Origin of the sequence: Streptomyces sp. NPDC051105 (genome assembly GCF_040682795.1) — a bacterium.
Taxonomy (GTDB): domain Bacteria; phylum Actinomycetota; class Actinomycetes; order Streptomycetales; family Streptomycetaceae; genus Streptomyces.
The window spans coordinates 279,113-335,273 of sequence record NZ_JBFBBR010000009.1; the positions used below are offsets into that span (position 1 = coordinate 279,113).

Here is a 56,161-nt window from a genome sequence, read left to right on the forward strand (position 1 = left end):
CTCCGGTCTGGACCATCTCGGTGTCAATACGGCCGGGGGCGGCAGCGGCGGCCCGGGATGTCCGACCTCTGTCCTCCCGGCGTCCCCCGCTTGTCAGTGGGATCCGGCAGAATTGGTGACAGGGCCAGCGCACGCACGCGGCCGGGCTTCGGCAGAGGTAATCGAGGGGCACGTATGTCCGGACTGATCGACACCACGGAGATGTATCTCCGCACCATCCTCGAGCTTGAAGAGGAAGGCGTGGTCCCCATGCGCGCCCGCATCGCGGAGCGGCTCGACCAGAGCGGGCCGACGGTGAGCCAGACGGTGGCGCGGATGGAGCGGGACGGTCTGGTGTCCGTCGCCAGCGACCGCCATCTGGAGCTGACCGACGAGGGCCGCCGGCTGGCGACGCGCGTGATGCGCAAGCACCGGCTCGCCGAGTGCCTGCTGGTCGATGTGATCGGCCTGGAGTGGGAGCAGGTGCACGCCGAGGCGTGTCGCTGGGAGCACGTGATGAGCGAGGCCGTGGAGCGGCGGGTGCTGGAGCTGCTGCGCCACCCGACCGAGTCCCCGTACGGCAACCCGATCCCGGGCCTGGAGGAGCTGGGCGAGAAGGACGGCGCGGACCCGTTCCTCGACGAGGGCATGGTGTCGCTGGCCGACCTGGACCCGGGCGCGGACGGCAAGACCGTGGTCGTACGCCGGATCGGCGAGCCCATCCAGACCGATGCGCAGCTGATGTACACGTTGCGGCGGGCGGGTGTGCAGCCGGGTTCGGTGGTGAGCGTGACGGAGGCGGCCGGCGGAGTGCTGGTGGGCAGCGGCGGCGAGGCGGCCGAGCTGGTGGCGGACGTCGCCTCTCACGTGTTCGTCGCCAAGCGCTGAGACCGGAGGGTCGTTCAACTCCCGTTGCTCTTAGGGGAGTTGAAGCCTCTGGCCGTCGTCTCTCCCGAGTCGTTCGAACGTGTCGAATCCAAGATTCAATGCGCCGAATCGCAGCGCTGGAACGTTTCGCGTGCGAGGCTGTCGCGAGAGGCATATGACCTGAGGGGGGCGGGGAGGATGTGCCGAAGACATGGACCTGGACCTGGGGTTGGCCCCGGCACCTTTCGGTGCCGGGGCCTGTCCTCCCCAGTGCTGACCCGGAGCCCCGAGCTCTCAGGGTCATCCCCTCGGACCGTCTTCCCCGAGCGGTCCGCCCCCCGCAGAAGAAATCCCCCTGGTGGCGCCGATCATGCCTGGGGAGGGGTCACTCGAACGAGGGGTGTTGCCCGCAGGGACCCGATTTTCGAATAGACATTCGATAGTCTGCGGTGATAGCGAAGCATCATGAAGCGATACGAGGCGACACTAGGCACGCGGAGCTAGGGGGGTGCCAGGCTCATGGCACGACGCATCGACGTGACAGGAGCCGGCGGCGTACACCTTGCCGCCTGGGAGTTCGCGGACCCGCCCAAGCAGGGGGACCCGGCGCGGCCGCACGGCGATCGTGCCGACGCGGACCGCTCGTTCCCCGGCGTGCTCTTACTGCACGGCCTGATGGGCCGTGCCTCGCACTGGGCCTCCACCGCCCGCTGGCTCTCCGACCGGCACCGCGCCGTCGCACTCGACCAGCGCGGCCACGGCCAGAGCGACAAGCCCCCGCAGGCCGCGTACACCCGTGAGGCCTACGTCGAGGACGCCGCGGCCGCCATCGAGCAACTGGACCTCGCCCCGGCCGTGCTCATCGGCCACGCCATGGGTGCGCTGACCGCCTGGCAGCTCGCCGCGAACCGCCCCGAACTGGTCCGGGGCCTGATCATCTGCGACATGCGGGCCTCCGCGCTGGGCGCGGCCTCGCAGCGCGAATGGGCCGACTGGTTCAAGTCCTGGCCCGTCCCCTTCGCCACGCTCGCCGACGTACGCAAGTGGTTCGGCGAGGACGACCCGTGGGTGGAGCGGCCGAACCCGGCGCGCGGGGAGTTCTACGCCGAGGTGATGCACGAGTGCGCCGACGGCTGGCGGCCCGTCTTCGACCCCGACCAGATGCTGAAGTCCCGGGAGACCTGGGTGTACGACGCGCACTGGGAGGAACTGGCCCAGGTGCCGTGCCCCGCGCTGGTGGTGCGCGGGGTGGACGGGGAGCTGGGGCGGGCGGAGGCGCAGGAGATGGTCCGGGTCCTCTCCAAGGGGGAGTACGCCGAGGTGGCCGAGGCGGGGCACCTGCTGCCGTATGACCGGCCGGAGGCCTGGCGGGCGGCGGTCGAGCCGTTTCTTGATCGGGTGGGGGAGTGAAGGGTGCCTACGGGGGAGGGGGTGCAGGAGGTTCGGCGGGTGCGGGTGCGGGTGCGGGTGCGGGTGCGGGTGCGTTGTGGTTGCTCGCGCCCACGCGGTGGAGCCGCACATTCAACACAGCCCCGCGCCCCTGAAGGGGCGCATGTTCCGCCTGCCGGCTGAGAGGGCTCGCGCCCACGCGGCGGTAGCCGGAAGTCGATACGGCCCCGCGCCGCTGACGGGGCGCTGCGGTCAGCCCCTGCTGACAGCCGTGAGGATCTCCGGCAGGTTCGCCGCCGTGCGCGGCGCCGCCAGGCGCAGCCCCGGCCAGGTGATCGCCGCCCCGTAGGCCGCCCCCACCGGCAGCAGCACCCACGTCCACTCCCCGCCTCCCGCGCTCACGTTCAACGCGATCGTCAGGGCGAGGACGGGGGCGCACAGCAGGGCCGCCGAGACCATGCCGCCGAAGATCGCGATCCAGGCGAGGCCGGCCTGGCCGGGGGCGACGTTCTTGTGGCCCTCCTGGGGGATGGAGTACGGGAAGCGGGCCGAGGTCCAGGCGCCGGTCGCCAGCATCGCGCCGAGCAGGGCGAAGGACAGGCCGAGCACCTCGGGCAGCCGGGGCCAGTCGCCCAGCATGGCCGTGGTCAGGACGGTCACCAGCGTCGCGTACGGCAGGGTGATCACCAGCAGGGCCAGTGCCCGGCCGCGCAGCTCGACATAGGCGTCCCGCGGGGACGAGATGGTCATCGCGACCATCCAGAAGGCCGAGGTGTCCTGCCCGAACTGGTTGTACATCTGGATGCCGAGCATCCCGGCGGCGAAGCACGCGAAGTAGATCGACCCGGTGCCCTGGAGGGCGTTGAAGACGGGCACGATCAGGCCGATGGCCAGGGACGTCACCCACGCGGCCTTGGTCTTGGGGTCGCGCCAGACATAGCGCAGGCTGCGCGCCATGACCGTTCCGGTGCGGCCGGCCGGCAGCAGGCGCCCCAGGCCCGCGCCGTCGGAGGCACGGCTCCGGCCTGCCGAGTCGGGCGCCTGGACGGTCGAGCCGTCCGGCGAGGTCATCAGCCGGGTCAGGGTCCGCGCCCACGCGCCGATCAGCAACGCCGACGCGGCGACGGCCAGGCCCAGTTGTGCGGCGGCCACGCCGTAGGACCCCTCGCTCGCCGAGTGCACCGCGCCGATCGCCGACGCCGGCGGCAGCCAGCGCACCACGTCGGCCACCGGCGCGAGCTCCCCGAGCCCGGCCGCACCGAGGCTGCGGGCACCGAAGTTGACCAGCTGCGCCCCGATCGCGATGACCAGGCCGCTCAGTACCGCGAGGTCACGGCCCTTGCGGCTGCTGAGCAGCCGCACGTTCGCGGCGGCCACGGCCCGGGCGAGGGCCACACAGACCAGCAGCGCGAGGGGAACGGCGACGACCGCGAGGCCGTACCCGGCCGCCCCGTGCGCCACGGCCACCGCACAGCCCACCAGCAGCAGCAGCGAGAACAGCGGGCCGATGCCGACCAGGGACGCGGCCAGCAGGGCCCGTACCAGCGGTCGTGGGCGCAGCGGGAGCATCACCAGGCGCGTCGGGTCCAGGGTCTCGTCGCCGCTCGGGAAGAACAGCGGCATGACCGCCCACCCGAGGGCCAGCACGGCCGCCGCCGGCACGGCCACGGCATCCGCGTGCGCATGTCCGCGCAGCACGATCAGCCCCAGCAGCTGCACCGCCCCGAACAGCAGCGCGAGCACGGCCGACGCGACGAACGCGGCCCGCCGGCCACCGGACTGCCGCAGTCCGTTGCGCAACAGCGACAGCTTCAGCCGTACGACGGTGGCGGTCACGTCCGTCATCGGGCCGCCCCGCCGCCCAGCCAGTCCAGGTCCGACCCGGCGTTCCGTCCGCTCGCCCCGACCAGTTCGAGGAAGGCGGCCTGGAGGGTGCCGTGCGCCCCGCGCACGTCCTCCAACGTCCCCGTCGCCCGGATCCGCCCGGCGGCCAGCACCGCCACCCAGTCGCACAGCGACTCGACGAGTTCCATGACGTGGGAGGAGAAGACGACGGTCGCGCCGGAGGCCGTGTAGCGCTCCAGGACGCCCCGGATGGTCTGCGCGGACACCGGGTCGACGCCCTCGAACGGTTCGTCCAGGAAGAGGACTTCGGGGTTGTGGAGGAGAGCCGCCGCGAGCCCGATCTTCTTGCGCATGCCGGTCGAGTAGTCGACGACGAGCTTGTGCTGGGAGCCGGCGAGATCGAGGACGTCGAGGAGTTGCGTGGCCCGCTTGTCGACCTCGGCGCCGGGCAGTCCGCGCAGGCGGCCGCTGTAGCCGAGCAGTTCGCGTCCGGAGAGCCGCTCGAAGAGGCGGAGCCCTTCGGGGAGCACGCCGATACGGGCCTTCACCGCCACCGGGTCCTGCCAGACGTCGTGCCCGACCACCTCGACGCTCCCCTGGTCCGGCCGGAGCAGCCCGGTCACCATGGAGAGGGTGGTGGTCTTCCCGGCCCCGTTGGGCCCGACCAGCCCGACGAACTTCCCGGCGGGCAGCGACAGATCGATCCCGCCGACGGCCACCTGTTGCCCAAACCGCTTCCAGAGCCCACGAACACGCACGGCATCGGTCATGGGTGAACCCTACGGGGGAGGGGGGTCTGCGAGGGTGCGGGTGGGTGGAGGCTGAGGGCCGGGGGAGGCCTACCGGCGCCGGCAGGGTGCCGCTGCGCCCGCCCGTGCCGTCTGGGGCACCGCCCAGGCCCTTGAGGCACTGAGGGAGGCACGCCTGCCCGCGGCTGCGTAGCCGGCGTGAGTGGAGCGCCCCGTAAGGGGCGCGGGGAACTGCGCGATCGGCCACGACGCACCCGCAGCCGCCCACGGCACAGCACCCGGCAGCCCGACAGGCGCTACCGGTCCCGCCCACACGCGTAAGCCAGCGCCGAGATCAGCTCCTCCGCGTCCGGCAGCCACCGGTTCGCCGGTGTCGGCCGGCAGGCCCACTGCACCGCACCCCGGGAGCCCAGCCGCGTCGGCGGCGCCGGCACGTACGCGCCCTCACCCAGCGCCGTGAGGTCCAGCGACGCCGGCGCCCAGCCCAGCTTCCGTACCAGCTCCGGCACCTTCGCCGCCCCGCCAGGCAGCACGAAGAACTGCATCCGGCGATCGGGCGTGAGCGTCACCGGCCCAAGCGTCAGCTCCATCCGCTCCATCCGCGCCAGCGCCAGGAACCCGGCCGTCTCCGGGACGGACAGCGCGTCGAAGGTCCGACCCGTCGGCAGCAGGATCGACGCCGTCGGCTGCTTCTGCCACATCCGGCGCGCCACCGTCGCACTACCGGTCGCCTGCGTCGCCCAGTCCGGGCGCGCCGCGTGCGCGCCGGGCGCGCCGCACGCGACCTCCCCGCAGGAACAGCGCTGCACCCCCTCGTCCGCTTCCAGCCAGGTGCCGGGGAAGACGTCCCAGTGGCGCTCCTCGGCGTAGCGTACGGCGGTCTCCAGCAGCGATTCCCCGCGCTGCTTCGGAATCTGAGCGGCTTCGGTGCCGACGATCGTCTCTTCCACGCTCAACACAACTCCCGCACCCACCTGGAGTTACGGGCGTAGCGCGCGCGGGGGAGGAGCATCCTTTCCGCAACTGGGGCGCATGGATGCACGTGTGGGGGCGCGCAGGAGGAACCGGGGCGTGAGCGGGTAGTCACACGTGGGGGGTTGGCAGCGGTCGTAGCCGCAGTTCCGCTGCCTTTACCCGGCAATCCTCGCATGTCCCGCATTTTCGGTATGTCCGCTGGGCAGTGATCGTCAAGGCCGGATCTTTTCCCTACAGGGAGTTCGCAGGGGGTACGCCATGGCCGCAAGGCCGCTTGTCGCGCGGCAGCCGAACGAACGGTTGCAGGCGCTCATCCAGGAGGCGGGGTGCTCGAACGCCGGGCTCGCCCGCCGGGTCAACATGTGCGGCGCGGAGCACGGTCTCGATCTCCGGTACGACAAGACGTCCGTGGCCCGCTGGCTGCGCGGACAGCAGCCGCGGGGCCGCGCGCCCGCGATCATCGCCGAGGCGCTCGGGCGCAAGCTGGGCCGTACGGTCACGATCGACGAGATCGGCATGGCCAACGGCAAGAACCTCGCGTCGGGCGTCGGCCTCCAGTTCTCGCCGACGGTCCTGGGGGCCATCGAGCAGGTCTGCGAGCTGTGGCGCAGTGACGTGGGCCGCCGGGACTTCCTGTCCGGCTCCTCGGTCGCCGCGTCCGCGCTGGTGGAGCCCAGCCGGGACTGGCTGATCTCGGCGCCGGACGCGCAGGTGGCACGGCAGGCCGGGCCGCGGGTCGGGCCGTCGGACGTCGCGGCCGTGAAGGCCATGACACAGGCGCTCACCGACCTGGACCACCAGTACGGCAGCGGGCACGTGCGCCCGGTCGTCGTGCACTACCTCAACAGCGTGGTCTCCGGGCTGCTCGCCGGGTCCTACCGGGAGTCCGTCGGACGGGACTTGTTCGCCGCCGTCGCCCGGCTCACCGAACTCGCCGGGTACATGGCCGTCGACACCGGCCAACCCGGGCTCGCCCAGCGGTACTACATCCAGTCGCTGCGTCTCGCGCAGGCCGCCGGCGACCGCGGCTACGGCGGCTACGTGCTCGCCGCCTCCATGAGCCACCTCGCCGCACAGCTCGGCAACCCGCGGGAGATCGCCCAGTTGGCGCGGGCGGCGCAGGAGGGGGCGCGCGGGCGCGTGACTCCGCGCGCGGAGGCCATGTTCTACGCGGCCGAGGCCCGCGGGCACGCGCTGCTGGGGGACGCGCGGTCGGCGCAGCTGGCTTCGGGGCGCGCGGTGTCGGCGATGGAGGCGGCCGATCCGTCGGCCGGGGACGACCCGGCGTGGATCGCGCACTTCGACGAGGCCTATCTGGCCGACGAGTTGGCGCACTGCCACCGTGACCTGGGCCAGGCCGAGGCCGCCGCGAGGGCCGCGGAGCAGTCGCTGGCCGGGCACCCGCCGACGCGGGCGCGGCGCCGCGCGATCGGCTATGTGCTCCTCGCCACGGCGCAGGTGCAGCAGCGCGAGATCGAACAGGCCTGTGCCACGGGGCTCAGGGCGGTGGAACTCCTTGAGACGGTCCGTTCCAACCGGGGCGCCGAGTACCTGGAGGACTTCCAGCAGCGCCTGGAGCCGTTCCGGGACGAACCGGTCGTCAGGGAGTTCGGCGCCCGGCTGGATCTGCAGGCGGCCGCGTGAATTCATGCCCCGCGGATGCGTGAACGTGTGGGAAACCACACCTTGCCGGGCAAGGGGCGGCATATACAGCGCACCGCGGGGCGGTTTTGTTACTGCTGTCACAGGGAAGAAGATCGCGCCCTTTGCCGCGTGGCACCTTGCTGAGGGGACCCGGTAGCGTGAGCCGACGATTCACAAGGTCCCCCATTAGTAGGAGTCCCGGTGACGCAGAGTGGACAGGGCGAGCCCGCGCGCGAAGGCATCGTGCTGCCCTCCGACGGTAGCGAGCCGCTGCTGCCGGGCATGACGGGCGTTCCCGCCCCCCTGTCGCAGCCGCCCGCGCCGGCCCCGGCACCGACCACCGCGCCCTCCGAGGGCCAGGCCTGGGGGCAGCCGTGGGGACCCGGTCACCAGCAGGGCGCGCCGCAGCCCGAGCAGGGCTGGCCGCAGGCGGCCGGTCAGGAGTGGAACACCCCGGAGCCGGAGCTGCCGCCCGCCTGGAACGCCCAGGCGCAGGCCGGGCAGTCCCACGCCGGCCAGTACCAGCCCCCTGCCACCGGCGCCGGCCCGCTCCCGCCGGAGGGGGCGCCCGCCCCGTCGTACGGCGGCGGCTACGAGCAGTCGTACGGCTACGGCGCCCAGCCCCAGCAGCCGTACGGCGCCCCGCTGCCCCCGGCAGGCGGCCAGGACCCCTACGGCGCTCCGGGTACCGCGCTGCCGTCCGCCGGCCCGCACGGAAGCCACGGCGGGTACCCCGGTGCCCTGCCGTCCGCCGACGAGGGCGCGACCCAGTACATCCCGCCGGTGCCGGCCGCGCCGGTGGACGAGGGGGCCACGCAGTACATCCCGCCGGTGGCGGCGGCTCCCGAAGGGGCCACCCAGCTGATACCGCCGATCGGCCCGGGTGCGCTGCCGCCGGAGACGTCCCATGAGCAGACCACCTTCCTCGGCCGGCCGTCCGCCCCCGCCGCGCACTCCGACGCCGAGGCCACGCAGTACATCCCGCCGTACCAGGCCGGGGCCGAGCAGGGTGGGGACCGGCAGCCGCCCGCCGAGTTCGACAACCTCTTCCGCAGTGCGCCGGGCGGCGAGCCCCCGGCCGCGTCCACGGCCCAGCTGCCGCGCTACCAGCAGCAGCCGCAGAGCTTCCAGCAGCAGCCGCCGGCGTACACCCCGCCCCCGTCGTCGTACGGCCACGGTGACGACGGTGACGACGGTGGCCGGGGCGGTCGGGGCAGGTCGAAGGTGCCGCTGATCGCGGCCGTCGGGATCGGGATCGCCGTCCTCGGGATCGGGGCCGGTGCCCTGTTCAGCGGGGGCGGCGGGGACTCGGGCGACGCCAACAAGACGGTCGCCGCGTCCGTGCCCGCCACCGACGGGTCCGGGTCCGCCGCGGCCGATCCGGCGAAGGCGCAGGCCGCCGCCCTGGACAAGCTGCTCGCCGACAGCGGGAGCAGCCGGGCCACGGTGATCGGCGCGGTCGCCAACGTGAAGCAGTGCAAGAACCTGGACGGTTCCGCCTCCGACCTGCGCAATGCCGCCACGCAGCGCACCGCGCTGGTCGGCCGGCTGGCGAAGCTGTCCGTCGACAAGCTGCCGGACAACGCCGAGCTGACCACCGCCCTCACCAAGGCCTGGCAGGCCTCCGCGAACGCCGACAACCACTACGCGGCCTGGGCCGACCAGGCCAAGGGCAAGCACGGCTGCCACAAGGGCCAGGCCCGTACCACCGGCCAGACCGCGGCCGGCAACCAGGAGAGTGGCACCGCCAGCACCCAGAAGGTGAAGGCGGCCGCGCTGTGGAACACGATCGCGAGCAAGTACGGGCTGACCCAGCGGCAGCCGACCCAGCTGTGAGAGCGGGCCGGCTGTGAGAGCCGGTCGACCGGTGGGCCGGTCGACCGGCCCACCGGTCAGCTGAGGTCCGCGCTCTCCAGGACCTTGGTCATGTCGAGGGCGTTCTTGTTGGCCGACTGGAGCAGGCCGCCCTTGACGGTCTGGAGGTTCACGTCGGTGTTGACCAGCCGGGAGAAGCCGGCCGCGGACAGCTTGCCCTGGTAGGGCCAGGACAGCGACGGGGTGAGGTTGCCGGTGGAGACCTTCAGGCCGCTGTTGAGGGTGCGGCGCACACTGTCGGCGGTCACCTCGCCGCCGCCGATCTTCTCCAGGGCGGCGGCCAGGACCTTGTAGGCGATCCAGGTGGTCTGAACCCCGGCGTCGGCCGGGTCGATCCGGTTGTCGCCGAAGGCCTCCTTGCTGATGACCTTCTTCATCTCGTCCCAGCGCGCGTCCGAGGCCGCCGGGTACCAGCCGGTGATGTACGACCCCTCGTACGGCCCGGACGCACCGCCGGTGGAGTTGATCACCGTCTGGTCGACGCTGCCGACCTCGGCGGCCGTCTTCACCTTCGGGTAGTCCTGGCGGGCGCGCTGGAAGTTGTCCATGAAGGTGGCCGTGCGGTCACCGAGCTCGGGCACCACACAGCCCGTCTTCAGCGAGTCCGAGGTGGCGTTCTCCAGCGCCTTCTGCGACTGCTTGTCGTACGCGGTGAGGTCCTCGGCCGCGAGCTGGTCGATCGAGTGGGCGTGGCCGCCGGCCTGCAGGCCCGAGTCGAGCAGCTGGGGCAGCTGGTCGCCGGCGATGGTGTCCGGGCGGACCAGGGTGACCGGGCCGCACTGGTCGGCCAGCGCCTCCCCGAGTCCGGACAGCAGGGTGAGCTGGCCGCCGTTGACCGGGTAGGAGACGGGGCTGGTGAACTCGTCGTTCGACGCCCCGTAGCCGCCTATGTAGGGGATGGCGGCGCCTTCCAGCGCGGCGAAGTAGGAGTCGCCGAACTGACTGTAGGAGCCGACGACGGCGACGACGTTCTCGTCGGCCGCCTTCTGGGCGCAGTTCGCGGCGCCCACGCTGGTGTTGTGGTCGTTGCAGGTCACCAGCTTGAGCTTGTGGCCGCCGACGCCGCCCTGGGAGTTGAGCCAGCGGACGATCGCCGACGCCATGGCGGGCATGCCGGGCTTGTTGGTGGCGTTGGTCTTCTGCGGCGCCCAGGTCATCACCTTGATCTCGTCGCCCCCCGAGCCCGACAGTGCCGGGACGACCCCGCAGCCGGCGGCGAGAGACGCACAGGCCGTCATGGCCACTGCGGACAGCACGGTGGCTCTGACGCGCCGGTGGGTCGTGGGGAGGACGGTGGTGAGGGTGGGACGCCTGCCGGTCATGGACATGCACGATTCCCCCACATCACTAACCGAGGAGTGACCAATGGTCAACGAAGGGTGACGCGCAGGTGAATTGCGGGGGTCGGTGACGGGCGTGTGACGAGGAACGTACGATCGATGACCGTGCAAGGTTCGGAGAACTCTTCCCGTCGCGGCCGTCGCTCCTCCACCATGGGCGGCATGCCACTCAATGACATGCCGTGGTGGCGCTGGCGCAGCAATGTGCGCTCCGCGCTGCACATGCTCTCCGACCCGGAGTTCCAGCGGAACGTCTGGCTGGCCGGTCAGGACGGGTACGGCGACGTGACCGACGCGGTCTACCGGCTGGTCGAGGACACCTGGCTGGACAACTGGTCCGCGGAGAAATACGTCGGGACGATATTCCGCGACTCGCAGGAGGCGGCGCTCGTCGACACCGCCGTACTGCGGGTGCTGCGGATCATGCACCAGGTCGGGCCGGACTCGCCGGTCTCCGCGTACGTCGACCACGAGGCGTGGCCGGACGCGGTCCGGGCGGCGCGGGACGCTCACATACGCCTGGCGGTGAGCGACGGCGACGACCCGGACATCCCGCCGCGCACTCTCGAGGTGCTGCGGATCATGACGCGGGCGGCCTGAGTCCGCGAAGCGGACGCTGACCACCGGAGGGCGGCCGGGCATGAGACTCTGTGGTGCATGACCGATCAGCCCACCCGAGCCCAGGCCGCCCTGGCCGACCAGTACGTCCTCACCCTCTCCTGCCCGGACAAGCAGGGCATCGTGCACGCCGTGTCGAGCTATCTGTTCATGACCGGCTGCAACATCGAGGACAGCCAGCAGTTCGGGGACCACGACACGGGTCTGTTCTTCATGCGCGTGCACTTCTCGGCCGAGGAGCCGGTGACGGTCGACAAGCTGCGGGCCAGTTTCGCGGCGGTCGGTGACTCCTTCCACATGGACTGGCAGATCAACCGGGCCGACGAGCGGATGCGGGTCGTCCTCATGGTCAGCAAGTTCGGGCACTGCCTGAACGACCTGCTCTTCCGCGCGCGGATCGGCGCGCTGCCGGTGGACATCGCCGCGGTGGTCTCCAACCACACCGACTTCGCGGAGCTGGTGGAGTCGTACCACGTCCCCTTCCGCCACATTCCGGTGACGAAGGAGACGAAGGCGGACGCGGAGGCCCAGCTCCTTGAGCTGGTCCGCGAGGAGAACGTCGAGCTGGTGGTCCTGGCCCGGTACATGCAGGTCCTCTCGGACGACCTGTGCAAGCAGCTCAGCGGCCGGATCATCAACATCCACCACTCGTTCCTGCCGAGCTTCAAGGGCGCGAAGCCGTACCACCAGGCGCATGCGCGAGGCGTCAAGCTGATCGGGGCGACGGCGCACTACGTCACGGCGGACCTCGACGAGGGGCCGATCATCGAGCAGGAGGTCGAGCGGGTGGGCCACGGCGTCACCCCGGACCAGCTGGTCGCGATCGGGCGCGACGTGGAGTGCCAGGCGCTGGCGCGGGCGGTGAAGTGGCACGCGGAGCGCCGCATCCTGCTCAACGGCCGGCGAACGGTCGTCTTCGCCTGACCGTCGCCCGAGGGGCGGAGTGGTGCCGGTCGTACGGCGGCCGCGGGTTCGTGGGGGCCGTTCGCGCAGTTCCCCGCGCCCCTGGAAAAGACGGGGCTGCGCCTCGCTTTCAGCTTTTAGGGGCGCGGGGAACTGCGCGACCAGCCACGAACCACCCGCGGCCGCCGTACGACCGGCACCACCCCCTACATCCGGCTCAGGCTCGCCGCCGCGAACAACACGTCCCTGATCGCCGCCCGATCCCCCAGCTGGCCCGCCGCCGCGTCCTCCGGCGGTACATGGCCCGCGGCCAGCCGGCAGAACTCCACGTCGTCCAGCGCCACGTGCGCCACCTCGAACTCCTCCGAGCCCACCGCCCCCGGCGAGTCCAGCGGGATCAGCCACTCACCGCCCCCGTGGCCCTCGATCTCCAGCCGCAGGCTGCGGCCGGGCTGTCCCGCAGGGACCAGGTGCGGGGTCGGCCCGGGCGCCGCCAGCCCCGCCTGCCGGCGCGCCGCCAGCGCGGTGGGAAGCATCCGTGCCGCGAGGTCGATCATCCTGTGCAGATACCTCGGGGCCGGCGGCCCGTAGGGGTAGTCCACGGCCTCCGCGATGTCCTCCGCGTGCACCCAGCACTCGAAGGCGCGGTCCAGCATCGCGTCGTGCAACGGCAGCGCGAAGTCGCCGTACGACACCCCGAGGCGCCCGGCGCCGCCGCCGGTGAAGGAGACGGTCTGCACGAGCCGGTGGCTCTGCTCCCGCCAGGGACCCCGTACCGCACGGGTCGGCGGATAGTACGAGGCCTGCCAGAAGGCCTCGGTGCGGGCGGAGGGGCCCTGTGCGGGCACCTCCCCCAGGGGGTCGTCGAGGCCGAGCGCCCTCGCCACCAGGCCGTCGACGGACAGCAGATGCGCGATGACCCCGGCGACCGTCGTACGGCGGCTCGTCGGCGCCGCGCCGTCGAACCAGCGCAGCCGTACCGGTGCGTGCCACTCCGCGTCGCCGATGTCCTGGAGCAGGGCGTCCAGGCGGGCGGTCTCGGCGTCGTAGGGGGCCGCCCACTCGGGGATCGGGATGCGCGGCGGGCGACGGTCCAGACAGGCCTCCAGGACGCGGGTGCGCAGGCCGGGGTCGAGGTCGAGGCTCTCCGGCTGGTGCAGCAGGCCGACCGCCTCGCGCAGCCGCCGTGCCTCGTCCGCGCAGGCCCCGCAGTCGCCGAGGTGGACCTCGACGGCGAGGGCCTCCGCGGTCGAGCAGGCGGCCAACGCCCACGCGCCGAGGAGCGACTTCAGGACGTCGTGCGGCAACTCCAGCGGTACCGGCGGCGGGCCGTCGAGTTCGGGCAGCGGCTGCCCGCCGTCCTCGACGGAGGCCCGGGGCAGCGGGATGCGCGGCGGCCCGCCCGGCCGGCCGCTGCCGTCGCGCGGCACGTCACCGGCTCCGTCACCGGCTCCGCCGCCGGAGCCCGTGCCGTCGTGCGCGTCGAACGGGTCGGCGCCGGTCACACCGCACCTCCGTACCCGGGCGGTCTCCCGGCGTCGTGTGCGGTGGAGAGCAGTTGCAGGCCGAGGCGGAGCCGCCGGCGGGCCTCGTCCTCGGTGACGCCCAGGTCCACCGCGGTCTGGCGGTAGTCACGGCGCTGGAAGTAGGCGAGGTCCAGGGCGGCGCGCAGCGGGGTCGGCATGGAGTGCACGATGTAGTCCGCGCGGGCGGCGACGGAGGCGCGCCGCACCTTGCGCTCCAGCTCCTCCGTGGCCTCCGCGCCGGTGTCACCCGGGGTGAGCGCGGCGGTCTCGGTGGCCCTGAGGCGCTGTACGGCGAGCCGGTGGGTCAGCGCGGCGACCCAGGAGCGCAGCGGGCCCTGCCTGGGGTCGTAGGTGTCCGGATGTTCCCAGACATGGGCGAAGACCTCGCGGGTTATGGAGTCGGCGGCCCGCTCGTCCCCCAGGACGCGGTGGGCGAGGCCGTGCACGAGCGAGGCGAAGCGGTCGTAGAGCTCGCCGAGGGCGGCGGCCTCGCCGCGCGCGAGCCGCTGCTGCATCTTGCGGTCCCAGCGGGGCGGTACGTCCTTCTTCGCCATGCGGCCCCCTCCCCGTGCCCGTATCCAGCGTGTCTCCACCGTCTCCTCGAATGTAGTCGGCACGTCCGACAACGCACGCCCCTTTATGGCAATGCGCGCCCCCTGCGGGACCGCGAGTGGTAAAGACCCTTCGATGTTCCTCCGTCGTCTCTCCGTGCGCTGGTCAGTGCGCCCCTCGAGGCGCTTCTCCGGTGCCACGGTCGTCGCCGGGCGACCCTTCTGTATCTGATCGAACAGGATCGTTGGTGACCGAAACAAGACCCTTGCCGTTCGTCGCTCGTTTGTTGTCCGGGGTTTCGGGGAACGGCCGCTGGGCAGCCGCGCGAAAAGAAGCGAAGGAACTGGCTCCGTTTCCGGGCGGTTCCGGAGATCCGGCGAGCGAAGGGCTGAGCCGTGGCTTTCAAGGTGACCGACGTCGAACAGGGTGAGTGGGCCGTGCTCGGGGTCTCGGGTGAACTGGACCTGGTGACCTCGCCGGTGCTGCGCCAGCGGGTGCACGACGCGGTGGCCGACGGCCGTCACAGCCTGGTCCTCGACCTCTCCGACGTCTTCTTCTGCGACTCCAGCGGGGTCGGCGTCCTCATCGCGGCCCGCCGCCTGATCCGCTCCTGCCGGGGCCGGCTGCGGCTGATACTGCCCGCTCAGGGCGCGAGTGACGGTTCTCACGTCAACCGGGTCCTCGGCGCCCTCGGCGTACGACGGCTGTTCGAGGTGTACCCCGACATGGACAGCGCGGTCAGCGACGAGGAGGGGCCGCTCTCGGCGTAGCGGGCGCGCACCCGCCAAGGCCGGCGGCCGGCGACCGCGGCGCGCGCCCTATAGCCGACGATCACGACCGTGCCACATTGTTGTCGCAGAATTCCCCCGGTCTTGGCACAAGGGCCGTTTTCCCGCTCCCCGGCCGCCGCGCGCGTCGTACGCTCCCTGCGAGAGGAACCCCCACGTCACGTAAGGCGGCCTGAACACACATGGTCAGCACCGAGTACGAGCGACGGATCGCCGCCCGGTTCGCAACCTTCGACCAGGACGGCAACGGCTCGATCGACCGCGAGGACTTCAACACGGCGGCCAAGGCGCTGCTCGCCGAGTTCGGCACCCCCGCCCGCTCCGACAAGGGCCAGGCCCTGTACGCGGGCGCGGAGGCCTTCTGGCAGGGCATGGCCGGCATGGCGGACCGGGACGGCGACCAGCGCATCACCCGCGAGGAGTTCGTGAGCGGCGCGATCAAGCGGCTGCACGACAACCCCGACCGGTTCGGCGAGATCGCCCGCCCCTTCCTGCACGCGGCCCTCGCCCTCGCGGACACCGCGGGCGACGGCACCGCGACCGTCACCGACACCGTGCGCGTGCTGCGCGTCCTCGGGGTCCCGCCGGAGACCGCACAGGCGGTCGCGGCCGGCCTCGACGTCGACGGCGACGGGAAGGTCGCGGAGGCGGAGATCGTCCCGGCGTTCGCCCGCTACTTCACGATCCCGGAGTAACACTCCCCGGCACGGCCCCTCCCGGGCTCCCCGACGCGGGTGTCTCTCGGCCCGGAGGCGCGGGTGCCCCCGGGCTCCCCGGTGTGGCAGCCTTCGCGTCCCTCGGTGTGGACGTCGTCGAGAAGTGGTCGCGCAGCTTGTACTTGAGCACCTTGCGCAGGGTCTCGTTGCGTGGAAGGGCGTCCACCACCTCCAGCCGCTCCGGCAGCTTGTGCACCGACAGTCCTTCCGCGCGCAGGTACGCCACCACCTCCGGGAGCGTCAACGCGGCCGCACCCGGCGGCTGTTCGACCACCGCGCACACCAGCTCCCCACGCTCCGCGTCCGGCAGCCCCACCACCGCCGCGTCGCCCACCGCCGGATGCGCGGCGAGCAGGTCCTCGATCTCCTTCGCCGAGATGTTCTCGCCCTTGCGGATGATCACGTCCTTGAGGCGGCCGGTGAGGACGAGGTGACCGCTCTCGGTCATCCGCCCGAGGTCACCGGTGCGCAGGAACCCCTCCTCGTCGAAGGCCTCGGCGGTCTGCGCCGGATCCAGATACCCCTGGCACACCGCCTCCCCGCGCAACCGCACCTCGCCACCCTCGCCGATCCGTATCTCCATCCCCTGCGGCGGCTTCCCCTCGGTCGTCGCCAGGTTCTCCGCCGTGTCGTCCGGCGCCCCCATCGTGATCATCGGCACCTCGGTCATGCCGTACCCGTGCGTCAGCTGCACCCCCATTTCGCGCACCACCGCGTGGTACACCTCCGGCGGCTTGGGCGCCCCGCCGCCGGCCAGCAGCCGCAGCGAGGGAATCACCGGAACCCCCGGTTCCTTGCGCTGCTCCGCCAGGAACATCGAGTAGAACGCCGTCGACCCGCCGGCCACGGTCACTCCGTGCCTGCGGTACTCCGGGAGTGCGTCCGGCAGCGCGAACTGCTCGAACATGACCGCCGGGAAGCCGTACAACAGCAGCATCACCGTGTAGTCGGGGCCCGCGATGTGCGCGTACGGGAAGGCCATCGAGCCCACGTCGGCCGCTGTGAGCCGCAGCGCGTGCGCCAGGCACGAACCGCCCGCGATCAGTGAACGGTCCGTGTGGAGAACGCCCTTGGGGTCCGAGGTGGTTCCCGAGGTCCAGTAGATCCACCGGACGGAGGTGCCCTCGGCGGGCGGGGCGGGCAGCACCGCCGGATCGCCGTCGGGCAGTTCGCCGTACGCCTCGAAGACCCCCTTCGCGCCCAGCCGCCGCGCCATCTCCGTGTGGTCGAAGCCGCGCCACACGCCCGGTACGGCGAAGAACTCGGCCCGGGACTCGCGCAGGGCGAAGCCGACCTCGCGGTCCCGGTAGAAGGGGATGACGGGCGACTGGACGGCACCCAGCCTGGCCAGCGCGAAGGACAGGACGGCCGTCTCGATCCGGGTCGGCAGCTGCCAGGCGACGACCGTGCCGGGGCGCACGCCCATGCCGTACAGCCCGGCCGCCGCGCGTTCGGCACGCGCGCGCAGGGCGCCGAAGGACAGCGTGCGGTCGTCCTGGAGGAACACCGGTCGGCCGGGGGTGAGTTCGGCGCGGCGGACGACCAGGTCCCAGAGCGTGCGGGAGGCGCTCAGTTCGTGTGCGGTGGCGTTCATGGAGTCCCCCTGCCCAGCGTAACTGACGAGTCGTCAGATCGTATGGGTCGGCGCCTTGTCGGTCCAGGGATGCGGGGCTAGCCTGCGAGATCTGACGAGCCATCAGCTCTGTGGGGGTGTCTGCCGGTGGATCTGTCGTACACGCCCGAGGAGGAGGACTTCCGGGCGCGGCTGCGGGAGTGGCTCGCCAAGGTGCTCCCCGGCCTGCCGCCGAAGCCGCGACCCGAGGACTGGCCGGGCCGCCGCGCCTACGACCTCGGCTGGCAGCGGACGCTGTACGACGCCGGATACGCCGACGTCCACTGGGACGCGTCCCCCACCACGCGGCTGATCTTCCTCGAGGAGACCGAGCGGGCCGGCGCGCCCTATGTCGGCGCCAACTTCGTGGGCCTGCTGCACGCGGGCCCCACCATCGCCGCCGAGGGCACCGAGGAGCAGCGGGCGCGCTGGCTGGCGCCGATCCTGCGCGGCGAGGAGGTGTGGTGCCAGGGTTTCAGCGAACCGGGCGCCGGCTCCGACCTGGCGGCGCTGCGCACGCGCGCGTGGCGCGACGGGGACGACTACGTGGTGAGCGGTTCCAAGATCTGGACCTCGCACGCGGAGGTCGCCGACTGGTGCGAACTGCTGGTGCGCACGGACCCGGAGGCGCCCAGACACCGGGGCATCAGCTGGCTCGCCATGCCCATGGCCGCGCCGGGCATCACCGTACGGCCGCTGCGCACGCTCGCCGGGTCCGCCGAGTTCGCCGAGGTCTTCCTCGACGAGGTGCGGGTGCCCGTGGCCAACCGGGTGGGCGCCGAGAACGACGGCTGGCGCGTCACCATGGTGACCCTCTCCTTCGAACGCGGCACGGCTTTCGTCGGCGAGGTCGTCGCCTGCCGCCGGGTGCTCGGCGACCTCGCGCGCGTGGCGCGTGCGAACGGCACCTGGGACGACCCGGTGCTGCGCCGCCGCCTCGGCCGGCTGAACGCCGAGTTCCGGGCGCTGTGGCGGCTGACCCAGTGGAACGTCAGGGAGGCGGAGGGCAGGGGCGTGCCCGGCGTCGGCGGCTCGGTCTTCAAACTGCGCTACTCGCAGGCACGGCAGGAGCTGTACGACGCGGCCGCCGCCGTGCTCGGCCCGGACGCCCTCGACCTGGACCGGCCGTGGGTCCTCGACCGGCTCTCCTCCCTCTCGTACACCATCGCGGCCGGGACCTCGCAGATCCAGCGGAACATCGTGGCCGAGCGGATCCTCGGGCTGCCGAAGGGGCGGTGAGCGGGCGTGCGCTTTCAACTCGGCGACGACCAGAAGGCGTTGCGGGACGGGATGCGGGAGCTGCTCGCACGCCGGTTCGACGGCGCGGCGCTGCGGGCGGCGGTCGGCGCGCCCGGCCTGGACCGGGGCCTGTGGCGGGAGTTGGGGGCGGCCGGGTTCTTCGCGCTGCGGCTGCCGGAGGCGGACGGCGGGGTGGGACTCGGGCTCCCCGAGGCGGTGTTGGTCTTCGAGGAGGCGGGCCGCGCCCTGCTGACCGGCCCGCTGACGGCCACCCATCTGGCGGCGGCCGACGTCCCCGGCGCGGCCACCGGGGAGGCCGTGGTCGCCCGCGTGGACGGCGGCCTGGTGGAGTGGCTGACCGAGGCCGATGTCGTACGAGGGGACGCGTCGGGCGCCGTACCGCTGCGCTCCGTGGATCCGTTGACGCCCCTGCACCGGGTGCCGGGGGCGGCGGCCACGGCACCCGATCCGGTCGCCGTACTCCTGACCGCCGCCGAGCAGCTCGGCACCGCCACGCGCGCGTGCGAGCTCGCCGTGCAACACGCGCGGACCCGCGAACAGTTCGGGCAGCCCATCGGGGCGTTCCAGGCGGTCAAGCATCTGTGCGCCGACATGCTGGTGCGCGCCGAGACCGCGCGCGCGGCCGTCTACGCGGCCGCCGTGACCGCAGACCCGGTGGACATCGCGGCGGCCCGGCTGCTCGCCGACGAAGCCGCCCTGCGCGGCACCCGGGACTGTCTTCAGGTGCACGGCGGGATGGGCTTCACCTGGGAGGCGGAGGTGCATCTGCACATGAAAAGGGCCTGGCTGCGGGCTCAGCGTGGCGGCGGGAACACGGAGAGTGAGGAAATACTCGCGGCCGAGTTGCTCGGCTGAGCGTTCGAAACGGCTCTGGTCTGCGCGTTCGGGGGTCCGGCCGGCCGGGGTGTCGCGGATCGTGGCATACCGGAATCACGGAGCGTTGATACCGGGTTGTGTCCAACGCGTGACTCGTCACGGCCTGGAGTCGGCTGTCCCCTCGGGTACCTTCTGTGGGATGCGAGTGGTTCCGAGGACGAGCCATGCCGGCGGTGCCGTCGAAGCGGCCCCGCGGCTCATGGTGCGTACCGGCCCTCGCAGGGCGGTAAGGGCTTGCGCCCCCGCCTGTTCGACTCCCCGCAGCGAGCGTCGCACAGTATGCCGTACGCGTAATCCTTCGCGTTGGAATATGCCCGAAGCGCTTGTTGGGGTGACTGTACGTCAACCATGCTGTCTCGTAAGGGAATCACGTTCCGTGACCCTTGCTCTGGCCGTTGTTCTGGCCATGCAGAAAATGGCTACGATCGTGGCCCTTGTCGTCCTTGTCGTCGCGGTCCTTGTCGTGGCGCTCGTTCGGCGCGGGTTCATGTGTCCGCCGGTTCGGATGGTGTGAGCGGTGCAGGTGCTTCAAGTGCAGTTGGAGATCCGGCCCGACCCCGCGGAGGTGGGACGGGCCAGGAGGTGGGCGCGCTCGCGCCTCGCGGGGTCCGGTATAGCGGCGGACGAGCCGCTGGCCGAGACGCTGATCCTGCTCGTCTCCGAGCTGGTCACCAACGCCGTGGTGCACACCGGCTGCCCGGCCGTGCTGCGGCTCTCGCTGCCGGGCGCGGACCGCGGAGGCGCCGAGGAGTCGGCCACCGTACGGCTGGAGGTCGCCGACAGCAGCGACCGCGCGCCCGTACCGCGGTGCGTCGACAGCGACGCGACCGGCGGCCGCGGTCTCGCCCTGGTCGACGGGCTCGCCGACCGCTGGGGCTGGAGCCCCGAAGGCGCCGGCAAGCGCATCTGGTGCGAACTCGACCGGTGTTCGGAACCCCGGCAGGGCGCGGCGGTGGCGTACGGAGGCGGCCTGGCCTCGTTCGAGGGGCTGGCTTTCGAGGCGGTGTGATCCCGTTGTGCGGTGATGCGCCGGGGAATGCATCCGTGCGCGCCCATGATGAACCGGGGCATACGTCCTAAAACCCCGAACAGGTGTTGACGCCTTGTGACCGTGTGCTCACGCTTGAGGTCTGCGATTCGCCGCGAGGGGACGGCGAGGGGCCGGACGCCCTCGTCGAGCGTGGGTCGAGCCGGACGGAGGCGCGCGGGACCGGGCTCGGGGCGGGCCGGTGCGCGCAGCCGTCCGGGTTCAGGGGGGAATGGGGGAGGGGCGGTGTCACGCCGGTCTCGGCGTGACACCGACCTCAACCGGCGACAGTGCACGGACCTCCGGGAACGGCCGCGCGTGGAGGGTCGGAGGACGGCCGCGCGTGGAGGGTCGGAGGATGCCCGCGCTGGACTGCCGGAGAACGGCCGCGCCTGGACCTCAGAGCACGGCCACGGGGGCGACCGGGGAGCCCGTCGCCCCGACGAACGGCTCCGGCATCGCCGACAGCCAGAACGCGTACCGGCCGGTTTCTCCACAGGCTGTGGACAACTCTTCGAGATTCCAGTTCTGGCCCTGGAGCATCCCCATCTCCACCAGGTCCAGGGCGTGCACGGGCAGCCACAGGTCCTCGATCTCGGGTGGGAAGATCTCGAACGTGAGGGTGTCGTTGGCGACGGCGGCCACATCGCGCGCGTGGAACCACTCCGGGGTGCGCACCGACAGCCCTGGCGACGGATAGCCGTACCCGTGCTTGTCCCCGGCGAGGTACACCTGCACCTGCCCGGTCCGCACCAGCACGATGTCACCGGCGCGGACCGCGGTCCCGGCCAGCTCCTCCGCCGCGTCGAGATCTTCTGGCGTGACCGCGTGGCCGCCCGCCAGCCGCGCCACGCCACGCGCGCGTGCCACGTCCAGCAGGACCCCGCGCGAGACGATGTGCCGCGCCTTGTCGATCCCGCCGAACTCGGCACCGCCATGCGCGGTGACGGTCCCCGCCGGGCGGCCGTTGTAGAGCCTTCCCGAGTGCGAGACATGGGTGAGCGCGTCCCAGTGCGTGCCGGCCTGCAGCCCCATGGTCACGGCGTCGTCGCTGCACGCCACCGTCCCCGGGCCGAAGAGCTCCTGGTTGATCTGCACCATGGAGTGCAGGGGGTTGACCCGTCCCGGGATCATGCCGGTCTGCACGCCGTCCTGCCGGAGCGGAAGGGCGAGCGGGACGCGGCGGCCGGTCCGGACGGTCGCCGCCGCCTCCCGTACCACCTCGTCGGTGATCAGGTTCAGCGTGCCGATCTCGTCGTCGGCGCCCCAACGGCCCCAGTTGTTGACGCGCTTGGCGATGTCGTGGAACTCGGCGGGCAGTGACATCCGGATCCTCCCCGGGGCTTGTGTCCGTGCGTCCGGCGCGCCATAAAATCTAACGGGCCGTCAGAAACCGCGGGAAGGGGCCGGGCGTGGGGAACTTCTTGGCAGGCAGGGTCGTCGCCGTGACGGGCGCGGGGCGCGGGATCGGGCGGGCGGTCGCGCTGGGAGCGGCGGCCCAAGGGGCGAAGGTCGTCGTCAACGACTACGGCGTCTCGGTCGACGGCGGATCGCCCACCAGCGAGGTCGCCGAGGCCGTCGTCAAGGAGATCGAGGCGGCGGGCGGGGAGGCGGTCGCGGTGGCCGACGACATCTCCACGATGGCGGGCGGCCAGCGGGTCGTGGACACGGCGCTGTCGTCGTACGGGCGCCTCGACGGGGTCGTGTGCGTGGCCGGGATCCTGCGCGAGCGGATGCTGTTCAACATGTCCGAGGAGGAGTGGGACCCGGTGGTCGCCACCCACCTCAAGGGCACGTTCACGGTGTTCCGGGCGGCGTCGGCGGTGATGCGCGCCCAGCGCGCCGGCACGCTGATCGGCTTCACCAGCGGCAACCACCAGGGCTCGGTCGCGCAGGCCAATTACAGCGCGGCGAAGGGCGGGATCATCTCGCTGGTGCGCAGTGCCGCGCTGGGCCTGCACAAGTACGGGGTGACCGCGAACGCGGTGGCGCCGGTGGCCCGGACCCGGATGTCGGCGGGCGTGCCGATGGAATTGGCCGAGATCGGTGAGCCGGAGGACGTGGCCGCGTTCGTGGTCTACCTGCTCTCCGACGCGGCGCGGGACGCGGGGGTCACCGGGCAGGTGTACACGGTGGCCGGCCCGAAGATCGCGGTCTGGGCCCAGCCGAGGGAGCTGCGGGCCGCGTACGCCGAAGCGGGCTCCTGGACGCCGGAGCGGATCGCGGAGGCGCTGCCCGGGAGTGTGGGGACGGACCCGATGCCGATGCTGGAGCGGCTGACGGCGATGGAGACGGCGGCGCGGTCCGGAAGCCGGCCGAACGCCTAGGGGGCAGGGGGGTGCGGTGCGTGCGCGGGTGCGGCGTCGTCCGGGTTGTTCGCGCAGTTCCCCGCGCCCCTGGGTCGGCTGTTCACGCCGGCGTTCATGGTCCTCGCTCGCTGGGTCGGCTGTTTACACCGGCGTTCACGGTCCTCGCTCGCTGGGTCGTCCGTTTCCGCAGTCCATGCACCCTGCCGGCCCCTGACTTCTCTCCGCCGCGACGGCGATCGGCCAAGACGGCGGTGCCCGGCGGTTCTCGTAAGGCCGTAGCCCCGACGTTTTTCTGGAGGTCACCGTGGATTTCGGCGCAGCGCCGGAGGACGAGGTGTTTCGCAGCGAAGTCCGGACCTGGCTCGGTGCGCATGCCGCATCCGGTATGGACCGGCGTGGCTGGGAGCGCACCCTCGGGGCCGCCGGGTGGATCGGGCTCGGATGGCCGGAGGGCGGGTACGGGAACCGGACCGCCACGCTCAGCCAGCAGGTCGTGTGGGCCGAGGAGTACGCGCGGTCGGCGGCGCCCCCGCGTTCCGGGCACATCGGGGAGAACCTGCTCGCCCCGACGCTCATCGCCCACGGCAGCGACGCGCAGAAGGCGCGCTTCCTGCCGCCCGTCGCCGCCGGCGAGGAGCTGTGGTGCCAGGGGTACAGCGAGCCCGGCGCCGGTTCCGACCTCGCCGGAGTGCGGACCGCGGCCGTACGCGAGACCGACGGCTACCGCGTCACCGGGCAGAAGATCTGGACCTCGCTCGCGCACGAGGCCGACTGGTGTTTCGTGCTCGCGCGGACCGAACCCGGCTCGCGGCGCCACCACGGACTCAGCTTCCTGCTCGTGCCCATGGACCAGCCGGGCCGCATAGAGGTCCGCCCCATCCGCCAGCTGACCGGCACCAGCGACTTCAACGAGGTCTTCTTCGACGGGGCGCACGCGCGCCTGGAGCATGTCGTCGGCGGTGAGGGCGACGGCTGGCGCGTGGCCATGAGCCTGCTCGGCTTCGAGCGCGGGGTGTCGACCCTCGCCCAGCAGATCGGGTTCGCCGAGGAACTGGGACGGGTGGTGCGGGACGCCGTGGCGACCGGCGCCGCCGACGATCCCGTCGTACGGGCGCGGCTCGTGCGGCAGTGGGCCGAGCTGCGGGTCATGCGCTGGAACGCCCTGCGCACACTGGGCGGTTCGGCCGCCGAGCCCGGCGCGCCCAGCGTGGCCAAGCTGCTGTGGGCCAGCTGGCACCAGCGGCTCGGGGAGCTCGCCGTGCTGGTGCGGGGCGCCGGCGCGAGCGTCGGCCCGGTCGACTGGTCGGCCGCCGCGCCGTACGAACTCGACACCGCCCAGCACCTGTTCCTGTTCTCCCGGGCCGACACCGTCTACGGCGGCTCGGACCAGGTCCAGCGCACGATCATCGCCGAGCGCGTGCTCGGTCTGCCGAGGGAACCGAAGGGGGTCGAGTCGTGATGCGTGGTGTGGTGTTCGACGGGAAACAGGTGCAGGTCGTCGACGATCTGGAGGTGCGGGAGCCGGGGGCCGGGGAGGTACTGGTCTCCGTCGCGGCGGCCGGGCTGTGCCACAGCGATCTGTCCGTGGTGGACGGGACCATACCTTTCCCCGTCCCTGTGGTGCTCGGACATGAGGGTGCCGGGGTGGTGGAGGCGATCGGTGTGGGCGTCAGCCATGTCGAGCCCGGGGACCATGTGGCGCTGTCCACCCTCGCCAACTGCGGTGCCTGCGCCGACTGTGACCGTGGGCGGCCCACCATGTGCCGGAAGGCCATAGGGCGGCCGCAGAAGCCGTTCACGCGCGGCGGCCGGGCCGTCTACCAGTTCGCGTCCAACTCGGCCTTCGCGGAACGGACGGTCGTCAAGGCCGTGCAGGCGGTACGGATTCCCAAGGACATCCCGCTGACCTCGGCCGCCCTCATCGGCTGCGGCGTACTGACCGGGGTGGGCGCCGTGCTGAACCGCGCCCGCGTCGACCGCGGCGACACCGTGCTGGTCATCGGCACCGGTGGGATCGGGCTCAACGTCATCCAGGGCGCCCGGATCGCGGGAGCGCTGCGGATCGTGGCCGTGGACGCCAACCCGGCCAAGGAGGAGGTGGCCCGGCAGTTCGGCGCCACCGACTTCCTGACCTCGACGGACGGCGTCAAGGACCTGCTGCCGACCGGCGTGGACCACGCGTTCGAGTGCGTCGGCCGGGTCGAGCTGGTCCGGCAGGCCGTCGACCTCCTGGACCGGCACGGCCAGGCCGTCCTCCTCGGCACCCCGGCCGCCACCGCCGAGGCGTCCTTCGTCGTCGCCTCGATGTTCCTCGACAAGTCCATCCTCGGCTGCCGCTACGGCTCCTCCCGCCCCCAGCGGGACATCGCCCTGTACGCCGAGCTGTACCGCCAAGGGCGCCTGATGCTCGACGAGTTGGTGACCGAGATCTACCCGGCGGAGGACTTCGAGAAGGCCCGCGCCGACGCGGAGGCGGGGCGGGTGGCACGGGGCGTGCTCACGTTCTAGTGCCGCGGCGGGCCGGGAGGTCAGTGCCCGACGCCGATGCCGACGCCGCCGGGGCGGTGGGCTTCGCCGGTGCCGGTCCGGAAGGTCCGGCGGTAGGCGGTCGGGGTGACGCCGAGCGCTGTCTGCAGGTGCTGCCGCATCGACTGGGCCGTGCCGAAGCCGGCGTCCCGGGCCACCTGGTCCATGGAGAGCTCGGTGGACTCCAGGAGGTGCCGGGCGCGTTCGACGCGCTGCTGGGTGAGCCACTGGCCGGGGCTGATGCCGGTCTCCTCGCGGAAGCGGCGCGTGAAGGTCCGTACCGACATGGCCTCCTGCTCGGCCATGTCCCGCAGCTGGATGGGTTCGTGCAGGCGGGCGAGGGCCCAGGCGCGGGCGGTTGTGGTGCCGGCGACCTGCGGGTCGGGGACCGGCCGGTGGATGTACTGGGCCTGGCCGCCGTCCCGGTGCGGGGGGACGACAGTACGGCGGGCCACCTCGTTGGCGACGGCCGTACCGTGGTCGCGGCGGACCATGTGCAGGCACAGGTCGATGCCGGCCGCCACCCCGGCGGAGGTCAGCACGTCCCCGTCGTCGATGAAGAGGACGTTCGCGTCCACCTTGACCTGCGGGAACAGCCGCTGGAGATGCTCCGCTTCGGCCCAGTGCGTGGTCGCCGGGCGGCCGTCCAGGTAACCGGCGGCGGCCAGCACGTAGACGCCGGTGCAGATGGAGGCGAGCCGGGTGCCGGGGCGGATGCGGGCGAGGGCGGCGGCCAGTTCGGGGGTGAGGACGCCCTGCTCGAAGACCGGGCCCAGCTCGTACGACGCCGGGATGACCACCGTGTCGGCGGTGGCCAGCGCCTCCGGGCCGTGCGGCACGTGGACCGCGAAGTCGGCGTCGGTCTCGACCTGCCCCGGCGGCCGGACCGAGCAGGTCACGACCTCGTACAGGTGCCGTCCCCGCGCGTCCTTGGGCCGGCCGAAGATGCGGTGCGGGATGCCCAGTTCGAAGGGGAGCAGACCGTCCAGGGCGAGGACGACGACTCGGTGCGGGCGGAAGCCGGGGTCACTGCTCATGGCCCGATCCTAGCGAATACTGTCCTCCGGGCCACTCGATGGAGTGAATCCGCTGGCCGAAGCTGTATGGCGTGACCCAGACAAGTGAAGCCGCAGCCGCCCTCGCCGAGGGCTCCGAGCCGACCCACTCACCGCGCATCAACCGTGCCTGGTTCGTCGCCGCCGTCACCTTCGTCACGATCGTCGGCGCGGCCGCCTTCCGCTCGCTGCCCGGTCTGCTCATCGACCCCCTGCACCAGGAGTTCGGCTGGTCGCGCGGCACGATCGGCGCGGCCGTCTCCGTCAACCTCGCGCTGTACGGGCTCACGGCGCCGTTCGCGGCCGCACTGATGGATCGTTTCGGCATCCGCCGGGTGGTGGCCGTGGCCCTGACCGTGATCGCGGTCGGCTCGGGCCTGACCGTGTGGATGACGGCGGCCTGGCAACTGCTGCTGTGCTGGGGCCTGCTGGTCGGCCTCGGCTCCGGCTCGATGGCCCTCGCCTTCGCCGCCACGGTCACCAACCGCTGGTTCACCACCCGGCGAGGCCTGGTCAGCGGCATCCTCACCGCCGGCTCCGCCTCCGGCCAGCTGATCTTCCTGCCGCTGCTGTCCTGGATGGTCGAGCGGTACGACTGGCGCCCGGCCGCCGTCACCGTCGCCCTCGCCGCCCTCGCGGTCGTCCCCTTCGTCTGGCTGCTGCTGCGCGACCACCCGGCCGACGTAGGCCTGAAGCCGTACGGCGCGGCGGACTTCGTGCCGAAGCCGGCGCCGGTCACCGGAGCCGCGCGCCGGACGGTCGGGGTGCTGCTCTCCGCCGTCCGCACCGGGCCCTTCTGGCTGCTCGCCGGTACCTTCGCGATCTGCGGCGCCTCCACCAACGGCCTGGTCCAGACCCACTTCGTGCCCGCCGCCCACGACCACGGCCTGCCGGTCACCACGGCGGCCTCGCTGCTCGCGGTCATCGGCGTCTTCGACGTCGTCGGCACGATCGCCTCCGGCTGGTTCACCGACCGCTTCGAACCCCGCCGGCTGCTCGCCGTCTACTACGCCCTGCGCGGCCTCTCCCTGCTCTTCCTGCCGATGCTGCTGGGGCCCGCCATCCACCCCCCGATGATCTTCTTCATCGTCTTCTACGGCCTCGACTGGGTCGCCACCGTTCCGCCCACCCTGGCCCTGTGCCGGGAGCACTACGGCGAGGACAGCGCCATCGTCTTCGGCTGGGTCCTCGCCTCCCACCAGATCGGCGCGGCCCTCGTCGCCTACCTCGGCGGTGTCGCCCGCGACGTCTTCGGCACGTACGACATGGTCTGGTACGCCTCCGGTGCCCTGTGCGCGGCGGCGGCCCTGATGGCCCTGGTGATCCGGCGCCGGCCGACGGCCGTGGTGCCCGCCCTGGCCGTCTAGAGGGAGACCGTCGGGAGCCGTCCGGGACCGGCTCGGGCCGGTGCGGAGTCGCGTCTTATGGTTCTGGGATGAGCAACTCCACCGCGGCCGCCGTCCTCACCACCGCCGACCTGCCGGAAGCGATACGCGCGGTGCGTACCTTGTTGGGCCTGGCGGACATCGATCAGGGAGAGGTCGACTTCGAAGCCGTGATCAGGTCGCCGGATGTCCTGGCGCGAGTACGTCAGGTACTGCCCGGCCTCGTGTGGTGGGCGTCCGCCGGCCAGGAGCACGGTTCGTCGGAGGCCGGCGACGACCCCGCGGACTGCCTGCCGATCCAAGTGTTCGACTGGGGGCGTCCGCTGGACCGCGCTGAGCCCTTCATCGCCGCTCTGGGACCGGATCCCGCGGCTGTTCGCTGGGATCTGGACGCCTGGCCCGCGGTTCCCGAAGCGGGACTGGAGGCGATCTCGCAGAAGTACGCGTACCTCACCCTGACCGTGAACTCCCGGGACCTCTACCAGGACGAGCCGTCGCAGGACCACACCGTCCACGTGCACGTCCGGGACCGCAAGGGTGACCAGACCGCCCGCGTGCACTGGCTCGCCGATCAAGTGGGTGGCCGGTTCACGGGCAGGGTGGAGGGGGCACCTCTGTAACCCCTCTCCGTGACTCCTCGGCAACCGGGCGGGACCGCCGCCTTCATCCGCCTCCGCCACCTCACCGGCCGGACATGTCCTGGCCGTCCGCTCCGAGCCCGGTGAACCGCCCCCGGTGGAACAGCAGCGGTCCGTCGGCGGGGTCGGCCGCGCCCAGCGCGTTCACCCGCCCCACCACGATCAGGTGGTCGCCGCCCGTGTGGACGGCGTGGATCGCGCAGTCGATCCAGGCGGCGGCGCCGGTCAGGCGCGGCGCGCCCGACACCGGGGCCGTGTCGTAGGCGACCCCCGCGAACTTGTCGGCGCCGCTCACCGCGAAGGCGCGGCACAGCTCGCCCTGGCCCGAGCCGAGGACGTTGACGCAGAAGACGCCCGCGCGGGCGATGCGCGGCCAGGTGGCCGACGTACGGCCGACCATGAAGCAGACCAGGGGCGGGTCGAGGGAGAGGGAGGAGAAGGACTGGCAGGCGAAGCCGGCGGGGGAGGGTTCACCCTCGGCGGCTGGTGCGGTGACAACGGTCACCCCGGTCGCGAAGTTCCCCAGCACACGCCGGAACTCCGCCGGGTCGACCGGCGCCCGCTCGTCGGCGCGCACACACCGCAACTCCGGGCGCGGCAAGGCCTCCAGGGGCCCCGGCGCGGGGGCCGACCTGAGGTAGCGGACGGCGGCCGCGGCCGCCCCTGCGTGTCCCATCATCCATTCATTGAAGCTGACGACACGTCAGATGGGAAGGTCGGCGCCGCGGGTCGTACGACTGCTTCGTGCGCTGCGCCCAAGGGTGGGAAGGCATGTTCCTGCCGACCCTGCCCTCGGGGGTGTCGGCCCGGGCCGCCGGCCGTTCCGCTCACCACGACGGCCTCACCGGCCCCGGAACTGCGGGCTTCTGCGCTCCACGAAGGCCCGCAGCCCCTCCTGGGCGTCCCGCGTCGTCATGTTGATCTCCTGGGCGGCGGACTCGGCGGCGAAGGCGGACGCCCGGTCGCTGTCCAGGGACGCGTTGACCAGCTGCTTCGTCAGGGCGAGGGTGCGCGTCGGGCCGGTGGCGAGCCGGATGGCCCAGTCCCGTGCCGTCTTGGCCAACTCCTCGTCCGCTACGACCCGGTTGACCAGGCCCAGCCGTTCCGCTTCCGGCGCGGAGAGGGTGTCGCCGAAGAACATCAGCTCCTTGGCGCGGTGCGGGCCGATCAGGCGGGGGAGGAGGTAGGCGCCGCCGCCGTCGGGGACCAGGGCGCGGCGGACGAACACCTCGATGAAACGCGCGGATTCGGCGGCCAGGACCAGGTCGCAGGCGAGCGCGAGGTGGGCGCCGAGGCCGGCGGCGGTGCCGTTGACCGCCGCGATCACCGGCTTCTCGCAGTCGAGGACGGCGGCGACCAGACGCTGGGCGCCGAGCCGGATGGTGCGGGCCACGTCGCCGGGGAGGCGCTCGGCCGTGGCGCCGCCGCGCAGGTCGGCGCCCGCGCAGAATCCCCGGCCGGTCCCGGTGACGACCACGGCCCGTACCGAGGGGTCCGCAGAGGCCTCGGAAAGCAGTTGGATGATGCGTTCCCGCTGGTCAGGGGTGATGGCGTTGAGGGATTCGGGGCGGTTGAGGGTGATCTGCGCGACCTGATTGTCAGTGGCGTGCAGTACCAATGACTCAACGGAAATTTCCGGCTCTTCAGCCTTTGAGGGCTCACGGGGGGAATGGGACATGTTCATCTCAGCGGCACACCGCCAGCGCGTCGAGCGCCACCGCGCCCTGCCCCTCGGGCAGCACCATCAGGGGGTTGATGTCGAGTTCGGCGAGCTGGTCGCCGAGTTCCAGGGCCATCCGCTGGACACGCAGGATCACCTCGACGAGCGCTTCGAGGTCGGCCGGCGGCCGCCCCCGGACCCCGTCCAGCAGGGCCCGCCCGCGCAGTTCGGCGAGCATGTCCCAAGCCTGCTCCTCGCCGAACGGCGGCACGCGTACGGCCGCGTCGTGCAGGACCTCGACCAGGACTCCGCCCAGCCCGACGGTCACCGTCGGCCCGAACAGGGCGTCGTGCGTGACCCCGACCACCATCTCCACGCCCCGCTCGACCATCTGGCAGACCAGCACGCCGTCGAGGGCGACGCCCTCGTAGCGGGCGATGTCGGTCAGCTCCCGGTAGGCGTCCCGGACCTGGCTGGCGGAGGTCAGCCCGACCTTCACCAGGCCCAGCTCGGTCTTGTGGGCGATCTGCGCGCCGGACGCCTTCATCACCACCGGGTACCCGACCAGTCCCGCCGCGCGCACGGCGGCGGCCGCGCTGGTCACCAACTGCTCGCGCGGCACCCGTATGCCGTACGCGCGCAGCAGCTGCTTCGCCGCGTGCTCGCTCAGCTGCTGCCCCGGCCGCATCAGCGCGAGCGCCTTGCGGTACGAGGGCGACGGCGTGCGCGGCGCCTCGTCGAAGGGGGAGTGGTAGGCGCGGACGAAGCGGTGGTGGTCGAGGTAGGCGCGGACGGCGGTGAGGCAGTTGCCGACCGTGCGGAAGGTGGCCACCCGGGAGGAGCCCAGCAGGACCTCGCGGTAGGCGGATTCGGTGCCGACCGGCGAACCCCACACCACGCACACCAGCTTGTCGGTCGCCTCGGCCGCGTCGACCAGATCCCGCACGAGCCGGTCGCTGAGCGGCGGGAAGGGGCCGGTGATCGGGCAGATCAGCACCCCGACCCCGGGGTCGGCGAGGATCGCGTCGATGATCTTCCGGCCGCGCCAGTCGCCCACCGGATGACCGCCGTTGTCGACCGGGTTGGCCACGTTCAGATACTCCGGTATCCACTGGTGCAGCTCGGCCTGGAGTGCCTCGGACAGCACCGGCAGCCGGAGCCCCGCACCGGACGCCAGGTCGGCGACGTGCGCGCCCGTGCCGCCCGAGATCGAATAGACGACCACTCCGTCGGCGTGCGGCGGCCGGGCCCGGGCCAGCAGGGCGGCGGTGTCCTGGAGCTCGTCGAGGCCGTCGACGCGGATCACGCCGTACTGGCGCAGCGCCGCGTCGATCACTTCGTCCGCGCCGGTCAGCTTGCCGGTGTGGGAGGCGGCGGTGCGGGCGCCGGCCTCGGTGCGGCCGACCTTCACGGCGACCACCGGCACCTTGCGGCGGGCCGCGCGGTCGGCGGCCAGCAGGAAGGCGCGGCCGTCCTTGAGGCCCTCGACGTAGCAGGCGATGGCGCCGACCTCGGGGCGCTCGGCGAAGTAGGAGATGAAGTCGGCGGTCTCCAGGTCGGCCTCGTTGCCGGTGGGCGCCCAGTGCGAGAGGCGGATGCCGAGTTCCTGGGCGGCGAACACGGGCCGGCCCTGGTGCCCTGACTGGGTGATCAGCGCGATCGCCGGTCCGTCCAGGTCGTCCCGGAACCGCTCGAAGGCGTTCAGGTTGGTGTTCGGGCCGAGCAGCCGCAGCCCGGAGCGGCGTACGGCGGCCGCGAGCCGGACCTGGGCCGCCGCCCCCTCCTCACCGGTCTCGGCGAACCCGGACGCGAAGGCGACGGCGAACCGCACCTTGGCCTCGGCCAGTTCCTCGATCACCGGAAGGGGGTCGGCGACCAGGAGTACGGCGAGGTCGACCTGCTCGGGCAGGTCGGCGACGGAAGGAGCGCAGGCGATGCCGAAGACCGACGGCCGGGCCGGGTGCACCGGGTGCACCCGGGCCCCGACCCGCTCGGCCCAGTCGAGGATCTGCCGGGTGATGCCGGTGTTGGGCCGCCCCTCGGCGTCCGAGGCGCCGATCACGGCGACGGACTCGGGCCGGAAGAACCTGTCCAGATCCGGTACGTCCGCGTACAGCGGCCGTCCGCTGACGTCCTGCTCGTCCGCGTCGGCCGTCCGGCCGTGGACGGCGGGTCCGGGTCGCTGCTCACCGCAGGCGATGACCCGGGCCCGGCGGGAGTCGGTGGTGAGGGTGCCGTGGGTTGATCCAAGCATCGTTCCGCCCGCTCCTGTGTGACAGCACAATAAACTGACGCAGTGTCAGATTACTGAACTGACACTGCGTCAGGAACTGGTCTGCACGCAAAGTTGAGACCGAAAGCGCTCCTGGCCCCGCCCGTCGCCGCTAGCCGAGGGCGGCCGGCACCTCCTTCGCCACCCGCTCGCCCGACCGCACCGCCCCGTCCATGAAGCCCGTCCAGAACGTGGAGGTCTCCGTCCCGGCCCAGCGGACCCCGCCCACCGGCTCGCGCAGCGCGGCCCCGTACTCGGTCAGCACACCGGGCGGCGCGTAGCCACCGGGCCGCCCCGTGAGAAGCCCTCATTGTCCCAGCGTTGCAGCACGAAGGAGGTGGGAGATTCGGCCTTGTCCCCGAAGTGGTTGGCGTAGTCGGCCGGGACGGCGGCCATGACCTGCCGGGGGTGCTCGGTCCCCGTCGGTCGGGGCGTTCGGTCTACGTCGTTCGCTGTCGCTTGGCGATGGTCTTCGCGATCTTTTCCGCGTCGATCGCCATCTCCCGGAACATGCCGCTGATGGGGTTGGTGTAGCCGGTGAAGTAGAGGCCGGGGGCGTTCTTCGGGGTGCGGGGGCCGTGGGTGACCGGGTGGCCGCGGTCGTCGAGGACGCCGAGGTGGCCGACCAGGTCCTCCAGCGCGCGCACGTATCCCGTCGCGGCGATCACCGCGTCGGGGGAGATGAGGGTGCCGTCGGCGAGGGTGACCTTGCCGTCCTCGAAGCCGTCGACGGCGGCCACGATCTCCACCTTCCCCTCCCGCACCGCGTCGACGAGGCCGACGTCCAGGATCGGGATGGCGCCCTGCCCGACCCGGCTGTAGAGGCCGGTGTCGGGGCGGGGCAGGCCCTGGGCGGCCAGGTCGGGCACGCTGACCTTGGCCATCGCGCGGGCCAGCCGGTCGACGAGGGACACCGGGAGGCGTCGTACCAGGACGGAGTTGTACTGGGCGGCCCAGCCGGCGGTGGAGCGGCGCACGATGTGCGGGACCGTGCGGACGGCGAGCCGTACCCGGGAGGCGCCGCCCTCCACCAGGTCGACGGCGATCTCGGCGCCGGTGTTGCCGGCGCCGACGACGAGGACGTCCTGCCCGGCGAAGGGCTCGGCGTTCCGGTACTCGCCGGCGTGCAGGAACCGGCCGCCGTAGGTGTCCAGGCCGGGCCAGTCCGGGATGTGCGGGGTGTGGTTGAAGCCGGTGGCGACCACCACTGCGGAGCCGGTCAGCTCCCGGCCGCCGGAGGCGTGCAGCAGCCAGCCGTCGCCGTCGGGCGAGCGCTCCACCCGGGAGACCTCGACGCCGGTGACGATCTCCAGTTCGTGGTGCTCGGCGTACTTCTCCAGATAGCGCACCACGTCGTCGCGGGAGACCCAGCGGCCGAAGCGGCGCGGCATGGGCAGCCCGGGCAGCGCGGAGAGACGGCGGGTGGTGTGGAGACGGAGGCGGTCGTAGTGGTGGCGCCAGGAGGAGCCGACGTCGTCGGACTTCTCCAGGACGACGGCGCGGATGCCCCGGGCTCGCAGCGCGTACGCGGCCGCGAGCCCTCCGGGGCCGGCGCCGATGACGTAGACGGGCGAAACGGTGGGGGGAAACACGGCCATGGGCGGGAGCGTAATCACGCGTTACGTTGATGGGTCTCGGTCAAGACCGGAATTGGTTGCGGATTGATCACACCCTTGGGAGAAGTGGGTGGGACTTGTGACGTAGCCCACTTCTTCTGAACGGAAACCGCGAAAAGAAGGGGCGCGAAAAGGCCCGCGCCGCCGGGCTCCGGTGCGCGGGAGCCCGACGGCGCGGGTGGGCGGTGTCCTTAGACAGACGAGAAAGGAACACCGCGTTCGGGGAGGCTATCGCGGTCGTGAGGGGCCTATCTCGATTGTGAGAGGTTCTTACTTCCGCGGCGGTTTCTCAGTCCCGCTCGCCCTTCGTGCTGTCGCTGTCGCCGCTGTTTCCCTTGCTCTTGCCCTTGCCGAAGCCCGTCACCTCGGCGATCCAGGTGATGAAGTCGCCCGGGTCGGTGTTGGCGCCATGGCCCTGGTCCCAGTAGTAGAGGTGGTTCACGTCGTCACCGAGGTTGTCCAGACGGGCCGCCAGGTTCGCGGAGATGACGTGCGAGGTGTCGGTGTCATTGGTGCCGAGACGGATCCACCAGTGCTTCGCGCGCTTGCCGTTGACCTTCTCCACCAGGTGGTACATCGGGTTCATCAGGTTCAGCTTCTCGGGGACGTCGCTCGCGACCCGCTTGGTGCTGAGACCGGTGGAGTCATTCTTCGCGCCGTAGGCCGTGAAGTGGCGGCTTTCGGTCGTACCCGCTCCGAACTCATTGTTTTCGCCGGCGGACAGGTCGAAGGCGTCGAAGGCGGGGGTGGTCTTCTTGCGGGCGCCGACGTGGGTGAGGTAGTCGTCCCAGCCGAAGGTGGCCTTGCCGCCGGACCACGTGATGAAGGTGTGGGCGGCCAGATAGGTCTCGCGGTCCGAGTCCGACAGGGCGGCGAGGTAGGTGGTGGCGGACGGCTCCAGGTACTGCTCGAGCAGGTACTGGTCGTAGTTGCGGGCCGTCAGTGGGCCGAAGCCGTCCAGACCGCGCAGCTTCAGGCTCGCCTGGTACTCGGCGAACTGCGCCCGCAGGTCCTTCGACACGGTCTGGTCGACGACCTTGCCGGTGGACTGGGTGACGTTGGAGCCCCAGTTCCACTCGTAGCCGCCGTCGGCGTGCTCCAGGTCGGTGATCGGGCACCAGGCGCCGGTCGCGAAGATCGCGTCCGAGGCGTCGGCCGCGCCGATCTCCTTGAGGTACTTGTCGTAGATCGGGCTGTCGCCGGAGGCGCCGAGCAGCGCGGACAGGGCGCCGCCGGCGCTGGTGCCGGCCGACACGATCCGGTCGACGTCGCCGGGTATGAGACCGCGGTTGGCCTTCACGTACCGCACGGCCGCCTTGAGGTCGACGATCGCGGCGGGGGCGGTGCCGTAGTACTCACCGTCGGAGTTCTTGAGGGTACGGCCGCGGGCGCCGGGCTCCACGACGACGTAACCGGCGAGCAGCGCCAGCAGCTGGTTGGAGGCGGTGGCGCCACCGGTGGCGTTGGTGTTGCCGTTCGCGTTGGAGGTGGTGGAGGCCGAGGCGCTGGGCGCGGCACCGCCGGTGGGGGCACCGCTCGGGGCACCGCTCGGGGCACCGCCGCCGGCGCTCATGCCGCCGGCGCCGACACCGGTGGCGTCCGCCACGGAGGAGGGCATGTACCCGCCGACGGAGTTGGCGAACAGGATCGGCGCGTTCGTCGGGTCGACCGTCTCGCCGTCGATCTCGACCGGGGCGCTGACGACGAGCGACTGGTAGGTCTCGTCCACCGGGTCGGCGACGTAGGTGATCGCCTTCCAGAAGTGGTACGTCACCGAGTGGTCGTCGCCGTCCGTGTCCGTGACGGTCGTCGTCAGCTTCGTGTACGCGTCGGGGTCGAACCTCAGGGTCCCCGAGGAACCCGACGAGGAGTCGCTCGACGCCTGGGCGCTGAGGGCGATCCCGCCGACTGCCGCGACACCGGCCGTGGCGCCGATGCCCATGACCACGGTCCTGCGCTTCACTGCCCTGTGCTTCACCTTGCTGCCTCTCGTGTGCGGGCTCCTTGGCCTTGCGCATGCGAACGTAATTCCCGTCGACAAAATCGTCAACAATCTGCCGGGATTCATGGCTGACCCATAGCCCCATGGGAAACGCACAGCTTTTGCCCACCGCCCTCTGGGCCCCCGCACCCAACTGACATAACGTCAGATTCATGGATGCGACGAGTGCGCCGACCGCGCCGACCGCCGACCGGACCCGCGCGGCCGCCCGGCGGTACGACCTCCCCGAACCGGACGCCTTCACCCGCCCCTACTGGGAGGCGGCGGCCGAGGGCAGGCTCCTGCTCCGCCGCTGCGGCTCCTGCGGCCGGGCCCACCACTACCCCCGGGAGTTCTGCCCGCACTGCTGGAGTGAGGACGTCGCCTGGGAGCCCGCGTCCGGCCGTGCGAACCTCTACACCTGGTCCGTCGTGCACCGCAACGACCTCCCGCCCTTCGGCGACCGCGTCCCGTACGTCGCCGCCGTGGTCGACCTGGCGGAGGGCCCGCGCATGATGACCGAGCTGGTGGACACGCCCGAGCCGCGCGCCGGACTGGAGCTGGTGGTCGCCTACCGGGAGGGCGTGCCGGTGTTCCGCCCCGCGGCGCGCTGAAAGGGGAGCGGCCGGGGCGGGGCGCGGGCGGGGCAGGGGGCGGCCAGGGCGGGGCGCGGGCGGGGCAGGGCGCGGGCGGGGCAGGGCGCGGTCAGGGCGGGGCGCGGGCGGGGCAGGGGGCCGCCGGAACAAGGGGCGCGCCGAAACGGGCTGGGCCATCACCCGGCACAGAGGCTTCAATGACCCCATGGCCCAGACCGACGAACAGCCCGCCGCCCGCCGCCCCGACGTCACCCCGCACGGTCACGGCCTGCGCCTCGACCACTGGAACCCGGACTCGCGGCCCCAGGCCGAGGCCTGGCTGTGCGGCCGTACCGACCTGGACTTCCTCCGCTGGAACACCCCGCTCCAGCCGGACATCGACCTCGCCGGAGCCCGTACCGCGCTGCTGAGGCAGCGGGAGCAGGCGGCCGCCGGCGGCTGCGTGCCGTTCCGGATCGCGGACGCGGACAGCGGTACGACCCTCGGGCACATCGGCATCAACATGATCGACCGGGTGTCCCGTTCGGCCCGGGTCGGCTACTGGGTGCTCCCCGAGGCACGGGGCCGTCGGGTCGCCACCCACGCCCTGTCCCTGGCCGCCCGCTGGACCTTCACCGAGCTGGGCCTCTACCGCCTGGAGCTGGGGCACGCCCTCGGCCACGAGGCGTCCTGCCGGATAGCGCAGACATGCGGTTTCCCGTACGAGGGGACGCTGCGGGGCGCGATGTTCGAGGCGGGCCGCCCGAACGCGTTCCGGGACGCCCACCTGCACGCCCGCCTCGCCTCGGACCCGGAGCCGTCGCTGGCTTAATTCACGTGCGGGGGGTGGCGGCCGGCAGCGACCATCGAACATGGCCCCTGAGACACCTGCATCCGAAGCCTCCCCCGCATCCGAAGCCTCCCCCGTATCCGAAGCGTCCGGCGCATCCGACGCAGCCGACTGGCACTTCACCTCCGACGTGGACGAATTCCTCGACCACGCCCAGGACTTCCTCGGCTCCCGCCCGGACCTGCACACCGTCCATCTGACGGTGACCCAGCAGATGCGGCACAGCGGCCCGTCGGCGTACGGCGACCGGCCCCCGTTCCTCGGCTACCTGACCCGGAGCGACGGCAGCGTGGGCGCGGCCCTGCTGCACACCCCGCCGTACGCCCTGCGCACCACCCGCCTCACGGCCGGCGAGACCGAGGCGCTGGCCTCCCGGCTCCTCGACCTCGGCCACCCGGTCTCCGGATTCGCCGCCGAACGCGCCACGGCGGAGGCGTTCGTGGCGGCATGGGAACGGCGGACCGGGACGCCCGGAAAGCTCCAGGACCTCGAACGGCTCTACCGGCTGGACGAGTTGACGGTCCCCGCTCCGGTGCCGGAGGGCCGGGCGAGGGTGGCCGGGCCATCGGACCGGGAGCTGCTGATCCGCTGGTACGGCGGCTTCGTCGCCGACGCGGGCCTGCCGGGCGGTCGGGCGGCCGGGGACTGGGCCGACTTCCGGCTCTCCTACGGCGGCGTCACGCTGTGGGAGACCCTCGACGGCACCCCGGTGTCCATGGCCGGTGTGACCCCCACGGTCGCCGGGCAGGCCCGGGTCGGGCCCGTCTACACCCCGCGTGATCGGCGCGGCCGCGGCTACGCCGGCGCGGTGACGGCGGAGGTCAGCCGGGCGGCCCTGGGCCGGGGTGTCGGCGAGGTCCTCCTCTTCACGGACCTGGCGAACCCGACCAGCAACGCGCTCTACCAGCGCATCGGCTACCGGCCGGTGGCCGACTGGGCGGCGTACGACTTCAGGGAGCGGGCGTAGGAGGCGGCCGCGCCTACGGCCGTCGCCTACGGCAGGCGTGCGCCGTGCGGCCCGGCGCTCACGGTTGGCGTGCGCCGTGCGGCTCGGCGCTCACGGCCCGCGTGCGTCGTGTGGAACCGGCGCTCACGGCCCGCGGGGCGTCGTGTGGAACCGGCGCTCGCGGCCGGCGTACGTAGCGAGGGACCGGCGCTCACGGCGGGCGTACGTAGCGAGGGGCCGGCGCTCGTAGCCGGGTGTGCGCCCGTGCGGAACCGGCCTCACGGCCACAGCAGTTGCTTCCGCCAAGTCCCGTCCGCCTCCCCGACGTACCGGAGTCGGACATGCCGCCGTTCCGGGTCGCCCTGGAAGAACTCGGCCTCCTCCGGGCGCAGCCGGTAGAGGGTCCAGGTGGGGGAGGGGGCGGTCGGCTCGGCGCGGGCCCGTTCCCAGGCCGCCTCGGACTCCTCCCGCAGTTCCTCGAGCGAGGACAGGACCCCGCTCTGCCTGCCGGTGAGCGCCGCCGCCAGGGCGCCCGTCGAGCGGGCGTGCAGGTCCGCCTGGCCCTCCTCCGACGGCGCCGCGGTGACCGGCCCGCGCAGCCGGACCTGGCGGCCCAGCACCGGCCAGTAGAAGGCCAGCGCCGCGTACGGGCGGGCGCTCAGCTGGTGCCCCTTGCGGCTGGTCAGATGCGACGCGAAGGACCAGCCGTCCGGGTCCGCGCCGTGCAGCATCACGATCCGTACGTCCGCCCGGCCCTCCTCGTCCGCCGTGGCCAGTGACACGGTGTGCGGCTCCGGCTGCCCGGCCGCCACCGCCTCCGCGAACCACGTGGTGAAGAGGGGGAGCGGGGCATCGGGCGCCGACGCCGGGTCGAACGGCCGTAGCTCCGTGGTCTCGGGGGACCACACCCGGAGCGACTTCAGGAGCGTGTGAAGATCCGTTGCTGCCATGTGCCGAGTATCACTCGGGGACCCCGCGCGGCCGCACCATCAGGACCTCGTACGGCGGCCCGGCGTGCCCGGAGGTGCCCGGGTGCCGGAACTCCCGGGCACAACCGCGCAAATCCCTGCGAACACCTGTGCCCCGGCCCCACACTGTCCGGCATGAGGGGACCCAGGACCGTGCGGGTGGCCGTACGCCACGTACTCGGCGACGCCGGGCGGCCCAGGACGCCGACCGTCACCTGGGCCGCGCGTGACTTCCGGGTGGTCCGGCCGGCCGCGGGCCGGGACCGCGTCGAGCTGGAGTGCCCGGTCTGCTCGGCCGGGCTCGTCGCCGAGGTCCGCGACCACGCCCGTACCCGGCGCATCCGCCTGACCTGGGGCATTGTCTCCCTGCTCGCGCTGGCCCTGTTCGCCGCCTCGCTGGCCTACGTCGTCCACGAGGGCGGCCGGACCCTCCCGGCCGGGCAGTCGCCGCCTCTGCTCCTCCCGCTCAGCGTGGCCGCGGCAGCCGTGACCCTGATCGTCGCCCCCGCCGCCTGGGTGATCGCCCGCAAGCACATCGGCGTCACCCTCGTCGACGCCCCCGGCCCCCGCCGTGGCCACCGCATCGTGCCGGTGCGCGGCTGAGGCATCCCTCAGTGCCGGGCGAACTGGACTCCGGTCCGCTGGACCGTGTCCGGGCGTACCGGGAGTGCGGGCACGGTGAGTTGCTCGCCGTAGATGTCGGTGAGGCGGAGCTCGCCGCCGCAGCCGGTGCCTTGTTCGGAGAGGAAGTAGTTGTACCCGGTGCGGGTCAGCGCCAGCCAGCCGCCACCGGTGCGGACCTCCAGGCGGGCCAGCGGGTTGCGGTGGCCGATCGCCTGGATGCCGCACCAGTACTGGGTGGAACCGGTCTTGTAGCGGATCGACACCGTGTCCGAGGTGGCGGGGCTCAGCAGGCTCCAGGTGATCGCGATCCGGCCCGCCGAGAGCGGCGCGAGCTTCGCGAACGCCTGTCGGCTCAGGTCCAGTTGGCCGACCGCGCAGGGCGCCGGGCACTCGTTGGTGATGCGTACGGTGATGGACGTGCCGCTCGCCGCACGGACCGAGACATACGCCCCGCACGCCTTCGCCGTCTCGTAGTCCGCGGTGTTCATCGCCGCGGTCATGACGTCGTCGGTCGGGCCGAACGAGCAGGCGCCGTCGCCGTTGCCGGCGTCGTAGGAGGTGGCGACCCCCTGGTAGGAGGCGCCGGGCCGGATCCGGCCGGCCGCGAGGGCCGTGGTGGTGGACGGGGTGCGGACGGTGCCGGCCGCCGCGCGCCGGGCCGGGGTGGTGGCAGGGGCCGCGGACGCCGTCGGCGTGGTCCGTGCGCTCGCCGTGGGCTTCGACGACGCCGACGATCCCGTCGAGGGCGTCGCCGATGCCGTCTCCGTCGTGCTCGCCTCGGCTTCCGACGAGGCCGTGGACGAGGCCGCGGACACCGCCCGGTCCGCGGCCCCCTGCCCCGTGCCGGCCGTGTCGCCGGGGCGGAAGGCCACGACCAGGGTCACGACCAGGGCGACGGCGACCACCGCGGCCACCGCGAGGAGGGGGCCGCGGACCGGGCGCCACTCGAAGTTCTGGTCCGTACGCGGGCGACGGCGATGTGAGGAGGAGGCCACGGAGCGATCCTTACGCGGTTCGGCGGTGCACGTCCTTCGAACGTCTCGTCCTGAACGTCGAAGCTTCCGGTACGCGGTCGCCGCCGCGGTCCGAAAGGTTGCCGCGGTCCGAGAGATTGCCGCGGTCCGAAAGGTTGCCGCGGTCCGAGAGATTGCCGCGGTCCGAAAGGTTGCCGCGGCTCGAAAGGTTGCCGCGGTCCGAAAGATTGCCGCGGTCCGAAAGGTGCCGCGGCTCGAAAGGGGCCGCGGTCCGAAAGGTCGCCCCCGCTCGAAAGGTCGCCCCCGCTCGAAAGGTTCCCGTCGTCGTCCCCCGCCCCCGCTGTCACCCCCGTCCCAGCACCACCGTCCCCGACGAGCAGAACCAGCCCCCCGTCCCCGACGCCACCCCCAGCTCCGGCAGCCCCCCGTCCGTCCGGCGCACCTGCCGGTCACCGGCCTCACCGCGCAGCTGCCGTACCGCCTCCACCAGCAGGAACAGTCCCCGCATCCCGGGGTGTTGGGCCGACAGACCGCCCCCGTCCGTGTTCACCGGAAGCTCGCCGCCCTCGACCCGCAGCCGCCCCTTCTCCACGAACGCCCCGCCCTCGCCCTTCCCGCAGAAGCCCAGGTCCTCCAGGGTGACGAGGGTCATGTAGGTGAAGGCGTCGTAGATCTCGGCGAAGTCCACCTCCGAGGGCCGTACGCCCGCCCGCCGGAAGGCCAGTCCGCCGCTGACCGCAGCGGGGGACACCGTGAAGTCCGCCCACTCCGACATGGTCGCGTGCGAGACGCACTCACCCGTGCCCAGGACCCACACCGGCGCGGTACGGCAGTCACGTACGTACTCCTCGGCCGCCAGCAGCACCGCCGCGCCGCCGTCGGAGCGGATGCAGCAGTGCAGCTTGGTGAAGGGGTCGGCGATCATCGGGCCGGACAGGACCTCGTCGACCGTGACCGGGGTGCGGAACATCGCCTCCGGGTTCAGCGCCGCGTTCGCCCGAGCCTGGACCGCCACCTCGGCCAACTGCTCGATCGTCGTGCCGTGTTCGATCATGTGTCGGCGGGCCGCCATCGCGTACTTGGCGATGAGGGTGTGGCCGTAGGGGACCTCGAACTGCAAGGGCCCCCGCGCGCCGAAGGACAGGTCACCCGTCCTGCGGCCCGCCTTGATGTCGGCTCGGGCCGTCGAGCCGTACACCAGCAGGACCGCGTTGGCATGGCCCGCCGCGATCGCGTCCGCCGCGTGCGCCGCCATGACCTCCCAGGTGGAGCCGCCGACCGAGGTGGAGTCGGCCCAGGTGGGGCGCAGGCCCAGGTACTCGGCCACCTCCACCGGGGCCAGAGTGCCCAGGCCCGCGGAGGCGAAGCCGTCGACCACCTCCCGGCCGAGGCCCGCGTCGGCCAGTGCGCGGCGGGCCGCCTGGGCGTGCAGGGCGTAGGCGGTGGCGTCGTCCACGCGGCCGCAGTCGGACAGGGCCACGCCGACCACGGCGACCTTGCGGGGTCCGGTCATGAATCTGACGGTACATCAGATCCGCTGCACTCCGCCCCTGTGCATCTGCATCCGGTACCCCTAACATGACGGGCCGTCAGATCGTCAGGAGGTCCGGTCATGGACGCCCGCTTCACCGACGAGCAGGACGAGATCCGGCGCGCCCTGCGTGAACTGCTCCACAAGCGATGCGGGACGGAGGACGTACGGGCCGCCGTCGACAGGCCGGAGGGGCACGACCCCGCCCTGTGGACCACCCTCGGCGAACAACTCGGCCTGCCCGGACTCGCGCTGCCCGAGGCGTACGGCGGTGCCGGCTGCTCCGTCACGGAAGTCGCGCTGGCCGCGGAGGAGTTGGGGCGCGCTCTCGCCCCCTCCCCCTTCCTCGCCACCGCCGTCCTCGCCGTCCCGCTGCTGCTCGCCCTCGGCACCGACGCCCAACGCGCCGAGCTGCTCCCGAGGATCGCCGACGGCAGCCTCACCGCCGCCCTCGCCGTCCCCGGCGCCCATCTCGGCACCGCCCTCGCGCTCACCGGCCCCGGCGGCGGCGACTGGGCCGGCGGCGGACGGGCCGGCGGCGTCCAGGCCCGGCACCGGGGGGACCGGTGGCAGCTGTACGGAGAGGCCGACCAGGTGCTGGACGGGCACAGCGCCGGACTGCTGCTGGTCCCGGCGCACGCCGGTGGGTACGCCCGCTCACGCGTCCTGCTCTTCCTGGTGGCGGGGGACGCCGACGGGGTCGTACGGACCCGGCGCACCGCCCTCGACCCGACCCGCCCCCAGGCCAGGGTCCAACTGCGCGATGTGGCCGCGGAACCGGTGGGCGACGAGGACACCGACATCCGGCCCGCCCTCGCCGCGCTCGGCGACTCCGTGGCCGCGGTGCTCGCGGGCGAGGCCGTGGGGGCCGCGGACCGGGCGCTGGAGCGGACCGTGGAGTACGTGAAGCAGCGGGAGCAGTTCGGGCGGCCGATCGGGTCCTTCCAGGCCGTCAAGCACCGGCTGGCCGATGTGCATGTGGCGGTACGGGCGGCCCGGTCTGCCGCCTATTACGCGGCCTGGGCGACGGCCCAGGGGGAGCCGGCGGGCGGACTGGCCCTCGCCCAGGCGCTGGAGGCGCTGCGGACCGCCGCCGCGGAGGGGATCCAGCTGCACGGCGGGATCGGGTTCACCTGGGAGCACGAGGCGCATCTGGCCTTCAAGCGGGCGGCCGGGGACGAGCTGCTCTTCGGGCCCGTGCACCGGCTGCGCGGGCAGGCCGCCGACGCGGCGGGGCTGTTCGAGGGACGGGGGGTGGCGGTGTGATCGGCGAACGCCTGGTGCGGAAGGCGGCGGCCAGCCGCGGGTTCCTGAAGGTCGCCCCGCATGTGGTCCCGGCCCTGGACCGGGCCGTGCACCGGCTCAGCGGGGGCCGGCTGCTGCTCAGCGCGCAGATGCTGCCCGGGGCGATCCTGACCTCCACGGGGGCGCGCAGCGGGCTGCCCCGGCGTACGCCGCTCGCCTGCATGCCCCTGGAGGACGGCTGGCTGCTCGTCGGGTCCAACTACGGCCGGACCGACCACCCCGCCTGGACCTACAACCTCCTCAGGCATCCCGCCGCGGAGATCAGCTGGAAGGGCCGGGACATACCGGTCACCGCCCGGCTGCTGACGGGGGCCGAACGGGCGGCCGCCTGGCGTGAACTCCTGGAGTTCTGGCCGCCGTACGCGACCTACCAGGAGCGGGTGGACAGGGAGCTGCGGGTTTTCCGGCTCACCGCGTCGTAGCGGGTTCATCGGTCACAGCGAGTGCCGCGCGGCTCGCCAGGGCGCGGCGGTCGGTCACAGCGCGTGCTGTGCCAGCAGGAGGGCGCCGATGCCCAGCATCGCCGCCCCCGAGGTGCGGGTGACCGCCCGGGCCGCTCGCGGGCGCGCCGACAGCAGGCGGCGGGCCAGGGTGCCGACGGCGAGGTAGACGGCCGCGCAGGCCGCCATGTGGAGGGCGCCGAGTACGGCCGTCTGGACGGCCACGGGGGCGTGGTCGCCCTTCGTCACCAGGAACTGGGGGAGTACGGAGAGGTAGAGCAGCAGGCCCTTGGGGTTGAGGCCGCTGATCGCCGCACCCCGCCAGAAGTCCGGCCCCTCCGTCCCGGCCGCCGCCTCTCCCTCCTCCACCGGTACCGCCGGGCGCCGCAGCACGCTCCACCCCAGCCACACCAGATACCCGGCTCCGGCCACCGTCAGGACGGTGAGCAGCGCGGGCGAACTCGCCACCAGCACCGCGAGCCCCGCGACCGCGAGCGTCGTGTGCAGCGCGTACCCGGCGACCAGGCCCGCCACCGCGCGCGGTACCGAGCGGCCGCGCACTCCGGCGGCGATCACGAACGCCCAGTCGGCGCCGGGCACGCACACCAGCAGCAGGTCCACGGCGAGGAAGGAGATCAGGGGTCCGGTGTCCATGGCAGGGACATTAGGTGCGAACAGCCCGAAAGTGTTGTCGAAATTTGCTCACGTCCAGGGGTTCCGGGGAAGAATCTTCTCCATGGACGACGTGGACCGGAAAATTCTTGCCGAGCTTCAGCAGGACGGGCGGCTGACCGTGACCGAGCTGGCCGGGCGGGTGCGGCTGAGTGTCTCGCCGTGCCACCGGCGGCTGCGCGAGCTGGAGCGGGCGGGGGCGATCAGCGGGTACCGGGCGGTGGTGGACCCGGCGTCCGTGGGGCTGACCTTCGAGGCGCTGGTCTTCGTCTCCATGCGGCAGGAGGACCGGGACACGGTCGCCGACTTCGAGCGGGCGATCGCGGAGATCCCTCATGTGCTGGACGCGCAGCGGCTGTTCGGTGAGCCCGACTATCTGCTGCGGGTGGCCACCGCCGACCTCGCCGCCTTCCAGCGGCTCTACGACGATCGGCTCGCGACCCTGCCGGGCGTACAGCGCCTCACCTCGACCCTGGTGATGAAGCACGTGGTCCGGGACCGGCCCCTCCCGGCATAGCGCGACAGGCGGCGGCCCACCTCCGGTGAACCACCGCCTGCCTGACAGGACCCAGGGCGCGGGTTACTTCGTGGGCTTCTTGCCGGTCACGCCCAGGTGCACCAACAGCGCGAGGTTCGGCTTGAGTTCGGCCTGCTTCACGCCCCAGGACTGGAAACCCTTCTGGTGCGAGGCGACGGCCGCGAGCATCGCGACCAGCGAACCGGCCATGGCCGCCGGGTTCACGTCCTTGTCGACCTTGCCCTTGGACTGCAACTCCGTGATGGAGTCGGTCAGGGAGTTGTTCACCGAGTTCAGGATCTTCATACGGATCTTGTAGAACCGTTTGTCCCCTTCGGCGGCGCCGAGGTCGACCACGCGCAGGATCGCGTCGTTCTTGCGCCAGAACTCCAGGAAACCGTCCACGAGTTCCTGCGCGGTCGCCCAGCCGGCCTTGCCGACCCAGGAGCGGCCTGCCAGCAGCTCGGTCAACTGGCCGCCCTCGGTGGCCATTTGCTCGGCGATCTCCAGGACGGCGCCCTCGACGTCCGGGAAGTACTGGTAGAAGGTCGCGGGCGAAGTACCCGCCTTCCGGGCGACATCGATGACCTTGACGTCCCGGTAAGGGGAGGAGCTGAGCATCTCGCTGAGGCAGTCGAGCAGCTTCTGCCGGGTCGCCTGCCCACGCCGGCCGGCCACGCGGCCGTCGACGGTACGCACTTGTCCTGTCATGCCGTCAGCTTACCGAGGGGTGATCGGAGCGCGATTCGGCCGACTGCAAATGGGGTGCACGGGTGTATGGGGGGTGGGTGAGGGGTGCGTGGGCGGCGCCACCCCAGGTGGTGCGGTTGGTCTGCGGGGTGCGGGCGGGGCGGTTACTTTGACGACATGGCCGAAAACAGGGCATCCGCATACCCGGAGGGCGTCCCGTGCTGGGTGGACGTGCAGCTTCCCGACGTCGAGGCGGGCAAGCGGTTCTACGGCGGGCTCTTCGGATGGACCTTCGAGGACGCCGGACCGGGAGCCGTGTGGGCCCGGCTGGACGGCGCGGCCGTCGCCAGGCTGGCACGGAAGCGCGACGGCCGGATGCCCACTGTCTGGACGGTGTACTTCGCGACCCCGGACGCCCGGGACCTCGCCCGGCGGATCCTCGCCGCCGGCGGCCAGATCGTGAACGACCCGGCGCCGGTCCGTGACCTCGGCACCGCCGCCCTGGTCGCCGACCCCCAGGGCGCCGTCTTCGGCCTCTGGCAGGCCGCGAGGCACCCCGGTTTCGGCGTCCGGCACGCCCCCGGCACCTTCGCCTGGGCGCAGCTCTACACCAGTGACACCGACGCGGCCAACACCTTCTACGGCCACCTCTTCGCCGACGCCCTGTTCGGCCCCGACGCCGACCCGGACTTCGGCCGCGCCCCCCTCTCCGACGTCTTCTACGCCGGGATGCCGCCACAGTTCGTCGTCCACTTCCGCACCGGGGACGTGGGGGCCGCGGTCGAGGCCGTGCGGCAGCTGGGCGGCCGGGTCCAGGCGCCGCCCTTCGAGACGTCGTACGGGAAGGTGGCCGTCGTGACCGACAATCAGGGGGCGTCCTTCGCGCTGCTGCAACGCTGAGGCCGGATGTAGACGGATACAGACGGCTCTCGGTGGAGAAATGTCTCACTTTGTCATGTGACACCCCGATTGGTCGCCGGGTTCGCAACCTGTGCCCGGGCCAGGAAGAATCGGGGTGCGTGCCGCCATGGCGGTGCGGTGGTGAGACGCTGCACGGGGTCGCGTACATATGTGGGTGGACGGGGCCCGTACGGGGAGGTGGCAGGCAAGTGGTGGATCAGCTGACGCAGCACGATCCGCGGCGGATCGGGCCGTTCGAGGTGCTGGGACGGCTGGGGGCCGGCGGCATGGGGCTGGTCTATCTCGCGCGCTCGGCGTCCGGCCGGCGCGTGGCGATCAAGACGGTCCGGACCGAACTCGCCGAGGACCAGCTGTTCCGGGTCCGCTTCACCCGCGAGGTGGAGGCGGCCCGCGCGGTCTCCGGCTTCTACACGGCGGCCGTGGTCGACGCCGACCCGCGCGCGGCGGTGCCGTGGCTGGCGACCGCGTACGTTCCCGCGCCCTCGCTCGAAGAGATAGTGAACGACTGCGGGCCGCTCCCGGCCCAGGCGGTCCGCTGGCTCGCGGCGGGCGTCGCGGAGGCGCTCCAGTCGATCCACGGCGCGGGCCTGGTGCACCGGGACCTGAAACCGTCGAACGTCCTCGTCGTGGAGGACGGCCCCCGGGTCATCGACTTCGGCATCGCGTCCGGCGTCTCGAACACCCGTTTGACGATGACGAACGTCGCGGTCGGCACCCCCGCCTACATGTCCCCCGAGCAGGCCAAGGACTCCCGCAGCGTCACCGGCGCCAGCGACGTCTTCTCCCTCGGCTCCATGCTCGTCTTCGCCGCCACCGGCCACCCGCCCTTCCACGGTGCCAACCCGGTCGAGACCGTCTTCATGCTGCTGCGCGAGGGCCCGGACCTCGAAGGCCTCCCGGAGGAACTCCGCCCCCTCATCGAGTCCTGTATGCAGATGGAGGCCGTCGGCCGCCCCAACCCCGCCGACCTCCAGGCCCAGCTGGCCCCCCATCTCTTCGGCTCCGGCTCCGACGACAGCGGTACGGCGTCCGCGTGGCTGCCCGAGAAGGCGGTCGCGCTGATCGAGTCCCGGCGCGGCGGCCGCCCGGCCGTGAAGCCCTCCGCCCATCCGTCCGGCGCCCGCAGCGGCGGCCGGCTCGCGGTCCCCCCGCCGCCCTCCTACGACCCCGTCGTCCCGGTCCCGGTCGGCGCCCCCGACGCCGGCCCGGTCCGGCTGGCCGGCGCCCAGGTGCCGATCGGCCCCGGCCCGCGGGTCGCCGACGCCCGTGCCGCCGCCGTCAAGGCGCCCCCGCCGGAGGCCGGCCTGGTGGCCAACTGGTCCCGGCCGCGCCCGGGCGTCAACGGCGCCGACCCCGCCGTACCGCCCGTGCCCGTCCAGCCCCCGGAGACGGCGTCCGGCTGGCGGCCCTGGCGGTTCCGGATGTCCAACGACGTGTGGGGCACCCCGGCCGTCGACGGCGACCTCGTCTACGTCACCTCCTTCGAGGTGCACGCCCTCGACGTCGCCACCGGCCGGCGCCGCTTCAAGACCAGGGACGTCGCCTGGTCCATGGCGGTCGCGGACGGCCGTATCCACGCCTCCGACGGACCGACCCTGTTCGCCCTGGAGGCCCGCGAGGGCGGCGACCTGTGGCGGCTGTCCACCGACGCCTGGGTGTACGCCCTCAAGGCCGACCGCGGCACCCTCGTCACCGGCACCCGGGGCGGTGGCGTCCAGGCCTGGGAGGCCTCCAACGGGCAGAAACTCTGGGAACTGTCCGGCGCCCAGACCGACTTCGAGGCCCCCGAGTCCGGGCCCTCCCTGCACGAGGGCACGGTCTTCGTCTGGCAGGACGCCCGCCTGCGCGCGCTGGACGCCCGGACCGGCGACGAGCGCTGGTCCTACCCCATCGGCGACGCGGCCTCCTGCGGCGGCGTCCCGGTCCGGCTCACCCACGCCCCCGACGGCTGCGTGTACGCCTCCGCGGGCACCCGCGTCATCGCCCTCGACACGGCGACGGGGCGCGTCCGCTGGCACTTCGAGGCACCGGCCGTCTTCCTCTCCCCGCCGGCCTTCGTACCCGGCCCGGCGGTCACCGGCGGCGGCATCTACCTCGCGGACTATCTCGGCACCGTGTACGCCCTCGACGCCACCGACGGCCGCGACCGCTGGCGCATCGCGACGGAGGCCCGCGCGTCGATCGAGCCGGTACTGGTGGCCGCCGGGCACGTGCACGTCGGCAGCGGCAAGGGGCTGTACACCCTGGACGCGGTCACCGGGACGCCCAAGTGGCGTTTCCAGGCGGGCGGCGACGTGGTGGGGACGCCGGTGGTGGCGGAGGGCCGGATCCACTTCGGCTCCACCGACCATCTCCTCTACACCCTGAAGGCCGACGACGGCCGGCTGCGGTGGAAGCTGGCGACCGGCGGGGAGATCACCGGGTCGCCGGTGGTGCGGGACGGGGTGGTGTACGCGTGCAGCAAGGACCGGTGCGTGTATGCCTTGGACGCCGAGAAAGGCACCGGTACGGCACGGACCGCGTGAGCGCCGCGGGGGTGGTGCGGGTCACACGGCCACCGCGGCGCCGTGGGGGCCGTTCGCGCAGTTCCCCGCGCCCCTAAAGGGGCACGAGAGCAGCGCCCCTTCTGCCGCGACGTGCCCGCAGTCGCCCGACGGCCGTCGGCCCCCCCGCGGCGACTCAGCGAATGCGGGGCGGCGTGGTCCGGGGCCGGTTTCCGAACAGTTCGGCCTGCCGGTCGTCCGGCAGGTTCCCCAGTGCGATGAGGTACGGCGCCTGCCCGTACCCCCGCTCCCGCGCCGCCTCCTTCGCCGCCCACAGCGCCCGCACGCTCCCCTGCACCCCCTCGGCCGGATACCCGGCGATCACGGTCGCGCACCGCACGGCCGCCGCCAACGCCTGCCCCGGCTCGGTCACTTCGGACACCAGCCCCACCTCGTACGCCCGCCGGGCCGAGACGCGCTCGGCGTTGCCCATGAGCACCATCCGGGCCACCTCCCCGTACGGCATCCGCTGTGCCATCAGCACCGACTCGTACGCGCTGACCATGCCGTAGGAGGTGTGCGGGTCGAAGAAGGCGGCGGTCTCGTCGGCGATGACGAAGTCCGCCTCGCCGAGGAGATAGAAGGCACCCCCGCAGGCCATTCCGGCCACGGCGGCGATCACCGGCTTCCACAGGTCGTTCGTCTTGGGGCCGATCGCGATCAGCGGATCGTCCTGGCTGTACGGCGAGGACGGCTGCGGCACGACGGCGTCCCGGTCAAGACCGGTGCTGAAGGCGCGCCCGCCGGTACCGGTGAGGACGACGGCCCGTACGGCGTCGTCGAAGCGCAACCCCCGCCAGGCGGCGGAGAGTTCGGCGGCGGTCGCGAGGTCGATGGCGTTGAGCTTCTCCGGGCGGTCGAGGGTGACGACGGCGACGCCGGTGTCCTTGTCCGTGTCGAGGCGCAGGCTCACGGCCGCTCCAGGACCCACTGCGGAAGGCCGTCCGCGAACACGGCCTGCACCCGGGTGCCGATCCGGATCCGGTCGGGGGAGAGGGAGTCGAGCGGTGCCCCGGCCGCGCTGACCAGGTTCCCCACCAGGCGTATCCGCGGCATGTCCGCCAGTTCCACGACCACGACGTTGTACGGCGCCTGGGCCGCGTACTCCGGGAGCAGCGGCGGGTGCGGGACGACGTACGACCAGATCCGCCCCCGGCCGCTCGTCGGCCGCCACTCGCTCGCGAAGGACTGGCAGTGCGGGCAGCAGGGGCGGGGCGGGAAGCGGGGCTCGTGGCAGTCGGCGCAGGCCTGGACGCGGAGTTCGCCGAGCGCCGCGTACTCCCAGAAGGGTGCGCCGTCGCTGTCGATGGCCGGTCGCAGCATCTCAGCTCCGGTTGGTGAGGAGGAGGGCGGAGGTCGGCACGCCCTCGCCCGCGGTGACCAGGCAGGTGGCGGCGCCGGGGACCTGCGCGGTACTGGTACCGCGCAGCTGCTTGACGCCCTCGGTGATGAGGTTGAACCCGTGCACGTAGGCCTCGCTGAGCCCGCCGCCCCCGGTGTTGACGGGCAGCCGCCCGCCGATCTCCAGCGCCCCCTGCTCGGTGAAGGCCGCGCCTTCCCCTCTCCCGCAGAAGCCGTATCCCTCCAGGGAGAGCGGGATCAGCGCGCTGAAGGCGTCGTAGATCTGGGCCACGTCGACGTCCTCCGGGGTGAAGTCGGCGTGCTTCCACAGGTGCCGGGCGGCGGTCCAGGCCGGACCGGTGAGCGGGTCGTCGTTCCAGTAGTTGACCATGCCGTGGTGCTGGGCGGGGAGGCCCTGGGCGGCGGAGTGGACGTAGACGGGTTTCCGGGCGCAGTCGCGGGCGCGCTCCCTGCTGACCACCACGCACGCCAACGCCCCGTCCGTCTCCAGGCAGTTGTCGAAGAGGCAGAGGGGCTCGCTGATCCACCGGGAGGTCATGTACATCTCGCGGGTCAGGGGGCGGTCGTACATGACGGCGGCGGGGTTCTGGTTGGCGCGGTTGCGGCAGGCGAGGGCGACGTTGAAGAGGTGGTCGCGGGTGGCGCCGTACTCGTGCATGTAGCGGCGGGTGAGCATGGCTATCTCGTCGGCGGGCCGGAGCAGTCCGAAGGGCCGGGTCCACTGGGCGGGGGTCGGGAGCTGGACGGTGGTGTTGGTCCAGGGGCGGGGTCCGGAGCCGCGCTTCCGTGATCGCCAGGCGACGCCGATCGTGGCCTGACCGGCGGCGATCGCGGCGGCGAGGTGCGCGACCGTGGCACAGGAGCCGCCGCCCCCGTACCCCACCTTGCTGAAGAAGGTCAGGTCGCCGAACCCGACCGCCTTGGCCAGCTCCACCTCGTCGGTCTCCTCCATGGTGAAGGAGGCGAGGGCGTCGACCTCGGCGGGGGCGATCCCGGCGTCGTCGAGAGCGGCGAGGACGGCACGGCAGGCGAGGGTCCGCTCGTCCTCGTCGAGCCGTTTGGCGAAGGGGGTCTGTCCGATCCCGACGATGGCGGTGGCGTCCCGGATCCCGGCCATGTGCACACCTCCGCGAGCTGCTGAAGGGCTGCTGACAGTCCGTCAGGCTACCGCTAATCTGACGTACCGTCAGCTATGCGTTCTGTGCTCTCGCCTGGGGAGGCCGTTGTGCGCGGTGACATGGAGTGGGGGACCGTTCCGGGACTGGTGCGGTCGGCGGCCCGGCGGTACGCGGACGCCGAGGCGGTGGTGGACGGCCGTACCCGCGTCACCTACGCCGAGCTGGGCTCCCGGGTGGAACGGGCGGCGGCCGCCTGCATGGCCGCCGGCGTCGAGATGGGCGACCGGGTGGCCGTGTGGGCGCCCAACTCCCTGGACTGGATCGTCGCGGCACTGGGCGCTGTCTCGGCGGGCGGGGTGCTGGTCCCGCTGAACACCCGCTTCAAGGGCGCCGAGGCGGCGGACGTGCTGCGCCGGAGCGGGGCGCGCCTGCTGTTCGTGACGGGGACGTTCCTGGGCACGTCGTACGTGGCCTCGCTCAGGCGGGCGGCGGGGGAGGGGGACTCCCCGGGCCCGCTGCCGGGGCTGCCGCTGCTGCGGGACGTGGTGGTGCTGTCGGAGGACGCGCCGGTGGACTTCCGTACCTGGAAGGACTTCCTGGCGGCCGGGGAGGGCGTGGCGGCCGGAGAGGTCGCCGCCCGTTCGGCCGGGTTGGCCGGTGACTCGCTCTCCGACATCGTCTTCACCTCCGGTACGACGGGCCGCCCCAAGGGCGCGGTGATCACGCACGAGCAGACCCTGCGGGCGTACGAGGTGTGGGCCGACCTGGCGGGCCTGCGCACGGACGACCGCTATCTGATCGTGAACCCCTTCTTCCACACGTTCGGCTACAAGGCCGGGGTGATCGCCTGCCTGATGCGGGGCGCGACGATGATCCCGCAGCCGGTGTTCAACGTGGAGACGGTGCTGGCGAACGTCGCGGCGGAACGGGTCTCCGTACTGCCCGGTCCCCCGACCCTCCACCAGTCGCTCCTCGACCACCCGGCGCGCGACACCCATGACCTCTCGGCGCTGCGGCTGGTGGTCACGGGAGCGGCGGTCGTACCCCTGCTCCTGGTCGAGCGGCTGCGCGGCGAACTGGGCGTGGAGACGGTGCTGACGGCGTACGGCCTCTCGGAGGCGAGCGGCATCGTGACGATGTGCCGCCGCGGGGACCCCCCTTCGGTGATCGCGTCGACGTCGGGGCGGGCGATCCCCGGCACCGAGGTACGGGTGGACGCGGCGCCGGGCGAACCGGGCGAGGTACTGGTCCGGGGCTTCAACGTCATGCGCGGCTACTACGAGGACGCGACCGCGACCGCCGAGACGCTGACGGCGGACGGCTGGCTGCGCACCGGCGACGTCGGCGTCCTGGACGCGGCCGGGAACCTGCGGATCACCGACCGGCTCAAGGACATGTTCATCGTCGGTGGCTTCAACGCCTACCCGGCGGAGATAGAGCAACTGCTGGGTCTGCACCCGGATGTGGCGGACGTGGCGGTGATCGGCGTGCCGGACGGGCGGCTGGGCGAGGTCGGCAGGGCGTTCGTGGTGCGCCGCCGGGGCTCGGTGCTGACCGGGGACGACCTGATCGCCTGGGCGCGCCGGGAGATGGCGAACTACAAGGTGCCGCGGGTGGTGGAGTTCGTGGGCGAGCTGCCGCGGAACGCGAGCGGGAAGGTGGTGAAGGGGGAGCTGCGGGGCCGCCGGCTCGCCTAGGCCGGCTTCGGACGGGCGGCTCGAGCGGGCCCGCCTGCGCCAGCCGGTTCAGCCGCGAACCGTGGGTGTGCGCGAAGACCCGGAGCCGGGTGACCGAGGGGCGGCCGTGGCGCGGACCGGCCTCGCCCCCGCCCCGGGCACACCCGGCGCGGACCGGCCTCGCCCCCGCCCCGGGCACACCCGGCGCGGACCGGCCTCGCCCCCGCCCCGGGCACACCTCGGCCGCGGCGGCTCCCCCTCGGCGCCGCCGCGGCCGGTCCCCGTCCGCGGGAAGGTTTTGTCAGGCCGTCTCGCCCGTGGCGTGGATGTTGTCCGTGCCGACCTCTGTGGTGGCGTCGTCCACCTTGAGGGGGTTCGCGGTCGTCAACGGCTCGCTCGTCGCGTGGATGTTGTCCGTGCTGACGCTCGTCTCGTCCTCGACGTCCGTCGCGTGGATGTTGTCGGTGCTGTTGGTGTCGCTCATGTTCGCTGCTCCCCTGACAGTTCGGTGCCCTGAAGTAGGCCGCCTGTCCGGCGGCTCCCCCGAGCCCGCCGGACAGGCGTCATGACCGCTCACCGTAGTGCAACGGCCCAGGTCGCCCCGCCTGCCCCCCGACGCGACGGAACGACACCACGAGAGTGCCGGACGGCGATAAACGAACGATGAACGACCCCCCCGGGGGTCGGACTCAGGTGACCGTGAGCGGCTGGAGAAGGGCCCGCACCGAGCCGGCCTCGGGGGCGCCCAGCGCCTCGAACAGGTCCAGCGCCTCGCGCCAGCAGACCTGCCCCCGGCCGGACTGCCCGATGCCGTGCAACGCGTGCCCGAGCACGACCAGCACGTTCGCCCGCCGCCAGTCGCCGCCGATGCCGCGCAGCACGGTCAGCGCCGCCTCGGCGTTGGCGGCGGCCTGCCCCGGACGCGGCGCGGCCAGGTCGACCTCGGCCAGCCGGAACAGGGACATGCCCTCCCACATGCGCTGGCGGCTGTCCCGGAACACCTCGAGGGCCTCCTGCAGCCGGGCGCTCGCCTCGGTGAGCGCACCGTGCTTGGTCAGGGCGAGACCGAGGGCGTAGCGGCCGTTGGCGCCCTTGAGGGCGTGCCCCATGGCGTCGTACATCTCCGTGCCCTGCCGGGCCAGGGTCACCGCGCTCTCGGTCCGTCCGGTGGCCAGGTGGATGCGGGAGAGGTTGCACAGGGCACTGGCCTCGCCCGGGCGGTCGTCGCAGGCGCGGAAGCCCTCGATCGCCCGGGTGAGATGGGCCTCGCCGTCGTCGTGGCGGCTCTGGTAGACCGCGATCACCCCGAGGATGTTGGACGACCAGCAGCTCGCCAGCGGATCGACGGACGCGGTCGTCAGCTCGCGGGCCCGCCCGGCCTCCTCGTCGGCCAGGTCGAACCGGCCGGTGACGCTGTGGGCGTAGGCCAGCGTGATCAGGGCCCGGGCCTCCGCGCGTGGGTCCTCGGCCCGCCGTGCCGCCTCGCGCAGCGTTGACGCGACTCCGGCGTACTCCTTGGAGTTGGTGCCGGACTCGGCCAGGTCCACGGCGGCCCACAGCACGTCGACCGCCCGTACGAGGAGTCCCGAGCCCGCGGACTGCCGGACACAGGCCAGCAGGGACACCGCTTCCGCGTACAGCCAGTCCTGCGCCCGGTGCCGGTCCGCGAAGACCAGCCCGGGGTGGTCGGGCGTGGCCAGGTGGTCCACCAGCCGGTCGCCGGGCCGTTCGAGGGCGTAGACCCCGGCCGCCGTCGCCAGATAGAAGTCCAGGAGCCGGGACATCGCCGCCTCCCGTTCCCTGGGCGGCTGTTCGTCGCGTTCCGCGCAGGCGCGTGCGTAGAGGCGGACCAGGTCGTGGAAGCGGTAGCGGCCGGGGGCCGCCGACTCCAGGAGGGACGTGTCGACCAGGGCCTCCAGGAGGTCCTCCGTCTCCTCCGCCGGGAGGTCCAGGACCGCCGCGGCCGCCGCCAGCGAGATGTCCGGGCCGTCCGCCAGGCCCAGCAGGCGGAACGCGCGGGCCTGCGCCGGTTCCAGCTGGCCGTAGCCGAGTTCGAAGGTCGCCTTCACCGCCAGGTCGCCAGCCTGGAGTTCGTCCAGCCGGCGGCGCTCGTCGCCGAGCTTCGCCGCCAGTACCGAGACCGTCCAGGTGCGGCGGGCCGCGAGCCGGGACGCGGCGATACGGATCGCCAGCGGCAGGAAGCCGCACGCGGCCACCACGTCCAGCGCCGCCTCGCGCTCGGCGGCCACCCGCTCCGCGCCGACGATCCTCGTGAACAGCTGGAGCGCCTCGTCCGGGGACATCACGTCCAGGTCCACCAGATGCGCCCCGGCCAGGTCCACCATCCGGACCCGGGAGGTGACCAGTGCCGCACAGCCCTCGGTGCCCGGCAGCAGCGGGCGCACCTGGGCCGCGTCCTTCGCGTTGTCCAGCAGCACCAGCACCCGGCGGCCGTCCAGCACCGAG

The 56,161-nt window shown here is 72.7% G+C and carries 50 protein-coding genes and 1 pseudogene (1 of these 51 only partly in view); 26 read left to right on the forward strand and 25 right to left on the reverse strand.

What is annotated here, in order from left to right:
* The first annotated feature begins 174 nt into the window (after positions 1–174).
* Together AB0N16_RS23780 and AB0N16_RS23785 are read left to right on the forward strand one after the other, a co-directional pair.
* Complete coding sequence (locus AB0N16_RS23780) at positions 175–867, forward strand: metal-dependent transcriptional regulator (RefSeq protein WP_365799755.1); 693 nt, start codon at positions 175–177, stop codon at positions 865–867.
* 498 nt (positions 868–1,365) lie between these two features.
* Positions 1,366–2,256 carry an alpha/beta hydrolase gene (locus tag AB0N16_RS23785; RefSeq protein WP_365799757.1) on the forward strand — a complete coding sequence of 297 codons (891 nt, stop codon included), beginning with the start codon at positions 1,366–1,368 and terminating at the stop codon, positions 2,254–2,256.
* A 231-nt stretch (positions 2,257–2,487) separates the two neighbouring features.
* On the opposite strand, the gene AB0N16_RS23790 is transcribed toward AB0N16_RS23785, so the two are convergent.
* The 3 genes from AB0N16_RS23790 to AB0N16_RS23800 form a co-directional block, all read right to left on the reverse strand.
* On the reverse strand, positions 2,488–4,080 hold the full coding sequence (locus tag AB0N16_RS23790; RefSeq protein ID WP_365799759.1) for a transporter: 1,593 nt from the start codon (positions 4,078–4,080) through the stop codon (positions 2,488–2,490).
* Positions 4,077–4,850, reverse strand: a complete 774-nt coding sequence (locus tag AB0N16_RS23795) for an ABC transporter ATP-binding protein (protein WP_365799761.1) — start codon at positions 4,848–4,850, stop codon at positions 4,077–4,079. Before AB0N16_RS23795 ends, AB0N16_RS23790 begins: the two co-directional genes overlap by 4 nt.
* A 275-nt stretch (positions 4,851–5,125) precedes the next feature.
* On the reverse strand, positions 5,126–5,779 hold the full coding sequence (locus AB0N16_RS23800) for a bifunctional DNA primase/polymerase (protein WP_365800017.1): 654 nt from the start codon (positions 5,777–5,779) through the stop codon (positions 5,126–5,128).
* A 283-nt stretch (positions 5,780–6,062) separates the two neighbouring features.
* Here AB0N16_RS23800 and AB0N16_RS23805 point away from each other — a divergent pair, with 283 nt between their 5' ends.
* Positions 6,063–7,448 carry a transcriptional regulator gene (locus AB0N16_RS23805; RefSeq protein ID WP_365799763.1) on the forward strand — a complete coding sequence of 462 codons (1,386 nt, stop codon included), beginning with the start codon at positions 6,063–6,065 and terminating at the stop codon, positions 7,446–7,448.
* Positions 7,449–7,649: 201 nt separating this feature from the next.
* Positions 7,650–9,284 (forward strand): hypothetical protein, encoded by a 1,635-nt coding sequence (locus tag AB0N16_RS23810; protein WP_365799765.1) that lies wholly within the window; start codon positions 7,650–7,652, stop codon positions 9,282–9,284.
* Positions 9,285–9,340: 56 nt separating this feature from the next.
* On the opposite strand, the gene AB0N16_RS23815 is transcribed toward AB0N16_RS23810, so the two are convergent.
* Positions 9,341–10,645, reverse strand: a complete 1,305-nt coding sequence (locus tag AB0N16_RS23815) for an ABC transporter substrate-binding protein (protein ID WP_365799767.1) — start codon at positions 10,643–10,645, stop codon at positions 9,341–9,343.
* Between the two features lie 117 nt (positions 10,646–10,762).
* Here AB0N16_RS23815 and AB0N16_RS23820 point away from each other — a divergent pair, with 117 nt between their 5' ends.
* Together AB0N16_RS23820 and purU are read left to right on the forward strand one after the other, a co-directional pair.
* Positions 10,763–11,263, forward strand: coding sequence for a hypothetical protein (locus AB0N16_RS23820; protein WP_365799769.1), 501 nt, complete (start codon positions 10,763–10,765; stop codon positions 11,261–11,263).
* Positions 11,264–11,320: 57 nt separating this feature from the next.
* Positions 11,321–12,205: a formyltetrahydrofolate deformylase gene (gene purU / locus AB0N16_RS23825; protein WP_365799771.1), complete on the forward strand. Its 885-nt coding sequence runs from the start codon at positions 11,321–11,323 to the stop codon at positions 12,203–12,205.
* Positions 12,206–12,390: 185 nt separating this feature from the next.
* On the opposite strand, the gene AB0N16_RS23830 is transcribed toward purU, so the two are convergent.
* On the reverse strand, positions 12,391–13,614 hold the full coding sequence (locus AB0N16_RS23830) for a maleylpyruvate isomerase N-terminal domain-containing protein (protein ID WP_365800019.1): 1,224 nt from the start codon (positions 13,612–13,614) through the stop codon (positions 12,391–12,393).
* A 71-nt stretch (positions 13,615–13,685) separates the two neighbouring features.
* Positions 13,686–14,264, reverse strand: a complete 579-nt coding sequence (locus AB0N16_RS23835) for a sigma-70 family RNA polymerase sigma factor (protein WP_365799773.1) — start codon at positions 14,262–14,264, stop codon at positions 13,686–13,688.
* 393 nt (positions 14,265–14,657) lie between these two features.
* Between AB0N16_RS23835 and AB0N16_RS23840 the strand changes: the two genes are divergently transcribed.
* Entirely contained in the window at positions 14,658–15,032 is a 375-nt protein-coding gene (locus AB0N16_RS23840; protein WP_365799775.1) for an STAS domain-containing protein, read from the forward strand.
* Positions 15,033–15,232: 200 nt separating this feature from the next.
* Positions 15,233–15,745, forward strand: a complete 513-nt coding sequence (locus AB0N16_RS23845; RefSeq protein ID WP_365799777.1) for an EF-hand domain-containing protein — start codon at positions 15,233–15,235, stop codon at positions 15,743–15,745.
* Here the strand turns inward: AB0N16_RS23845 and AB0N16_RS23850 are convergent.
* Complete coding sequence (locus AB0N16_RS23850; protein WP_365799779.1) at positions 15,729–17,360, reverse strand: AMP-binding protein; 1,632 nt, start codon at positions 17,358–17,360, stop codon at positions 15,729–15,731. The two genes, AB0N16_RS23845 and AB0N16_RS23850, sit on opposite strands and share 17 nt — an antisense overlap.
* A 126-nt stretch (positions 17,361–17,486) precedes the next feature.
* Between AB0N16_RS23850 and AB0N16_RS23855 the strand changes: the two genes are divergently transcribed.
* The 3 genes from AB0N16_RS23855 (at position 17,487) to AB0N16_RS23865 (ending at position 20,523) form a co-directional block, all read left to right on the forward strand.
* On the forward strand, positions 17,487–18,617 hold the full coding sequence (locus AB0N16_RS23855; protein WP_365799781.1) for an acyl-CoA dehydrogenase family protein: 1,131 nt from the start codon (positions 17,487–17,489) through the stop codon (positions 18,615–18,617).
* Positions 18,618–18,623: 6 nt separating this feature from the next.
* A complete protein-coding gene (locus tag AB0N16_RS23860) occupies positions 18,624–19,493 on the forward strand; it encodes an acyl-CoA dehydrogenase family protein (protein WP_365799783.1) in 870 nt (289 codons plus the stop codon).
* 553 nt (positions 19,494–20,046) lie between these two features.
* Positions 20,047–20,523, forward strand: a complete 477-nt coding sequence (locus tag AB0N16_RS23865) for an ATP-binding protein (protein WP_362561704.1) — start codon at positions 20,047–20,049, stop codon at positions 20,521–20,523.
* Positions 20,524–20,940: 417 nt separating this feature from the next.
* On the opposite strand, the gene AB0N16_RS23870 is transcribed toward AB0N16_RS23865, so the two are convergent.
* Positions 20,941–21,867, reverse strand: coding sequence for a cyclase family protein (locus AB0N16_RS23870; RefSeq protein WP_365799785.1), 927 nt, complete (start codon positions 21,865–21,867; stop codon positions 20,941–20,943).
* A gap of 86 nt (positions 21,868–21,953) precedes the next feature.
* Between AB0N16_RS23870 and AB0N16_RS23875 the strand changes: the two genes are divergently transcribed.
* From AB0N16_RS23875 to AB0N16_RS23885, 3 genes are all read left to right on the forward strand, one after another.
* Positions 21,954–22,868 carry an SDR family NAD(P)-dependent oxidoreductase gene (locus tag AB0N16_RS23875; protein ID WP_365799787.1) on the forward strand — a complete coding sequence of 305 codons (915 nt, stop codon included), beginning with the start codon at positions 21,954–21,956 and terminating at the stop codon, positions 22,866–22,868.
* A gap of 286 nt (positions 22,869–23,154) precedes the next feature.
* Complete coding sequence (locus AB0N16_RS23880) at positions 23,155–24,309, forward strand: acyl-CoA dehydrogenase family protein (RefSeq protein ID WP_365799789.1); 1,155 nt, start codon at positions 23,155–23,157, stop codon at positions 24,307–24,309.
* Positions 24,309–25,358 (forward strand): Zn-dependent alcohol dehydrogenase, encoded by a 1,050-nt coding sequence (locus AB0N16_RS23885; protein ID WP_365800021.1) that lies wholly within the window; start codon positions 24,309–24,311, stop codon positions 25,356–25,358. Before AB0N16_RS23880 ends, AB0N16_RS23885 begins: the two co-directional genes overlap by 1 nt.
* Positions 25,359–25,378: 20 nt before the next feature.
* Here AB0N16_RS23885 and AB0N16_RS23890 read toward each other — a convergent pair whose 3' ends face one another.
* Positions 25,379–26,413: a helix-turn-helix domain-containing protein gene (locus AB0N16_RS23890; protein ID WP_365799791.1), complete on the reverse strand. Its 1,035-nt coding sequence runs from the start codon at positions 26,411–26,413 to the stop codon at positions 25,379–25,381.
* A gap of 71 nt (positions 26,414–26,484) precedes the next feature.
* On the opposite strand from AB0N16_RS23890, the gene AB0N16_RS23895 reads away from it, so the two are divergent.
* Positions 26,485–27,798: an MFS transporter gene (locus AB0N16_RS23895; RefSeq protein WP_365799793.1), complete on the forward strand. Its 1,314-nt coding sequence runs from the start codon at positions 26,485–26,487 to the stop codon at positions 27,796–27,798.
* A gap of 68 nt (positions 27,799–27,866) precedes the next feature.
* A complete protein-coding gene (locus AB0N16_RS23900; RefSeq protein ID WP_365799795.1) occupies positions 27,867–28,436 on the forward strand; it encodes a hypothetical protein in 570 nt (189 codons plus the stop codon).
* Between the two features lie 61 nt (positions 28,437–28,497).
* Here AB0N16_RS23900 and AB0N16_RS23905 read toward each other — a convergent pair whose 3' ends face one another.
* The 6 genes and pseudogenes from AB0N16_RS23905 to AB0N16_RS23930 all read right to left on the reverse strand — a co-directional run bounded on the left by AB0N16_RS23905 (position 28,498) and on the right by AB0N16_RS23930 (position 35,944).
* On the reverse strand, positions 28,498–29,130 hold the full coding sequence (locus tag AB0N16_RS23905) for a flavin reductase family protein (protein WP_365800023.1): 633 nt from the start codon (positions 29,128–29,130) through the stop codon (positions 28,498–28,500).
* A 165-nt stretch (positions 29,131–29,295) separates the two neighbouring features.
* Positions 29,296–30,132 (reverse strand): enoyl-CoA hydratase-related protein, encoded by an 837-nt coding sequence (locus AB0N16_RS23910; protein ID WP_365799797.1) that lies wholly within the window; start codon positions 30,130–30,132, stop codon positions 29,296–29,298.
* Between the two features lie 7 nt (positions 30,133–30,139).
* Positions 30,140–32,368 (reverse strand): acetate--CoA ligase family protein, encoded by a 2,229-nt coding sequence (locus AB0N16_RS23915; protein ID WP_365799799.1) that lies wholly within the window; start codon positions 32,366–32,368, stop codon positions 30,140–30,142.
* A 130-nt stretch (positions 32,369–32,498) separates the two neighbouring features.
* Positions 32,499–32,788 (reverse strand): annotated as a pseudogene (locus tag AB0N16_RS23920) (FAD-dependent oxidoreductase); the annotation flags it as partial.
* A gap of 38 nt (positions 32,789–32,826) precedes the next feature.
* A complete protein-coding gene (locus AB0N16_RS23925) occupies positions 32,827–33,984 on the reverse strand; it encodes an NAD(P)/FAD-dependent oxidoreductase (RefSeq protein WP_365799801.1) in 1,158 nt (385 codons plus the stop codon).
* A 307-nt stretch (positions 33,985–34,291) separates the two neighbouring features.
* Entirely contained in the window at positions 34,292–35,944 is a 1,653-nt protein-coding gene (locus tag AB0N16_RS23930) for a subtype B tannase (RefSeq protein ID WP_365800025.1), read from the reverse strand.
* Positions 35,945–36,156: 212 nt separating this feature from the next.
* On the opposite strand from AB0N16_RS23930, the gene AB0N16_RS23935 reads away from it, so the two are divergent.
* The 3 genes from AB0N16_RS23935 (at position 36,157) to AB0N16_RS23945 (ending at position 38,375) form a co-directional block, all read left to right on the forward strand.
* On the forward strand, positions 36,157–36,597 hold the full coding sequence (locus AB0N16_RS23935; protein ID WP_365799803.1) for an OB-fold domain-containing protein: 441 nt from the start codon (positions 36,157–36,159) through the stop codon (positions 36,595–36,597).
* 187 nt (positions 36,598–36,784) lie between these two features.
* Positions 36,785–37,390, forward strand: coding sequence for a GNAT family protein (locus AB0N16_RS23940; protein WP_365799805.1), 606 nt, complete (start codon positions 36,785–36,787; stop codon positions 37,388–37,390).
* Between the two features lie 148 nt (positions 37,391–37,538).
* On the forward strand, positions 37,539–38,375 hold the full coding sequence (locus AB0N16_RS23945) for a GNAT family N-acetyltransferase (RefSeq protein WP_365799806.1): 837 nt from the start codon (positions 37,539–37,541) through the stop codon (positions 38,373–38,375).
* Between the two features lie 257 nt (positions 38,376–38,632).
* Here the strand turns inward: AB0N16_RS23945 and AB0N16_RS23950 are convergent, their stop codons facing one another.
* Positions 38,633–39,304, reverse strand: a complete 672-nt coding sequence (locus AB0N16_RS23950; protein ID WP_365799808.1) for a pyridoxal 5'-phosphate synthase — start codon at positions 39,302–39,304, stop codon at positions 38,633–38,635.
* A 153-nt stretch (positions 39,305–39,457) separates the two neighbouring features.
* Between AB0N16_RS23950 and AB0N16_RS23955 the strand changes: the two genes are divergently transcribed.
* The gene (locus AB0N16_RS23955; RefSeq protein ID WP_365799810.1) at positions 39,458–39,925 is read left to right on the forward strand and encodes a hypothetical protein; all 468 of its coding nucleotides are present in this window, start codon (positions 39,458–39,460) and stop codon (positions 39,923–39,925) included.
* A gap of 8 nt (positions 39,926–39,933) precedes the next feature.
* Here AB0N16_RS23955 and AB0N16_RS23960 read toward each other — a convergent pair whose 3' ends face one another.
* Positions 39,934–40,941 (reverse strand): expansin EXLX1 family cellulose-binding protein, encoded by a 1,008-nt coding sequence (locus AB0N16_RS23960; RefSeq protein WP_365799812.1) that lies wholly within the window; start codon positions 40,939–40,941, stop codon positions 39,934–39,936.
* A gap of 322 nt (positions 40,942–41,263) precedes the next feature.
* The gene (locus AB0N16_RS23965) at positions 41,264–42,433 is read right to left on the reverse strand and encodes an acetyl-CoA acetyltransferase (RefSeq protein WP_365799814.1); all 1,170 of its coding nucleotides are present in this window, start codon (positions 42,431–42,433) and stop codon (positions 41,264–41,266) included.
* Between the two features lie 99 nt (positions 42,434–42,532).
* Between AB0N16_RS23965 and AB0N16_RS23970 the strand changes: the two genes are divergently transcribed.
* Both AB0N16_RS23970 and AB0N16_RS23975 read left to right on the forward strand, forming a co-directional pair.
* The gene (locus AB0N16_RS23970; RefSeq protein ID WP_365799816.1) at positions 42,533–43,717 is read left to right on the forward strand and encodes an acyl-CoA dehydrogenase family protein; all 1,185 of its coding nucleotides are present in this window, start codon (positions 42,533–42,535) and stop codon (positions 43,715–43,717) included.
* Complete coding sequence (locus AB0N16_RS23975; protein ID WP_365799818.1) at positions 43,714–44,178, forward strand: nitroreductase family deazaflavin-dependent oxidoreductase; 465 nt, start codon at positions 43,714–43,716, stop codon at positions 44,176–44,178. Before AB0N16_RS23970 ends, AB0N16_RS23975 begins: the two co-directional genes overlap by 4 nt.
* A gap of 54 nt (positions 44,179–44,232) precedes the next feature.
* Here AB0N16_RS23975 and AB0N16_RS23980 read toward each other — a convergent pair whose 3' ends face one another.
* Complete coding sequence (locus AB0N16_RS23980) at positions 44,233–44,850, reverse strand: LysE family translocator (protein ID WP_365799820.1); 618 nt, start codon at positions 44,848–44,850, stop codon at positions 44,233–44,235.
* 82 nt (positions 44,851–44,932) lie between these two features.
* Here AB0N16_RS23980 and AB0N16_RS23985 point away from each other — a divergent pair, with 82 nt between their 5' ends.
* Positions 44,933–45,385 carry an Lrp/AsnC family transcriptional regulator gene (locus AB0N16_RS23985; protein WP_365799822.1) on the forward strand — a complete coding sequence of 151 codons (453 nt, stop codon included), beginning with the start codon at positions 44,933–44,935 and terminating at the stop codon, positions 45,383–45,385.
* Positions 45,386–45,448: 63 nt separating this feature from the next.
* Here the strand turns inward: AB0N16_RS23985 and AB0N16_RS23990 are convergent, their stop codons facing one another.
* Entirely contained in the window at positions 45,449–46,096 is a 648-nt protein-coding gene (locus tag AB0N16_RS23990) for a TetR family transcriptional regulator (RefSeq protein WP_351711899.1), read from the reverse strand.
* A 156-nt stretch (positions 46,097–46,252) separates the two neighbouring features.
* Between AB0N16_RS23990 and AB0N16_RS23995 the strand changes: the two genes are divergently transcribed.
* Entirely contained in the window at positions 46,253–46,975 is a 723-nt protein-coding gene (locus AB0N16_RS23995; protein WP_365799824.1) for a VOC family protein, read from the forward strand.
* Between the two features lie 209 nt (positions 46,976–47,184).
* Complete coding sequence (locus tag AB0N16_RS24000; RefSeq protein WP_365799826.1) at positions 47,185–49,521, forward strand: serine/threonine-protein kinase; 2,337 nt, start codon at positions 47,185–47,187, stop codon at positions 49,519–49,521.
* Positions 49,522–49,675: 154 nt separating this feature from the next.
* Here AB0N16_RS24000 and AB0N16_RS24005 read toward each other — a convergent pair whose 3' ends face one another.
* Genes AB0N16_RS24005 through AB0N16_RS24015 form a run of 3 tightly spaced genes read right to left on the reverse strand, consistent with a single transcriptional unit; the run spans position 49,676 to position 52,018 of the window.
* Positions 49,676–50,452, reverse strand: coding sequence for an enoyl-CoA hydratase/isomerase family protein (locus AB0N16_RS24005; protein WP_365799828.1), 777 nt, complete (start codon positions 50,450–50,452; stop codon positions 49,676–49,678).
* Positions 50,449–50,862: an OB-fold domain-containing protein gene (locus AB0N16_RS24010; protein WP_365799830.1), complete on the reverse strand. Its 414-nt coding sequence runs from the start codon at positions 50,860–50,862 to the stop codon at positions 50,449–50,451. The genes AB0N16_RS24005 and AB0N16_RS24010 overlap by 4 nt, the downstream gene beginning before the upstream one ends.
* A 1-nt stretch (position 50,863) precedes the next feature.
* Entirely contained in the window at positions 50,864–52,018 is a 1,155-nt protein-coding gene (locus tag AB0N16_RS24015) for a lipid-transfer protein (RefSeq protein ID WP_365799832.1), read from the reverse strand.
* A gap of 120 nt (positions 52,019–52,138) precedes the next feature.
* Here AB0N16_RS24015 and AB0N16_RS24020 point away from each other — a divergent pair, with 120 nt between their 5' ends.
* Complete coding sequence (locus tag AB0N16_RS24020; RefSeq protein WP_365800027.1) at positions 52,139–53,716, forward strand: FadD3 family acyl-CoA ligase; 1,578 nt, start codon at positions 52,139–52,141, stop codon at positions 53,714–53,716.
* Between the two features lie 280 nt (positions 53,717–53,996).
* Here AB0N16_RS24020 and AB0N16_RS24025 read toward each other — a convergent pair whose 3' ends face one another.
* Both AB0N16_RS24025 and AB0N16_RS24030 read right to left on the reverse strand, forming a co-directional pair.
* Positions 53,997–54,179, reverse strand: coding sequence for a hypothetical protein (locus AB0N16_RS24025; protein ID WP_365799834.1), 183 nt, complete (start codon positions 54,177–54,179; stop codon positions 53,997–53,999).
* A 205-nt stretch (positions 54,180–54,384) separates the two neighbouring features.
* On the reverse strand, positions 54,385–56,161 hold the 3' portion of the coding sequence (locus AB0N16_RS24030) for a BTAD domain-containing putative transcriptional regulator (protein WP_365799836.1). 1,172 nt of this gene lie beyond the right edge of the window; only the last 1,777 of its 2,949 coding nucleotides appear in the window; the start codon falls outside the window, past its right edge; it ends in the stop codon at positions 54,385–54,387.

Excerpts from the sequence above, each read along its gene's own strand:
- AB0N16_RS23780 (WP_365799755.1), top strand. The coding sequence starts at position 175 with ATGTCCGGACTGATCGACACCACGGAGATGTATCTCCGCACCATCCTC.
- AB0N16_RS23785 (WP_365799757.1), top strand. The coding sequence starts at position 1,366 with ATGGCACGACGCATCGACGTGACAGGAGCCGGCGGCGTACACCTTGCC.
- AB0N16_RS23790 (WP_365799759.1), bottom strand. The coding sequence starts at position 4,080 with ATGACGGACGTGACCGCCACCGTCGTACGGCTGAAGCTGTCGCTGTTG.
- AB0N16_RS23795 (WP_365799761.1), bottom strand. The coding sequence starts at position 4,850 with ATGACCGATGCCGTGCGTGTTCGTGGGCTCTGGAAGCGGTTTGGGCAA.
- AB0N16_RS23805 (WP_365799763.1), top strand. The coding sequence starts at position 6,063 with ATGGCCGCAAGGCCGCTTGTCGCGCGGCAGCCGAACGAACGGTTGCAG.
- AB0N16_RS23815 (WP_365799767.1), bottom strand. The coding sequence starts at position 10,645 with ATGACCGGCAGGCGTCCCACCCTCACCACCGTCCTCCCCACGACCCAC.
- AB0N16_RS23820 (WP_365799769.1), top strand. The coding sequence starts at position 10,763 with ATGACCGTGCAAGGTTCGGAGAACTCTTCCCGTCGCGGCCGTCGCTCC.
- purU (WP_365799771.1), top strand. The coding sequence starts at position 11,321 with ATGACCGATCAGCCCACCCGAGCCCAGGCCGCCCTGGCCGACCAGTAC.
- AB0N16_RS23835 (WP_365799773.1), bottom strand. The coding sequence starts at position 14,264 with ATGGCGAAGAAGGACGTACCGCCCCGCTGGGACCGCAAGATGCAGCAG.
- AB0N16_RS23845 (WP_365799777.1), top strand. The coding sequence starts at position 15,233 with ATGGTCAGCACCGAGTACGAGCGACGGATCGCCGCCCGGTTCGCAACC.
- AB0N16_RS23850 (WP_365799779.1), bottom strand. The coding sequence starts at position 17,360 with ATGAACGCCACCGCACACGAACTGAGCGCCTCCCGCACGCTCTGGGAC.
- AB0N16_RS23870 (WP_365799785.1), bottom strand. The coding sequence starts at position 21,867 with ATGTCACTGCCCGCCGAGTTCCACGACATCGCCAAGCGCGTCAACAAC.
- AB0N16_RS23885 (WP_365800021.1), top strand. The coding sequence starts at position 24,309 with ATGCGTGGTGTGGTGTTCGACGGGAAACAGGTGCAGGTCGTCGACGAT.
- AB0N16_RS23890 (WP_365799791.1), bottom strand. The coding sequence starts at position 26,413 with ATGAGCAGTGACCCCGGCTTCCGCCCGCACCGAGTCGTCGTCCTCGCC.
- AB0N16_RS23900 (WP_365799795.1), top strand. The coding sequence starts at position 27,867 with ATGAGCAACTCCACCGCGGCCGCCGTCCTCACCACCGCCGACCTGCCG.
- AB0N16_RS23905 (WP_365800023.1), bottom strand. The coding sequence starts at position 29,130 with ATGGGACACGCAGGGGCGGCCGCGGCCGCCGTCCGCTACCTCAGGTCG.
- AB0N16_RS23910 (WP_365799797.1), bottom strand. The coding sequence starts at position 30,132 with ATGTCCCATTCCCCCCGTGAGCCCTCAAAGGCTGAAGAGCCGGAAATT.
- AB0N16_RS23915 (WP_365799799.1), bottom strand. The coding sequence starts at position 32,368 with ATGCTTGGATCAACCCACGGCACCCTCACCACCGACTCCCGCCGGGCC.
- AB0N16_RS23925 (WP_365799801.1), bottom strand. The coding sequence starts at position 33,984 with ATGGCCGTGTTTCCCCCCACCGTTTCGCCCGTCTACGTCATCGGCGCC.
- AB0N16_RS23930 (WP_365800025.1), bottom strand. The coding sequence starts at position 35,944 with ATGGGCATCGGCGCCACGGCCGGTGTCGCGGCAGTCGGCGGGATCGCC.
- AB0N16_RS23935 (WP_365799803.1), top strand. The coding sequence starts at position 36,157 with ATGGATGCGACGAGTGCGCCGACCGCGCCGACCGCCGACCGGACCCGC.
- AB0N16_RS23940 (WP_365799805.1), top strand. The coding sequence starts at position 36,785 with ATGGCCCAGACCGACGAACAGCCCGCCGCCCGCCGCCCCGACGTCACC.
- AB0N16_RS23950 (WP_365799808.1), bottom strand. The coding sequence starts at position 39,304 with ATGGCAGCAACGGATCTTCACACGCTCCTGAAGTCGCTCCGGGTGTGG.
- AB0N16_RS23955 (WP_365799810.1), top strand. The coding sequence starts at position 39,458 with ATGAGGGGACCCAGGACCGTGCGGGTGGCCGTACGCCACGTACTCGGC.
- AB0N16_RS23965 (WP_365799814.1), bottom strand. The coding sequence starts at position 42,433 with ATGACCGGACCCCGCAAGGTCGCCGTGGTCGGCGTGGCCCTGTCCGAC.
- AB0N16_RS23970 (WP_365799816.1), top strand. The coding sequence starts at position 42,533 with ATGGACGCCCGCTTCACCGACGAGCAGGACGAGATCCGGCGCGCCCTG.
- AB0N16_RS23980 (WP_365799820.1), bottom strand. The coding sequence starts at position 44,850 with ATGGACACCGGACCCCTGATCTCCTTCCTCGCCGTGGACCTGCTGCTG.
- AB0N16_RS23985 (WP_365799822.1), top strand. The coding sequence starts at position 44,933 with ATGGACGACGTGGACCGGAAAATTCTTGCCGAGCTTCAGCAGGACGGG.
- AB0N16_RS23990 (WP_351711899.1), bottom strand. The coding sequence starts at position 46,096 with ATGACAGGACAAGTGCGTACCGTCGACGGCCGCGTGGCCGGCCGGCGT.
- AB0N16_RS23995 (WP_365799824.1), top strand. The coding sequence starts at position 46,253 with ATGGCCGAAAACAGGGCATCCGCATACCCGGAGGGCGTCCCGTGCTGG.
- AB0N16_RS24010 (WP_365799830.1), bottom strand. The coding sequence starts at position 50,862 with ATGCTGCGACCGGCCATCGACAGCGACGGCGCACCCTTCTGGGAGTAC.
- AB0N16_RS24015 (WP_365799832.1), bottom strand. The coding sequence starts at position 52,018 with ATGGCCGGGATCCGGGACGCCACCGCCATCGTCGGGATCGGACAGACC.
- AB0N16_RS24020 (WP_365800027.1), top strand. The coding sequence starts at position 52,139 with ATGGAGTGGGGGACCGTTCCGGGACTGGTGCGGTCGGCGGCCCGGCGG.
- AB0N16_RS24025 (WP_365799834.1), bottom strand. The coding sequence starts at position 54,179 with ATGAGCGACACCAACAGCACCGACAACATCCACGCGACGGACGTCGAG.